This is a genomic window from Aureimonas sp. AU4 (genome assembly GCF_001463765.1).
Taxonomy (GTDB): domain Bacteria; phylum Pseudomonadota; class Alphaproteobacteria; order Rhizobiales; family Rhizobiaceae; genus Aureimonas.
Genome location: NZ_BBWK01000042.1, coordinates 1 through 56581, shown reverse-complemented (window position 1 = coordinate 56581; position 56581 = coordinate 1). Strand labels below are relative to the sequence as shown.

At 69.3% G+C, this 56581-nt stretch carries 50 protein-coding genes (1 of these 50 cut by a window edge); 31 read left to right on the top strand and 19 right to left on the bottom strand.

The features are described 5' to 3' along the window. Positions 1 to 25, bottom strand: the 5' portion of a protein-coding gene (locus tag AUL35_RS13205) for a DUF2161 domain-containing phosphodiesterase (RefSeq protein ID WP_062015503.1). 641 nt of this gene lie to the left of the window's left edge; 25 of the gene's 666 nt are visible here — the first part of the coding sequence; it begins with the start codon at positions 23 to 25; the stop codon falls past the left edge of the window. A 301-nt stretch (positions 26 to 326) separates the two neighbouring features. On the opposite strand from AUL35_RS13205, the gene AUL35_RS13200 reads away from it, so the two are divergent. Then, positions 327 to 623 (top strand): DUF3572 domain-containing protein, encoded by a 297-nt coding sequence (locus AUL35_RS13200; RefSeq protein WP_062015546.1) that lies wholly within the window; start codon positions 327 to 329, stop codon positions 621 to 623. Positions 624 to 760: 137 nt separating this feature from the next. Here AUL35_RS13200 and AUL35_RS13195 read toward each other — a convergent pair whose 3' ends face one another. Next, a complete protein-coding gene (locus AUL35_RS13195; protein WP_306304374.1) occupies positions 761 to 1657 on the bottom strand; it encodes a LysR family transcriptional regulator in 897 nt (298 codons plus the stop codon). 125 nt (positions 1658 to 1782) lie between these two features. Between AUL35_RS13195 and AUL35_RS13190 the strand changes: the two genes are divergently transcribed. Next, positions 1783 to 2505: an SDR family oxidoreductase gene (locus AUL35_RS13190; RefSeq protein ID WP_062015499.1), complete on the top strand. Its 723-nt coding sequence runs from the start codon at positions 1783 to 1785 to the stop codon at positions 2503 to 2505. A 95-nt stretch (positions 2506 to 2600) separates the two neighbouring features. On the opposite strand, the gene AUL35_RS13185 is transcribed toward AUL35_RS13190, so the two are convergent. Next, on the bottom strand, positions 2601 to 3290 hold the full coding sequence (locus AUL35_RS13185) for a type 1 glutamine amidotransferase domain-containing protein (RefSeq protein WP_062015497.1): 690 nt from the start codon (positions 3288 to 3290) through the stop codon (positions 2601 to 2603). 119 nt (positions 3291 to 3409) lie between these two features. Between AUL35_RS13185 and AUL35_RS13180 the strand changes: the two genes are divergently transcribed. Then, complete coding sequence (locus AUL35_RS13180) at positions 3410 to 4315, top strand: LysR family transcriptional regulator (protein WP_062015495.1); 906 nt, start codon at positions 3410 to 3412, stop codon at positions 4313 to 4315. 406 nt (positions 4316 to 4721) lie between these two features. Continuing rightward, positions 4722 to 6344, top strand: coding sequence for a ribosomal protection-like ABC-F family protein (abc-f, locus tag AUL35_RS13175; protein WP_062015493.1), 1623 nt, complete (start codon positions 4722 to 4724; stop codon positions 6342 to 6344). A 500-nt stretch (positions 6345 to 6844) separates the two neighbouring features. Here abc-f and AUL35_RS13170 read toward each other — a convergent pair whose 3' ends face one another. Beyond that, positions 6845 to 7651, bottom strand: coding sequence for a transporter substrate-binding domain-containing protein (locus AUL35_RS13170; RefSeq protein ID WP_062015491.1), 807 nt, complete (start codon positions 7649 to 7651; stop codon positions 6845 to 6847). A gap of 206 nt (positions 7652 to 7857) precedes the next feature. Between AUL35_RS13170 and AUL35_RS13165 the strand changes: the two genes are divergently transcribed. After that, positions 7858 to 10215, top strand: coding sequence for a bifunctional diguanylate cyclase/phosphodiesterase (locus tag AUL35_RS13165; RefSeq protein ID WP_062015489.1), 2358 nt, complete (start codon positions 7858 to 7860; stop codon positions 10213 to 10215). Positions 10216 to 10596: 381 nt separating this feature from the next. Here the strand turns inward: AUL35_RS13165 and AUL35_RS13160 are convergent, their stop codons facing one another. The 3 genes from AUL35_RS13160 to AUL35_RS13150 all read right to left on the bottom strand — a co-directional run bounded on the left by AUL35_RS13160 (position 10597) and on the right by AUL35_RS13150 (position 13236). Then, a complete protein-coding gene (locus AUL35_RS13160) occupies positions 10597 to 11259 on the bottom strand; it encodes a methionine ABC transporter permease (protein ID WP_062015487.1) in 663 nt (220 codons plus the stop codon). Then, positions 11252 to 12322, bottom strand: coding sequence for a methionine ABC transporter ATP-binding protein (locus tag AUL35_RS13155; RefSeq protein WP_062015485.1), 1071 nt, complete (start codon positions 12320 to 12322; stop codon positions 11252 to 11254). The genes AUL35_RS13160 and AUL35_RS13155 overlap by 8 nt, the downstream gene beginning before the upstream one ends. Before the next feature lie 86 nt (positions 12323 to 12408). Further along, positions 12409 to 13236, bottom strand: coding sequence for a MetQ/NlpA family ABC transporter substrate-binding protein (locus AUL35_RS13150; RefSeq protein WP_062015483.1), 828 nt, complete (start codon positions 13234 to 13236; stop codon positions 12409 to 12411). 228 nt (positions 13237 to 13464) lie between these two features. Here AUL35_RS13150 and AUL35_RS13145 point away from each other — a divergent pair, with 228 nt between their 5' ends. The 13 genes from AUL35_RS13145 to AUL35_RS13085 all read left to right on the top strand — a co-directional run bounded on the left by AUL35_RS13145 (position 13465) and on the right by AUL35_RS13085 (position 27286). Beyond that, a complete protein-coding gene (locus AUL35_RS13145; protein ID WP_062015481.1) occupies positions 13465 to 14946 on the top strand; it encodes an ABC transporter substrate-binding protein in 1482 nt (493 codons plus the stop codon). A gap of 70 nt (positions 14947 to 15016) precedes the next feature. Further along, positions 15017 to 15973 carry an ABC transporter permease gene (locus AUL35_RS13140; RefSeq protein ID WP_062015479.1) on the top strand — a complete coding sequence of 319 codons (957 nt, stop codon included), beginning with the start codon at positions 15017 to 15019 and terminating at the stop codon, positions 15971 to 15973. After that, on the top strand, positions 15970 to 16818 hold the full coding sequence (locus AUL35_RS13135) for an ABC transporter permease (protein ID WP_062015477.1): 849 nt from the start codon (positions 15970 to 15972) through the stop codon (positions 16816 to 16818). Before AUL35_RS13140 ends, AUL35_RS13135 begins: the two co-directional genes overlap by 4 nt. Next, positions 16815 to 17627: an ABC transporter ATP-binding protein gene (locus AUL35_RS13130; protein ID WP_062015475.1), complete on the top strand. Its 813-nt coding sequence runs from the start codon at positions 16815 to 16817 to the stop codon at positions 17625 to 17627. The genes AUL35_RS13135 and AUL35_RS13130 overlap by 4 nt, the downstream gene beginning before the upstream one ends. After that, positions 17624 to 18388 (top strand): ABC transporter ATP-binding protein, encoded by a 765-nt coding sequence (locus AUL35_RS13125; protein ID WP_062015473.1) that lies wholly within the window; start codon positions 17624 to 17626, stop codon positions 18386 to 18388. Before AUL35_RS13130 ends, AUL35_RS13125 begins: the two co-directional genes overlap by 4 nt. Next, on the top strand, positions 18385 to 19173 hold the full coding sequence (locus AUL35_RS13120) for a DUF1684 domain-containing protein (protein WP_062015471.1): 789 nt from the start codon (positions 18385 to 18387) through the stop codon (positions 19171 to 19173). The genes AUL35_RS13125 and AUL35_RS13120 overlap by 4 nt, the downstream gene beginning before the upstream one ends. Positions 19174 to 19187: 14 nt before the next feature. Then, complete coding sequence (gene solA, locus AUL35_RS13115; protein ID WP_062015468.1) at positions 19188 to 20351, top strand: N-methyl-L-tryptophan oxidase; 1164 nt, start codon at positions 19188 to 19190, stop codon at positions 20349 to 20351. A 484-nt stretch (positions 20352 to 20835) separates the two neighbouring features. After that, entirely contained in the window at positions 20836 to 21819 is a 984-nt protein-coding gene (locus AUL35_RS13110; RefSeq protein ID WP_062015466.1) for a sugar phosphate isomerase/epimerase, read from the top strand. A gap of 65 nt (positions 21820 to 21884) precedes the next feature. Further along, entirely contained in the window at positions 21885 to 22940 is a 1056-nt protein-coding gene (locus tag AUL35_RS13105) for a substrate-binding domain-containing protein (protein WP_062015464.1), read from the top strand. A 68-nt stretch (positions 22941 to 23008) separates the two neighbouring features. After that, positions 23009 to 24571, top strand: coding sequence for a sugar ABC transporter ATP-binding protein (locus AUL35_RS13100; RefSeq protein ID WP_062015462.1), 1563 nt, complete (start codon positions 23009 to 23011; stop codon positions 24569 to 24571). A 5-nt stretch (positions 24572 to 24576) separates the two neighbouring features. Beyond that, positions 24577 to 25548: an ABC transporter permease gene (locus AUL35_RS13095; RefSeq protein WP_062015460.1), complete on the top strand. Its 972-nt coding sequence runs from the start codon at positions 24577 to 24579 to the stop codon at positions 25546 to 25548. Next, positions 25545 to 26414 (top strand): MurR/RpiR family transcriptional regulator, encoded by an 870-nt coding sequence (locus AUL35_RS13090; protein ID WP_062015458.1) that lies wholly within the window; start codon positions 25545 to 25547, stop codon positions 26412 to 26414. Before AUL35_RS13095 ends, AUL35_RS13090 begins: the two co-directional genes overlap by 4 nt. Beyond that, positions 26411 to 27286 (top strand): PfkB family carbohydrate kinase, encoded by an 876-nt coding sequence (locus AUL35_RS13085; RefSeq protein ID WP_062015457.1) that lies wholly within the window; start codon positions 26411 to 26413, stop codon positions 27284 to 27286. The genes AUL35_RS13090 and AUL35_RS13085 overlap by 4 nt, the downstream gene beginning before the upstream one ends. A gap of 286 nt (positions 27287 to 27572) precedes the next feature. On the opposite strand, the gene AUL35_RS13080 is transcribed toward AUL35_RS13085, so the two are convergent. Then, the gene (locus tag AUL35_RS13080; protein WP_062015455.1) at positions 27573 to 27818 is read right to left on the bottom strand and encodes a hypothetical protein; all 246 of its coding nucleotides are present in this window, start codon (positions 27816 to 27818) and stop codon (positions 27573 to 27575) included. A gap of 493 nt (positions 27819 to 28311) precedes the next feature. On the opposite strand from AUL35_RS13080, the gene AUL35_RS22605 reads away from it, so the two are divergent. Continuing rightward, complete coding sequence (locus tag AUL35_RS22605) at positions 28312 to 28743, top strand: DUF930 domain-containing protein (protein WP_192847093.1); 432 nt, start codon at positions 28312 to 28314, stop codon at positions 28741 to 28743. Between the two features lie 12 nt (positions 28744 to 28755). Here AUL35_RS22605 and AUL35_RS13070 read toward each other — a convergent pair whose 3' ends face one another. The 3 genes from AUL35_RS13070 to AUL35_RS13060 all read right to left on the bottom strand — a co-directional run bounded on the left by AUL35_RS13070 (position 28756) and on the right by AUL35_RS13060 (position 33355). After that, positions 28756 to 30429: a Na/Pi cotransporter family protein gene (locus tag AUL35_RS13070; RefSeq protein ID WP_062015451.1), complete on the bottom strand. Its 1674-nt coding sequence runs from the start codon at positions 30427 to 30429 to the stop codon at positions 28756 to 28758. 209 nt (positions 30430 to 30638) lie between these two features. Beyond that, a complete protein-coding gene (locus tag AUL35_RS13065) occupies positions 30639 to 32279 on the bottom strand; it encodes an iron ABC transporter permease (protein WP_062015449.1) in 1641 nt (546 codons plus the stop codon). Continuing rightward, positions 32279 to 33355, bottom strand: coding sequence for an ABC transporter ATP-binding protein (locus AUL35_RS13060; protein WP_062015447.1), 1077 nt, complete (start codon positions 33353 to 33355; stop codon positions 32279 to 32281). Before AUL35_RS13060 ends, AUL35_RS13065 begins: the two co-directional genes overlap by 1 nt. Before the next feature lie 155 nt (positions 33356 to 33510). On the opposite strand from AUL35_RS13060, the gene AUL35_RS13055 reads away from it, so the two are divergent. The 8 genes from AUL35_RS13055 to ugpC all read left to right on the top strand — a co-directional run bounded on the left by AUL35_RS13055 (position 33511) and on the right by ugpC (position 41275). After that, positions 33511 to 34476, top strand: coding sequence for an extracellular solute-binding protein (locus AUL35_RS13055; protein ID WP_062015445.1), 966 nt, complete (start codon positions 33511 to 33513; stop codon positions 34474 to 34476). Between the two features lie 91 nt (positions 34477 to 34567). After that, entirely contained in the window at positions 34568 to 35587 is a 1020-nt protein-coding gene (locus AUL35_RS13050) for a hypothetical protein (RefSeq protein WP_062015443.1), read from the top strand. A gap of 11 nt (positions 35588 to 35598) precedes the next feature. After that, a complete protein-coding gene (locus AUL35_RS13045) occupies positions 35599 to 36450 on the top strand; it encodes a DeoR/GlpR family DNA-binding transcription regulator (protein WP_062015442.1) in 852 nt (283 codons plus the stop codon). Between the two features lie 4 nt (positions 36451 to 36454). Beyond that, positions 36455 to 36919, top strand: a complete 465-nt coding sequence (locus tag AUL35_RS13040) for an NUDIX hydrolase (protein ID WP_062015440.1) — start codon at positions 36455 to 36457, stop codon at positions 36917 to 36919. A 247-nt stretch (positions 36920 to 37166) separates the two neighbouring features. Beyond that, positions 37167 to 38468, top strand: a complete 1302-nt coding sequence (gene ugpB / locus AUL35_RS13035; RefSeq protein ID WP_062015438.1) for a sn-glycerol-3-phosphate ABC transporter substrate-binding protein UgpB — start codon at positions 37167 to 37169, stop codon at positions 38466 to 38468. A gap of 16 nt (positions 38469 to 38484) precedes the next feature. Beyond that, on the top strand, positions 38485 to 39372 hold the full coding sequence (ugpA, locus tag AUL35_RS13030) for a sn-glycerol-3-phosphate ABC transporter permease UgpA (RefSeq protein ID WP_062015436.1): 888 nt from the start codon (positions 38485 to 38487) through the stop codon (positions 39370 to 39372). Next, the gene (ugpE, locus tag AUL35_RS13025; RefSeq protein ID WP_062015434.1) at positions 39372 to 40220 is read left to right on the top strand and encodes a sn-glycerol-3-phosphate ABC transporter permease UgpE; all 849 of its coding nucleotides are present in this window, start codon (positions 39372 to 39374) and stop codon (positions 40218 to 40220) included. The genes ugpA and ugpE overlap by 1 nt, the downstream gene beginning before the upstream one ends. A 5-nt stretch (positions 40221 to 40225) precedes the next feature. Then, positions 40226 to 41275, top strand: coding sequence for a sn-glycerol-3-phosphate ABC transporter ATP-binding protein UgpC (ugpC, locus tag AUL35_RS13020; protein WP_062015433.1), 1050 nt, complete (start codon positions 40226 to 40228; stop codon positions 41273 to 41275). A 64-nt stretch (positions 41276 to 41339) separates the two neighbouring features. On the opposite strand, the gene AUL35_RS13015 is transcribed toward ugpC, so the two are convergent. The 3 genes from AUL35_RS13015 to AUL35_RS13005 are packed head-to-tail and all read right to left on the bottom strand — an operon-like array spanning position 41340 to position 45953. Next, entirely contained in the window at positions 41340 to 42917 is a 1578-nt protein-coding gene (locus AUL35_RS13015; protein ID WP_062015431.1) for a hydantoinase B/oxoprolinase family protein, read from the bottom strand. Continuing rightward, positions 42914 to 44944 (bottom strand): hydantoinase/oxoprolinase family protein, encoded by a 2031-nt coding sequence (locus AUL35_RS13010; protein ID WP_062015429.1) that lies wholly within the window; start codon positions 44942 to 44944, stop codon positions 42914 to 42916. Before AUL35_RS13010 ends, AUL35_RS13015 begins: the two co-directional genes overlap by 4 nt. A gap of 4 nt (positions 44945 to 44948) precedes the next feature. Further along, on the bottom strand, positions 44949 to 45953 hold the full coding sequence (locus AUL35_RS13005) for a 1-aminocyclopropane-1-carboxylate deaminase/D-cysteine desulfhydrase (protein ID WP_062015427.1): 1005 nt from the start codon (positions 45951 to 45953) through the stop codon (positions 44949 to 44951). A 202-nt stretch (positions 45954 to 46155) separates the two neighbouring features. On the opposite strand from AUL35_RS13005, the gene AUL35_RS13000 reads away from it, so the two are divergent. Genes AUL35_RS13000 through AUL35_RS12990 form a run of 3 tightly spaced genes read left to right on the top strand, consistent with a single transcriptional unit; the run spans position 46156 to position 50028 of the window. Continuing rightward, entirely contained in the window at positions 46156 to 47991 is a 1836-nt protein-coding gene (locus AUL35_RS13000) for an ABC transporter ATP-binding protein (protein ID WP_062015425.1), read from the top strand. Positions 47992 to 47994: 3 nt separating this feature from the next. Continuing rightward, positions 47995 to 48684, top strand: coding sequence for an SDR family NAD(P)-dependent oxidoreductase (locus tag AUL35_RS12995; protein ID WP_062015424.1), 690 nt, complete (start codon positions 47995 to 47997; stop codon positions 48682 to 48684). A 3-nt stretch (positions 48685 to 48687) separates the two neighbouring features. Continuing rightward, on the top strand, positions 48688 to 50028 hold the full coding sequence (locus tag AUL35_RS12990; protein ID WP_062015422.1) for an FAD-binding oxidoreductase: 1341 nt from the start codon (positions 48688 to 48690) through the stop codon (positions 50026 to 50028). Between the two features lie 4 nt (positions 50029 to 50032). Here the strand turns inward: AUL35_RS12990 and AUL35_RS12985 are convergent, their stop codons facing one another. Genes AUL35_RS12985 through AUL35_RS12965 form a run of 5 tightly spaced genes read right to left on the bottom strand, consistent with a single transcriptional unit; the run spans position 50033 to position 55635 of the window. Further along, positions 50033 to 51019 (bottom strand): ornithine cyclodeaminase family protein, encoded by a 987-nt coding sequence (locus tag AUL35_RS12985; RefSeq protein WP_062015420.1) that lies wholly within the window; start codon positions 51017 to 51019, stop codon positions 50033 to 50035. Beyond that, positions 51016 to 52374, bottom strand: a complete 1359-nt coding sequence (locus tag AUL35_RS12980) for a M20/M25/M40 family metallo-hydrolase (protein ID WP_156417982.1) — start codon at positions 52372 to 52374, stop codon at positions 51016 to 51018. Before AUL35_RS12980 ends, AUL35_RS12985 begins: the two co-directional genes overlap by 4 nt. Continuing rightward, on the bottom strand, positions 52371 to 53291 hold the full coding sequence (locus tag AUL35_RS12975; protein WP_062015418.1) for an ABC transporter permease: 921 nt from the start codon (positions 53289 to 53291) through the stop codon (positions 52371 to 52373). The genes AUL35_RS12980 and AUL35_RS12975 overlap by 4 nt, the downstream gene beginning before the upstream one ends. A gap of 4 nt (positions 53292 to 53295) precedes the next feature. Next, complete coding sequence (locus AUL35_RS12970; protein WP_062015417.1) at positions 53296 to 54135, bottom strand: ABC transporter permease; 840 nt, start codon at positions 54133 to 54135, stop codon at positions 53296 to 53298. Between the two features lie 3 nt (positions 54136 to 54138). Next, positions 54139 to 55635, bottom strand: coding sequence for an ABC transporter substrate-binding protein (locus tag AUL35_RS12965; RefSeq protein WP_062015415.1), 1497 nt, complete (start codon positions 55633 to 55635; stop codon positions 54139 to 54141). 152 nt (positions 55636 to 55787) lie between these two features. On the opposite strand from AUL35_RS12965, the gene AUL35_RS12960 reads away from it, so the two are divergent. Continuing rightward, a complete protein-coding gene (locus tag AUL35_RS12960) occupies positions 55788 to 56477 on the top strand; it encodes an FCD domain-containing protein (protein ID WP_062015413.1) in 690 nt (229 codons plus the stop codon). Positions 56478 to 56581: the final 104 nt, after the last annotated feature.

Genomic DNA, 56581 nt, shown 5'->3' with positions numbered 1-56581 from the left:
CCGGTCGGCGTGCGGATGCGGTCATGGGCTCATGGGCATGGCATGAAGGGTCGAGGCGCTGCGGCCTCGGGGCTTTCTATAACCCGCGGATCGTTCGCGTGCCGTTTCTCGTTTCGCCCTGCCGCAGGGGCCGGCTCTGCGACCGCGCCGGGACGCCGGCCGGACGACGTTTCCCGCAGCGTCCCGATGAAAAGGCGGGCAACCCGTCCGGGCCATCCACCCGCCGTTGGGGTCGGAAGCCTCCCGGACGCTTCGGAATCTTGCGGATCGGCGGTCGTTCTGTATTTGTTCCAGTCACGAGACTCAACGAAACAGGAGTGGACACCATGCTGGAACTGCGTGAACTGCGGAAGGCGCCGACCGTGGATGCCGAAGCCATCGCGATCGACGCGCTCGGCTTCGTCGCGAGCGACCAGGAGCTCCTGGAGCGGTTCCTGGACCTGACGGGCTTGCGGGCCGACGAGATTCGCGCGGCCGCCGCGCAGCCCGGCTTCCTGGTCGGTGTCCTCGACTTCGTGCTCGCCCACGAGCCGACGCTGATCGCCTTCTGCCAGAACAGTGCGACCGAGCCCGAGATCGTGCAGATCGCGCGCGACAAGCTGGACCGTCCTCCGGCCCCGTGATGGGACGTTCCAGCTGCGTGAGGCGCGGCAACCGGTATGTCGAAGCCCGTTCGGCGCCGAGTGATCGCGGCAGCCTCGCCGCTTACGCTCCATATCCGGCAGTCGCCTTGATCTTCGGAAAGTCGGCCAGACCGGCCTTATCGGTCGGGGATGGGTTTCCCGGACGCGACGAGGTCGACGAACGCCCGGAGCGGGGCGGGCATGAAGCGGCTGGAGAAGTAAAGGCGCGGTCCGGGGAACCGGATCCACCAGTCCGGCAGGACGGGCTGGAGCCTGCCCGCGTCCATCGCCGGGACGAGCCAGTTCTCGAAGGTCGCGATGATACCGTGCCCGTCGCAGGCCAGATCGATCGCCGATGCCGCGCCGTCGACGCCCACGATCAGGCGTCCCGGCGGGTCGACGACGATCGTCTCCCCCGCTTTCTCGAACTCCCATTCCACCATCGCGCCGCTCGAGAAGCGCAGGCGGATGCAGTCGTGCGCGGGCAGTTCGGCGGGATGTGAGGGTGCGCCCCGGGCAGCCAGATACGACGGGGCGGCCGCCAGCGCCAGCCGTTGGACGGGCGGCCCGATCGGGACCGCGATCATGTCCTGCGCCATGTGCTCGCCGTAGCGGATCCCGGCGTCGCAACCGGTCGCGACCACGTCGACGAGCCTGTCATCCACCACGAGCTCGACGCGGACCTGCGGATGCGCGGCGAGGAAGCGACCGACGAGGGGCGGCAGGATGTCGACCATCACCGCGCCCGTGACGTTCAGCTTCAGGAGTCCCCGCACGTCCGCCCGTGAACTCGCGGCATCCTGGAGCGCGACCCGCGTCTCGTTGAGGAGCGGGCGCACCCGCTCGGCCAGGGCGTGGCCGGCCTCTGTCGGCGAAACGCTGCGCGTCGTCCGGATCAGGAGGGGAACGCCCAGGCGCTTCTCGAGGAGGGCGATCCTCTCGCTGACCCCTGCCGGCGACAGGCCCAGCCGCCTGGCCGCGGCACGAAAGCCCCGATCGTCGCAGACCGCCACGAAGATCGAGAGGTCATCCAAGGGGAGTCGATCGGGATTGTTCGCCATGGCGATCGCCGTATTCGGGTTCCGGACGATTATCAAACCGCGGCGGACAGCGCATCTCCTTGCCATCGACGCAACAAGAGCGACAGGAGATGTCCCCCATGCTCGGCAGAACAGTCCTCATCACCGGAGCCAACAAGAGCATCGGCTTCGAGACGGCGCGGCAGCTCGGCCATGCGGGCTACCGGATCTGGCTCGGCAGCCGCGACGAGGATCGCGGCAGGCAGGCTGCGGAGAACCTGGCGTCGGAGGGCGTCGATGTTCGCGCGCTGAAGATCGACGTGACCAGCGACCGAAGCGTCCAGGCCGCCGCGGATCGCGTCCGACAAGCGGACGGTCGTCTCGACATCCTGATCAACAATGCGGGCATTCCCGGTGAGGCCTCCCCGCCGACCAAGCAATCCGTCGACGACGTCCGCGCCGTCTACGAAACCAACGTGTTCGGACCGATCCGGGTGACGCAGGCCTTCCTGCCCCTGTTGAAGGCCACCGAGGCCGCCAGCGTCGTCATGGTCAGCAGCGGGCTCGGTTCGCTCGGCTGGTTGTCGGACCCGGCCAACCAGTTCTACGGGGTGAACATCCTCGGCTACAATTCCTCGAAGACCGCCCTCAACGCCGTGACGCTCTCGCTCGCCAAGGCGCTGGGGAACGACGGCATCCCCGTCAACGCAGCCGATCCCGGCTACACGGCGACGGACTTCAACAACCATTCCGGCTATCGCACCGTGGAGCAGGCGGCGGCCGGCATCGCCTGGCTGGCGACGCTCGGGCCGTCGGGGCCCACGGGCAAGTTCTTCTTCGAAGAGACGGAGGTTCCCTGGTGAAAGACCCGATGGTTCCGCCGATCCGGGGTTGATCGGGCGAGCGTCTCGATAGGGCCTTCGTCGCCGGCCCGGACGGCGACGAAGGCCGGGTCCGGCTAGACGGCTCGTGCCGACAGGCGCGCGACGAGTTCGCGGGCGGCGAGCGCGGACGAGCCGGGGTTCTGGCCGGTGATCAGGAGGCCGTCGGTCAGAACGAACTCGCCCCAGTCGGGGCCCTTCTCGTAACGACCGCCCTTGGCGACCAGCTCGTCCTCGACAAGGAAGGGCACGATGTCGGTGAGCCCGACGGCCTCTTCCTCGCCGTTGGAAAATCCCGTGACCCGCTTGCCCTCGACGAGCGGACGTCCCGCCGGCGTCTTCACATGGCGCAGGACGCCCGGCGCATGGCACACGAGGGCGACCGGCTTGTTCGCCGCGACGAAGGCCTCGATCAGGCCGATGGAGCCCCGGTCTTCCGCGAGGTCCCAGAGCGGGCCGTGGCCGCCGGGATAGAACACGGCGTCGAAGCTATCCTGGCGCACGGTGTCCAGCTTCTGGGTCGCGGCGAGCTGGGCGGTCGCCTCGTGGTCCGCCTCGAAGCGGCGCGTGGCGTCGGTCTGGGTGTCGGGCTCGTTGCTCTTGGGGTCGAGCGGCGGCTGGCCGCCGGCCGGCGAGGCGAGGGTGATCTGCGCCCCCGCGTCCTTGAAGACGTAGTAGGGCGCGGCAAGCTCCTCGAGCCAGAACCCCGTCTTGCGACCGGTGTCGCCGAGCCGGTCGTGCGAGGTGAGAACCATCAGGATCTTCATGTCGTGTCTCCTCGAAGGGGCGTGCGGTCCGCGCCGCCGATGCCCCACACTCGCTTCCCGCCGCCCATTGCGCCAATTTATCTTTGAAATTTCAGATATTCCTGTAGCAGCATGACTGGGTGCGCTACGACCTCAACCTCCTTCCCGTCTTCGTCGCCCTCATGGAGGAGCGCAACGTCACGCGCGCGGCCGGGCGGCTCGGGATGACGCAGCCTGCGCTGTCGAACGCGTTGAACAGGCTCCGCGCCGCTATCGGCGATCCGCTGTTCGTGCGCGAACGGTACGGGATGAGGCCGACCCCGGCCGCACTGGATCTCCTGCCGGTGATCGCCTCCTCGCTCTCGGCCATCGAGGAGGCCATACGAAGCCAGCAAAACTTCGACCCGGCGACCGCGGAGCGGGTCATCACCATCGCGCCGAACAGCTACGTCGAGTTCGTCCTGATGCCGAAGCTGGTCGCAAGACTCCGCAGGGCCGCGCCGGGCATTCGGCTGCGCCTCGTCCCGTTCGGCAACGACCTCGGCGAGACCGGCGCGGTGTCGGGCGACACGGCGATGGTGCTCGGCCGGATCGTGCAGCCGCCCGACAGCCTCGTCGTCCAGCACCTGATGGACGACGGGCTGGGCTGCGTCGTGCGGGCCGACCACCCTCGCGTCGGCAGCGTGCTGACGCAGGAACTCTTCGAGAGCCTCCACCACGTCAACGTGCTGCCGCCCGGCCGGATGCGGGCGGGCCTGTTCCAGGCGCTGGAGCGCAAGGGCCTCAAGCGTGAGGTCGCGGTCTCGGTCACCCACTTCCTCGCCGTTCCCGAGATCGTCGCCGTGTCGGACTACTGCGCGACGCTGCCGCTCCTGGTCTGTCGGCATCTCCTGGCCGACCCGAGGCTGAAGGTCCTTCCCGCGCCCGTCGATCTCGGCACGTTTCCGGTCGAGCTGGGCTGGCATGTCCGCTACCGAAACGATCCGGCCCATCGATGGCTTCGCGCGACCGTCGCGGCGCTGGCCGGGGAACTGGCGGCCGCTTAGCCCGGGCTTGATGAAGCGTCCGGTTCCCGCGGACGACAGGCGGGACCTGATGCGGACGGTACGGCCGAGCGGCTGTGCGAAGGTCGCCGGCGCGCCTTCCTCGGCCCGCCAGACCGGCTCTTCGTGCCGGAAGGCAATGCCCTGGCGCCGGCGACAGCCGACTTGGCCACAGTCTCGTGTCCTGCGCGGAACCACGGCTCTTCGCGCGTTCCATTCGATACCAGTCCAGCTGTTTTCGGCCCATCGCCCTTCGGGTCCGTCGGTCGGTTTCGGACCGGGACGACGCGGAAAAGGGAGGTGGTTTGCAACGGCCGGCAAAGCGGACCGTGTGTTGCGGCGGACCTTGCGCGGGATCGAGCGGGATGGTTTGAGGCGTCTTCCTTCCCGACCGACCTGGAAATTCCGCATGATCCGCTTCGAGAACATCGGCAAGCAGAACGGCAAGCAGATCGTCTTCGTCGAGGCGTCGGCGGCCCTCCAGCGCGGCGAGAAGATCGGTCTCGTCGGACCCAACGGCGCGGGCAAGACGACGCTGTTTCGCATGATCACCGGCCAGGAACTGCCGGACGAGGGTCAGGTCTCGGTCGATCGCGGCGTGCGGATCGGCTACTTCAGCCAGGATGTCGGCGACATGGCAGGCCGCAGCGCCGTGGTCGAGGTGATGGACGGCGTCGGGCCGGTCAGTGCGTTGGCGGTCGAGATGGCGGAGCTGGAGGCGGCCATGGCCGACCCGGCCCGCGCCGACGAGATGGACGAGATCATCACCCGCTACGGCGAGGTGCAGGGCCGCTTCGACGAACTCGACGGCTATGCCCTGGACGGTCGCGCCCGCGAGGTGCTGGACGGTCTCGGCTTCAGCCAGGCGATGATGGACGGCGATGTCGGCAAGCTGTCGGGCGGCTGGAAGATGCGCGTGGCGCTCGCCAAGATCCTGCTCATGCGCCCCGACATCATGCTCCTCGACGAGCCCTCGAACCATCTCGACATCGAAAGCCTGATCTGGCTCGAAGGCTTCCTCAAGGGCTTCGACGGCGCCGTCCTCATGACATCCCACGATCGCGAGTTCATGAACCGCATCGTGACCAAGATCATCGAGATCGACGGCGGCGCGCTGACCTCCTATTCCGGCACTTACGAGTTCTATCGGCAGCAGCGCGCCGTCGCAGAGCTGCAGCAGCAGGCGCAGTTCGAACGCCAGCAGGCGATGCTGGCCAAGGAGATCGCCTTCATCGAGCGTTTCAAGGCACGCGCCAGCCATGCCGCGCAGGTACAGAGCCGCGTCAAGAAGCTCGACAAGATCGAGCGCGTCGAGCCGCCCAAGCGCCAGCAGACGGTGCGCTTCGACTTCCTGCCGGCACCGCGCTCGGGCGAGGACGTGGCCACCGTCAAGGGCGTCCACAAGCGCTACGGGACCCGCACCATCTACGATGCCCTCGACTTCCAGGTGCGCCGGCGCGAGCGCTGGTGCGTCATGGGCGTCAACGGCGCGGGCAAGTCGACGCTGCTCAAGCTGATCGCCGGCGCCTCGGAGCCCGACTCAGGCACGGTGACGCGGGGTCCGAGCGTCAAGATGGGCTATTTCGCCCAGCATTCGATGGAGGTGCTCGACGGCGAGCACACGGTGCTGCAGTCGCTGGAAAACAGCTTTCCGCTGGCGGGTCAGGCTCCCTTGCGCGCGCTCGCCGGGTGCTTCGGCTTTTCGGGGGACGAGGTCGAGAAGAAATGCCGCGTGCTTTCGGGCGGCGAGAAGGCCCGGCTGGTCATGGCGCAGATGCTGTTCGATCCGCCGAACTTCCTCGTCCTCGACGAGCCTACCAACCATCTCGACATCGCCACCAAGCAGATGCTGGTCGAGGCGCTGTCGCGCTTCGAGGGCGCCATGCTCTTCGTCAGCCATGACCGCCATTTCCTGGCGGCGCTATCCAACCGCGTTCTGGAGCTGACGCCGGAAGGCCCGCATCTCTACGGCGGCGGATACTCCGAATATGTCGAGCGTACGGGCCAGGAAGCGCCGGGACTGCGCAACTGATCCCCTCGCGGCTCCGATCGAGTCACTTTTCCCGGCGGCACACCTGTTGGTCGCAGCTGAACAGACGCCGTGGGTTCGTCGTCATGCGACCCGGTGGGTCCCCGCTCTTCAACAACGATCCGCAAGAAACTTGGACCGGTCGAGGATTGGAAGACGAAGGTTCGCCTTGGTTCAGCTCGTGACCTGAAACGTCACCATCGGCTGCCGGGCCATGGCCGGTATTCGCTCTCGCTCGCCACCCGAGGGCATTTCCCTGCAGGGCGCTCGCCATGGTTCGCTCCTACGGCACGGCTCCCCGCCCAAGGTTCCGGCACGGGCGGGGCTTCGGCTCAGCCCCATTGAGTCCATGCGTCATCACCGGGCGAACGCCGATATGCTTGACCGCGCCGGTCCGGAAGCTGCCGTCGTCTGGGTTTGCCTGGCGTGGGGACCGTCTCGCCGCGTCTTGGCCCGTTGCATCGATCGGGGCTGATGCGGCGACGGAGCGGACATGTGATCGCCTACCGAATACTGAAGGGGAAGTACTTGGCGTTGATCATGTCGTAGGTTCCGTCCGTCTTGATCTCGGCCAAGGCCTTGTTGAGGCGCAGCCGCAGGTCATCGTCCGCGGGACGCATCGCGATCCCGGCGCCTTCTCCGAAGAAGGTCGGATCCAATATGTCATCCCCCCTGAACTCGCAGCATTGCCCAGCCTTGGTGTTGGTCAGCCAATCGTAGATGGCAAGCTTGTCCTCCAGGATGACATCGACGCTGCCGTCCGCCAGTCCGGTGTAGAGGTCCGGGGATGTGGGAAACACCGTGATCGGGGTGGCAGGGCGATAATGCCTGTCGGCGAAGGCCTCCTGCGCGGTGGTGCTCGTTACCCCGAGGGTGACGCCTTTGAGCGTTTCGGAATCGATCTGAGTGAGCTTCGAGTCCTTGCGGACGACGAATACGGAGGGGCTGTTGTAGTATGTGTCGGTGAAGGCCACGGTCTGACGGCGCTCGGCGCTCATGGACATGGACGAGACGATGAGATCGTACCGTTTCCCCAGGAGGTCGGGGATCATGTCCTGCCACTTCTGAACCACGAATTCGCACGAAAGGCGCGCGGTATCGCACAGAGCGTTGGCAATATCGACGTCGAAACCTTGCAGCTTGCCTTGCGCGTCAAGGTAGTTGAACGGGGGAAACCCTCCTTCCACCGCGACCTTGACGGTCATGCCCTCATCAGCGGCCCTGACGGACTGTTGCGCCGAAAGGATCAGCGAAACGCCGGCAATCACGAGCGCCTGCGCGACGCGCGATATCTTCCTGCCAAGAAACATGTCGGCTCGCCTTTTTCGTTGAGCTTCGTCCGCTGGAAATCGATCTTCGATGGATTGCTGCAAGCTACTTTGCCCCCTCTTAATTCAGCGTGAAATTCATCCGGGTCGGCAGCGGGATCTCGCGCAAGAGACGGTTATGGATGACAACACTTCTGCAATCGTTTGGGGGGATGGTTCTCGCATCCTTGCGGAGCAAACAGTTGCGCATGATCCCGATCATCGGCCGCCTGGCCCGCAAGCGGATGCAAGCCCCCTCCGGCTGGCTTCTCTTTCTGATTGCCGCCAGTGGTGTGGGGACGTTGGGCTTGGTCGTCCTGGCAGGCCTCTGGGCAGGCACGGAAAGCGATGCTGCAGCACTTGAGCGCCAGCGGCAGCTGATGACCGAGCGCCTGCACGACCAGGTCGAGCAGGCTGCCCAGATCGTCGGACAGATCGGTGCGGGCTACATGGCCCTGACGCAGCCCGTCCGGGAGATCGAAGGTGCCTGGTCACAGGTCGGCGCGAGCCCAGCCGAGGCGGACCCGTCGCGCACCCTCACCGCAACCACCATGACGCGCGTTGCCACGGCCTTCTTCAGATACGACCAGGCCTTCATCGTCGATGGGTACGGTCAGCTTGCCATGGACGCTGACGCCGAGACGCGAAAAGGGTTCAACTGGAAGAGGTCGCTTCTGCGGCCTCTTCTGAACGATCCGCGCCTGCAACGCCCGCATCGAACGTCGGGTGGCGCAGCTTCGCCTCCCGCCGCGATCGCCGAGCTGCTACGCCTGGAAGGGCGCGCAACCATCGTCGGGGTGGCTGCGATCGGCGCGTTTGACGAGGGTGGGACAACCGGCGGAGAGCCCGTGCCGTCCCAAACGCGATACCTGATCACCATCCGCTTCCTCGACGGAACCGCGCTGGATGCCCTGAGCCGCGAACAGGGACTGAACGGAGCCCGCTACGCGCGCGCTGCCGACCCCGAGGAAAGCGAGGTCGCGTTCCAGATCGACAGCACCACCACGGGCGAGCCGATCGGCTTCATCGTGTGGACCCCCGACCTGCCGGGCTCCCGTGTCATCGGGCGCCTCGCGCCCGCTCTCTCACTCGCGGCCATCGTGATCGCCGTTCTGTTCGGCACGCTTTTGATGCGGTTGCGCGGTAGCCTGATCGAGTTGCGTTCGAGCGAGTATCAGGCCCGGCATCTGGCGCTTCACGATGTTCTGACCAAGCTTCCGAACCGTGCCCTCTTCGCCGAGCGTCTCGAGAGCTGTCTTGCGCAGGAAGCCCCGGGCGGCAAGCGCACTGCGGTCGCGCTGATCGACCTCGACCGGTTCAAGGCGGTCAACGACACGTTCGGCCACGCCGCCGGCGACGAACTGATCCGGTCGGCTGCGGACCGAATGCTCACTCTTCTGCGTCCGCAAGATACGTTGGCCCGCCTCGGTGGTGACGAGTTCGCTCTTCTTCTTCCCGACGTGGGCGACGACGACGAGGTGATCGGCACGATTTGTCGTGGTCTTATCGACGTGCTGGCTCGCCCGTTCGATCTCACGACGGCCGCAACGGTCGCTCACATCAGCGGCTCCATCGGCGTGGTGGCCGTTCCGGATGCCGGACGAAGCGCCGACGACGCCATGCGTCATGCGGATATCGCCCTGTATGAGGCGAAGGCGCGCGGTCGGGGGCGATGGATCGCGTTCGGACCATCGCTGGAAGGCGGCCGTCACGACCGGGACACCGTGAGGACCGAGCTGCGTGCGGTACTGGCCGGCTTGGACGATCCAGCCGGCCGCCTGCCCTCGATCGCCTCTTCAGGGCCTGTCGGAACGCTCGAACTTCACTTCCAGACGATACATCGGGCCAGAGACGAGTACGCAACCTCCGGTGCCGAGGCTTTGGTGCGCTGGCGCCACGGCGACCGCGGGCTTCTGTTCCCGGACAGCTTCATTCCGGTTGCCGAAGACGGTGGCCTCATCGATCAGCTCGGACTTTGGGTTCTGCGCGAGGCCTGTCGCGCGGCCGTTTGCTGGGACCCCGCAACGTTCGTGGCCGTGAACGTCTCGCCTCACCAGCTACGCCGGTCGGGTTTTGCAGACGATGTTCTGGCCATTCTTTGCGATACGGGCCTGACGCCCCCGCGTCTTGAACTGGAGTTGACGGAAGCGGCCTTCATCAATGTCGATCAGGCGGCTGAAGCCGGTTTGGCACGTCTGCGTGCCGAAGGGGTTCGGATCGCCCTCGACGACTTCGGTATGGGGTTTTCGTCGTTGAGCGACGTGATCCATCTCGGCGTGGACCGGATCAAGATCGACCGCTCCTTCGTGACGCTTCTGGGCACCAAGGCCCACGGCGCAGCGATCGTGGGAGCTCTCGTCGGTCTCGGCCGCAACCTCGGCATCGCCGTCACCGCCGAAGGCGTCGAGACGCAAGCTCAACGCGACTTTCTCGTGGCGCTTGGTTGTACCGATCTTCAGGGCTACCTGTTCTCGACCCCCGTGCCGATCGAGGAAATCCGGCTGTCGGAGGATGCGCCGGGTTGCGACAGGCTGATCGGACCTCAAATCCACATCCCGGCCGCCTAGCGCCTTCGGTCACGACAGGCAGCTTACGGCAGACCCAGCCGGGGCGGACCCCATCGGTCATGGCCGGAACAGGACGGTGGCTGCGAGGGCGATGGCGCAGAGGACGACGGTCGGGCAGCGGTCGCGGGTCATCCACCCGGAGCCGGCCGTGGCTTCTAGCCGCTTCCCCGGGCTCGTCCGTCAGCCGAACAGGTCGCTTCGCCGCCTTGCCTCACCGAGTCTGGAACCAGATCACGGGCCCGTGTCGGTGGCCTGCTCCTTGGCGGTCCGCTTTCGTGCAGATTGGGGATGGCCGACCGCATTGCGCGATCAGCCGATGGTCTGGTCGGGCCGGAATCCGCCCGGACCCGGCCCGCTCCTAGCTGGACCGGATCACGCGAACTACCGTGCGGTGCGATGATCGAGCCGCGCGGTGACGCGGTCGCCGATCCACTGCAGGGCGCAGACGAGGACGATCAGCACCGCCACCACCGCCACCATGACGCCGGTCTCGAAGCGCTGGTAGCCGTAGCGGATCGCGAGATCGCCCAGGCCCCCCGCGCCGATCGCACCCGCCATGGCGGACGCCCCGATCAGCGTGACCAGCGTCACCGTGAAGCCCGCGACGATGCCCGGCAGCGCCTCGGGTACCAGGACCTCGCGCACGACATGCCAGCGGCCTCCGCCCATCGCCCGCACGGCCTCGACGAGGCCGGGATCGACCTCGCGCAGCGAGACCTCGGCGATGCGTGCGTAATAGGGCGTCGCCGCGATAGCGAGCGGCACGATCGCCGCTCCCGTGCCGAGCGAGGTGCCGACGATCAGCCGCGTCACCGGGATCAGCGCCACCAGGAGGATGATGAAGGGCACCGACCGGAAGCCGTTGACCACGGCGCCCAGAACCGCGTTCACCGGCCGGTTTTCGGCAAAGCCTCCCTTGGCGGTCGCGACCAGGAGGAGGCCGAGCGGCAGGCCCGCGGCGAGCGAGATCGCCCCCGAGGCCGCCGTCATCAGGACGGTCTCCCAGATCGAGCGCAGAAGAAGACGGATCATCACCTCAGACATGGCCGAGAACCTCCACCTCGGCGCCCCGCGCCGCCAGAACCGACGTGATGCGCTCGACCTCGCCTTCGTTTCTCGCCCCGATCTCGAGGAACAGGCTGCCGACCGCCTGGCCCTGGATATGGTCGATGCCGCCGTGGAGAAGCTCGACCGGCCGGCCGAGCGCAGCCTCGGCGTCTGCGGCCAGGCGCCCCGCGCCCGGCCCCGCGACGTCGGCGCGCAGGACCACCGCGCGACCGGGCACCGGCGAGAGCCGTTCGGCGATGTGGCGGGGCAGCTGCGGGCGGACGGTCGCCAGAAGACTGCGCGTCAGAGCCTGCCGGGGGTTGGCGAAGACGCGCCAGACCGGTCCCTCCTCCACGATGCGGCCCGCCTCGATCACCGCCACGCGGTCCGCCACGGTGCGCACGACCTCCATCTCGTGGGTGATCAGGACGACGGTCAGCCCAAGCTCCCGGTTGATGCGGCGCAGAAGCTCTAGGATCTGCTGCGTGGTCTCGGGGTCGAGCGCCGAGGTCGCCTCGTCGGACAGGAGGATCTTGGGTCTGGCCGCGAGCGCGCGCGCGATGCCAACGCGCTGCTTCTGGCCGCCCGACAGCTGCGCGGGATAGCTGTCGGCCTTGGCCGAGAGGCCGACGAGTTCGAGAAGTTCGGCGGCCCGCGCGTCGCGCGCGCGGCGCCCCTCGCCCGCGATCTTCAGCGGCAGGGCGACGTTCTCGCGCACGGTCCGGTTGGCGAGGAGGTTGAAGTGCTGGAAGATCATGCCGACGCGCCGGCGCAGCGGCTGAAGCTCCCGCTCGGCGAGGGCCGCGATGTCGGCGCCCTCGATCAGGATGTGGCCTGCGTCCGGCCGCTCGAGCCCGTTGAGGCAGCGGATCAGCGTCGACTTGCCGGCGCCCGAGCGGCCGATGATGGCGAGGATCTCGCCCTCGGCGACGGCGAGCGACACGTCGTCGAGCGCGAGCGTCGGGCCGAAGCGCCGCGTCACGCTCGCAAGGCGAACGATCTCGCTCCCGCTCGTGCCGGGCGCCGGCTCCAGCGCCGCCGGAAAAACATGCTGGGTCATGGAAACGGTCCAATCCCTCAAGGGACGAGGGGCGGCCCGGTCTCCCGAACCGCCCCGAAGGCAAGGCGAAGAGGCGAGCGCCGCCCTCAGTAGGCGGGGAGGCCGGTTCCCTTGTAGACGCGGTCGAACTCGGCCTTCACAACCGGGTTCTGGTAGGAGGCGACGAGGTCCCGCACCCAGGGCTCGTCCTTCCGGTCGGCCTTGACCGCGATGAAGTTGCGGTAGGGATTGCCGTCGACCGGCTCCTGCGCGATGCGGTCCTGCGCCGAGAGTCCCGACTTCAGCGCCCAGTCGGTGTTGACGACGGCCGCACCGAGATCGTCGATCGAGCGGCCGACGACGCCCGCGTCGAGTTCCTTGATGTCGAGGTTGCGGGGGTTCTCGGCGACGTCGGCAAGCGTGGCCAGGATGCCCGTGCCGGGCTTCAGCTTGATGAGGCCCGCACTCTCCAGAAGCTTCAGGGCCCGGCCCTCGTTGGACGGGTCGTTCGGAACGCCGATCACCGCGCCCTCGCCGAGACCGGCCAAGTCCTTGGCCTTGCGCGAGTAGAGGCCGATCGGCCAGACCGCCGTGTAGCCCGCCGGGACGATCCCGTAGCCATGCGCCTCGACTTGGTTGTCGAGATAGGGCTTGTGCTGGAAGGCGTTGGCGTCGATCTCGCCGTTCTCCAGCGCCTCGTTGGGCTGCGTGTAGTCGTTGAAGACCACGGGCTCGATCTCGAGGTCGTGCTTGGCCGCCTCGGCCGCCACCACGCGCCAGACATCCTCGTCCTCGCCGCTCATGATCCCGACCTTGATGGACTTCGTCTCGGCCATCGCGCCACCCGGAAGCGCGGCGAGCGGCGCGGCCGCCAGAAGAAGCGTAAGGACGAGGCGGCGCGACAGGCCGGAGGCGGAGGGGATGCGGGGGGACATGGGATCGGCTTTCCGAACGAAGGGTGGGACACTCGCTTTCGGCGCTGTGCGTCGAAGCGTGAGCGATGTAATCCGTCCAGCGTGTCGGTAGACAGAAACCCTGATGCGTCTTTCCACCCGGTCGGGAAATTTCCGTTCCCCACGCCCGGTCGGGTCCGTCATCCTGTCCGTGGGCAAGCATCGTCCGGGTGGCTAGGATCGTCGCCGTTCCTCGAATCGGTTCCGTTCATGACCCTCCTGACATCCGTCTCCCTCGCCGCCCTTCTCGGCCTCGGCCTCGGCCCCGCCCTCGCGCAGGAGGCCGACCCCGACGCCACGATCCGCATCGGCTCGCTCTACGAGCCGCAGAACCTCGACAACACGGCCGGCGCCGGCCAAGGCATCAACGAGGCGTTCAACGGCAACGTCTACGAGGCCCTGTTCCGCCTGACGGATGCCGGCACGGTGGAGCCGGTGCTCGCCGAGAGCCACGAGACGAGCGCGGACGGGCTGACCCACACGTTCCGCCTGCGAGAGGGCGTGCGGTTCCACTCGGGCGATCCGCTGACCTCGGCCGACGTGAAGCGCTCGATCGAGCGCGTGCGCGCGGAAAGCTCCAAGAGCTCGCGCAAGAAGAGCCTCGCCACGATCAGCGCCGTCGAGACGCCGGACGAGAGCACCGTCGTGGTGAAGCTCTCGGCGCGCTCGATCTCGCTGCCCTACAACCTGTCCTACGTCTGGATCGTCAACGACGCGGCCGGCGACATCACCTCCAAGGAGGACGGGACCGGCCCCTACACGCTGGAGGACTGGCGCCGCGGTTCGGCGCTGGCGCTCGCCCGCTTCGACGGCTACTGGGGCCAGAAGCCCTTGAACGGCGAGGTCGTGTTCCAGTATTTCACGGACGCGAGCGCGCTCGGCAACGCGCTCCTGACCGACGCGGTGGACCTTGTCACCTCGGTGCAGAGCCCCGACGCGCTCGCCCAGTTCAAGGACAACCCGTCCTTCACCGTCTCGGAGGGCGCTTCCACCACCAAGGAGATTCTGGCCTACAATGATCGCGTCGCGCCGTTCAACGACGTGCGCGTGCGCAAGGCCCTGGCGCGCGCCGTCGACAAGAAGCGGCTGCTGAACGCGGTCTGGGGCGACTACGGAACGCTGATCGGCTCCTTCGTGCCCCCGACCGATCCCTGGTACGAGGACCTGACCGCCGTGGACGCCTACGATCCGGCGAGCGCCAAGGCGCTTCTGGCGGAGGCGGGCCTGCCCGACGGCTTCGACTTCACGCTGGACACGCCCGACTACGATCCGCACCCGACGGTCGCGCAGTTCCTGCAGAGCGAGTACGCCAAGGTCGGCGTGCGGGTGAAGATCAACGTCATCACCGCCAACGAGTGGTACACGAAGATCTACCAGAGCCACGACTTCCAGGCGACGCTGCAGGAGCACGTCAACCACCGCGACATCGTCTTCTACGGCAACCCGGACTTCTACTGGGGCTACAACAACCCCGACGTGGTGAAGCTGATCGCCGACGCCGAGCAGGCACCGAGCGAGGCCGAACAGACCGATGCGCTGCGCCGCGCCAACCGGACGATCGCCGAGGACGCGGCCAGCAACTGGCTCTACCTCTATCCCCAGATCGTGGTGGCGAACGCCAACGTCTCGGGCTATCCGGTGAACGGACTGAACTCGCAGTTCGTCGCCTCCGGCATCCGCAAGGCGGACTGAGCCGGCCGGACATGCCCTTGCGCCGCCGGCCCCTTCGGCCGGCGGCGCCCCCTGCCCAAGGACCGCTTCCATTCTCGCCTACGCGCTTCGCCGCACGCTGATCCTCGCCGTCTCGCTCGTTGCGGCGGCGGTGCTGCTGTTCGTTCTCCTGCGCCTCCTGCCGGGCGACCCGGCCAACGCGCTGGTGGGCGTCGGCGCGACGCCCGAGCAGATCGCCGCCGCGCGCGCCGAGGTCGGCTCGGACCAGCCCCTGACCCTGCAGTTCGCGCGGTTCCTCGCCGGTCTCGCGCGCCTCGACTTCGGCACGTCCTTCGTCAGCCGTACGTCCGTGTCGACGGAGATCGCGGCGCGCCTCACGGTGACGCTGCCGCTCACGGCGGCGGGCTTCCTCGTGGCGATGCTCCTCGCCGTGCCCTTCGGCATCCTCGCGGCGCTGCGCGCGGAGCGTCCGCTCGGCGGCGTGATCTCGGTGGTCTCGCAGCTCGGGGTCGCGGTGCCCGTGTTCTGGGTCGGCATCCTTCTCGCCACCCTCTTCGCGGTGAACCTGCGCTGGCTGCCCTCGGGCGGCTTTCCCCGCCAGGGCTGGGACGACCCGCTCGGCGCGGCCCGGGCCCTGATCCTGCCCGCCTTGACGATCGGCCTCGTGATGGGCGCCTCGCTCCTGCGCTACGTGCGGGCGGTGACGCTGGGCGTTCTCGGCGCCGACTATCTGCGCACCGCCCGCGCCATGGGCGAGACGCGCGGCGAGGCGCTCCGGCGCCATGGACTTCGCAACGGCGTCGTGCCGGTGGTCTCGGTGCTCGGCATCGAGCTCGCCTCGACCTTTCTCGGCGCGGTGGTGGTGGAGCGGGTGTTCAGCCTGCCGGGTCTCGGCTCCATGCTGCTTCTGGCCATCGGGCAGCGCGACTTCCCGAGCGTCCAGGGCGTTCTCTTCGTCTCCACCCTTCTCGTGCTGCTGGTGGGATTTCTCGCCGACATCCTCCAGCGCCTTCTCGATCCCCGGCTGCGCGAAGCCCAGCGCGCATGAGCACGCTTCTCCCCTCCCCGCCCATCGAGCGTCGCCGCCGGTCCTGGACGCTCAGCGCCGGCCTCGCGCTCGTCGGGCTGCACGCGGCGGTCGCGCTTCTCACGCTCGTGTGGACGCCCTTCGATCCGGCCGAGCTCGCCGGGGGCCGGCTGGAGGCGCCGAACTGGATCCACTGGGCGGGCACCGACCGGCTCGGGCGCGACCTCCTCTCGCAGATCCTCGTCGGCAGCCGCATCGCGCTTCTCGTCGGCACGGGCGCGGTTCTGGTCGGCGCGCTCGTCGGCGTCACGCTCGGCACTCTGGCCGCCTTCGCCTCGCGCACGCTCGACGACGCCCTGGCCGCCGCGCTCGACATCCTGATCGCCTTTCCGACCCTCCTGATCGCCATGCTGGTGGTGGCGGTGACGCAAAGCCCGAGCCTGAGCACCGCGATCCTGGCGCTCGGTCTCGGACTGTCGGCGATCTTCGCGCGGCTGACGCGCATCCTCGCCAAGCGCGTCCTCGTCCTCGACTTCATCACGGCGGCGCGCACCTGCGGCACGTCCTGGCCGCGCATCGTCCTGACCCACGTCCTGCCCAACATCTGGCCAGCGCTCTCGGTCGCGGTCGCGCTCCAGTTCGGGCTGGCGGTGATTGCAGAGGCCTCACTCTCCTATCTCGGCCTCGGCGCCCCGCCGCCCAACAGCTCCTGGGGCCGGCTCCTGCAGGAGGCGCAAGGCACCGTCTTCACCGCGCCGCTCGGCGCGGTCCTGCCGGGCCTCGCGCTCGTCTCGCTCGTGATCGGCATCAACCTTCTCGCCGACGGCTTGCGCGAACGGGGCGATCCCGCCGGGGCACAGCGATGAGCGCGCTTCTCGCGATCCGGGGCCTGAGCGTGCGCGCCGGCCCCGCGACGCTGATCGACGACCTGTCGGTCGACGTCGCCGCGCGCGAGCGGGTCGGGCTGATCGGCGAGTCGGGCTCCGGCAAGTCGCTCACCGCGCTCGCGGTCGCCGGCCTCCTGCCGCGCGGGCTCAGCGCGGAGGGCTCGGTGCGGCTCAGGGGCGAGGAGGTCGTCGGTGCGCCCGAGCGGCGGCTCGACGCGCTTCGCGGCCAAGCGGTCGCGATCGTGTTCCAGGAGCCGCTCAGCGCCCTCGACCCCCTGATGCGCGTGGAACGCCAGGTTGCCCTGCCGCTCGCGCGCCGCGCGCGCCGGGACGGCACGCCGCTGCGCGGATCGGCGCTGGGCGCGGCGGTCCGGGCCCTGCTGGCCGAGGTGGCGCTGCCCGATCTCGACCGCGTCGCCCGAGCCTATCCGCACGAGCTGTCCGGCGGCCAGCGCCAGCGCGTCGCGATCGCCATGGCGCTCGCCTGCCGGCCCGACCTCCTGATCGCCGACGAGCCCACCACCGCGCTCGACGTGACGACGCAGGAGGAGGTGATGCAGCTCCTGCGCCGCCTCGTCGCGGAGCGCGGCATGGCGCTTCTCCTGATCGGTCACGACCTGCCTGTGGTCGCTGGCAGCGTCGACCGGCTCGTGGTGATGCGTCGCGGCGTCGCCGTGGAAGCGGGCCCGACCGCCGACGTGCTCGGGCATCCCCGCCACGACTACACGCGCGGCCTGGTCGAGGCGGCGCGCCGCTTCGACGACGCCATCGGACGGCCCACGGCATGACCCTTCTCGCGCTCCGCGACGTCCGCTTCAGCTATGCGGCCGGCCGCCCGGTTCTCGGCGGCGTCGATCTCGAGGTCGGCGCGGGCGAGGCGGTCGGCCTCGTCGGCGAGTCGGGTTCCGGCAAGACGACGCTCCTGCGCCTCGCGCTCGGCCTGGCGAAGCCGACGGCCGGCACGGTCCGCTTCCGGGACGTGCCGCTCGACCCGCGAGACCGCCGGCAGATGCGCGCGTTCCGCCGCAGCGTGCAGGTCGTGTTCCAGGATCCCTACGGCTCGCTCGATCCGCGCCAGCGCGTGCGCGCGATCGTCGCCGAGCCGCTGCGCTCGCTCGGCGTCGAGGGCGACCACGGGGCGCTCGTCGCCGAGGCGCTTCGGGCGGTCGGCCTTGAGCCGGATGCCGCGGCGCGCTTTCCCCACCAGTTCTCGGGCGGGCAGCGCCAGCGCATCGCCATCGCGCGCGCCATCGTCGCGGGTCCCGAGCTGCTTCTCGCCGACGAGGCGCTGAGCGCGCTGGACCTCACGACCCGCATCCGCATCCTCGACCTTCTGCGCGAGCTCAGGGGACGCATGGCGATTCTGTTCGTGTCGCACGATATCGGGGCCGTGGCCGCCCTGTGCGACCGGGTCGTGATCCTGGAACAGGGTCGCATCGTGGAGGCCGGCCCGACCGGCGACGTGCTCGCTCGCCCCGCCCATCCCTATACGCGGCGGCTCCTCGCCAGCGTGCCGCGCCTCGTCGCAGAAAGGACACCCAACCCATGAGCGATCTAGAAACCGAATTTCGCGACTGGCGCGAGCGCCGCATGGACGCGCTTGCAGCGGCCGACGGCTGGCTCAACATCGTCGGCCGCTACCCGCTGGAGAACGGCGCGACGCGGGTCGGCAGCGCCGCCGACAACGACATCGTGCTGCCGTCCGGTCCGGACCATGTCGGCACGCTCACGCAGGACACGGACGGCGTGCGCTTCCAGCCGGCGGAGGGCGGGCCCGAGCAGCGCCTCGCCCTGTCGAAGTCCGCCCCGCCGCGCTTCACGAGCGGCCACCTGCTTCTGGAGGTGACGACGCTGAACGGCGAGAACGCCCTGCGCGTTCGCGATACGCGGCCGATCGCGAAGGAGGACCGGCCGAAGCTCGAGACCTTCCCGTTCGACCCGTCCTGGCGCATCGAAGCGCAGTGGGTCCGGCTGGACGCGCCGGAAGCCGTCGAGATCGACACGAGCCGCTCGATCCGCACCGCCGTCGAGGCGACGCACAAGGCGGTCTTCGAGCACGCCGGCCAGCGGTTCGAGCTCTTGGCCACGCATGGCACGCCCGAGCGGCCCCAGTTCGTCTTCCGCGACGCGACCGCCCGGACCGGCGAGACCTATCCGGCCGCCCGCTTCCTGTTCGGCGAGGACGTGACCGAGACGACGATCCTCCTCGACTTCAATCGCGCGGTCAGCCCCCCTTGCGCCTTCACCGACTTCGCGGTCTGCCCCCTGCCCCCGCCCGGAAACGTCTTGGCCGTCCGGGTCGAGGCGGGCGAGCTCGCGCCGCCGGCGCACTGAGGCAAGGGGCGCGAATGGCGAGCCGCGCGGACGTTCTCGTGGTCGGCCTCGGCGCGATGGGGAGCGCCGTGCTCGATCAATTGGCGGCACGCGGCGCCCGGGCGGTCGGCTTCGACCGGCACACCCCGCCTCACGCGGAAGGCTCCAGCCACGGCGAAACGCGCATCACCCGTCGCGCCGTCGCCGAGGGCGACGCCTACGTGCCCCTCGTCACCCGGTCCCATCAGATCTGGCGGGAGATCGAGCGGGAAACGGGCGCGGAGCTCTTCACCGCCTGCGGAACGCTGGTCATGGGTCCCGAGGCGACCGGGGGCGAAGGCAAGAGCGACTTCGTCCACCGGACCCTTCGCGTCGCAGAGCGTGCGGGCATCTCGCACGAGGCGCTCGCCGGCGACGAGATCGCAGCGCGCTTCCCGTTCATGGACGACACGCACGGGACGATCGGCTGCTTCGAGCCGGGCGGCGGATACGTTCGGCCCGAGCGCTGCATCGCCGAGCAGCTCGCGCGGGCTCGGCGGAACGGGGCGCTTGTCGAGGCGAACACGGACGTCCTCGGCCTCGAGGACGACGGCTCCGGCGTCGTCCTGCGCACCGCCCGCGGCGACTGGCGGGCGCCCGTCGCGGTGGTTGCGGCCGGCGCATGGACCGCCTCGCTGCTCGGCGCGCCGTTCGATCGGCTCCTGAGCGTGCGACGGCAGGTCCTGCATTGGTTTCCGCTTGCGGCCGAGGCGCCGATCTCGTCCCGCGATCCGGTCTATATCCGGATGCTTGGGGACCGCGAGGGCGATCACTTCTACGGCTTTCCGCCCTTGCCGGGCGAGCGGCGCGTCAAGGTCGCGACGGAGCAGACCGAGCGGGACACCGATCCCGGCGCCGGCTGGAAGCGGGTCGATCCCGCGGAATCCGACGAGATGTACGCTCGCCACCTCACCGGTCGCTTGCGGGGCGTTCGGCCCGGGGCCGACGACGCCCTCGCCTGCCTCTACACCGTGACGCCGGACGGCGGCTTCATCGTCGACCGGCATCCGTCGATGAGCCGCGTCACCGTCGTCTCGGCCTGTTCGGGCCACGGCTTCAAGCACTCGGCGGGTCTGGGCGCTGCGCTGGCCGCTGGCCTCGCCGGCGATTCCGATTCGATCGCGGACCTTGCCCCCTTCTCGCTCCGCCGCTTCGGCTAGGCGCCCCGGACCGCCGGCCAGGATGCCCGCGGCGACCGGTTGGCGATCCGACCGTATCGAGCACGGACGACAACCCTCGGGGCCGACGGGATCTGCTCGCGCTTTTCCCGACAACCTGGCGATCGGGTCGCGACACATCCGGATCGCGAACGGCTGACCCTCCCCGAACGCAGCGCGGCCCAAGCCCAAGGCAGCGCCGCTTTCTCGACCTTCTTTCGAGCGAACACTCGCTTTCCGCCCGAGGTGGTCTGTCGTGAAGTCGAACGGGCCGGCGAGGGAGCGATGCCGACATGCGGCGGCGCCGGCTCGCCTGACCGGAGTCTGTGTGACGTCCCCAAACCGGGGTGGCTGCGTCCGGGTAGCCGCGACAAGCCCGGATAGGCTCAAGCGGCAGCACCGGGCGGGATCGCCGTGAGACGCTTCGGCCTGCCACTTGACGACTTTACGTTATATTGTAAAGTAGCAGCAGTTCAGCGGAGCTTTCATGACCCTCTCCCGTTTCGCCACCCGCCTCAACTCCTTCGGCTCCGCGCCGCACCTCTACTGGCCGGACCTTTCGGGCAAGCCGACCTTCATGCAGATGGCCGAACGCGCCGCGACGGCGAAGGGTTTGACGGATGTCGACCTGAACTTCCCCGACCACGTCAAGGACGACCCGGCAACCGTCGGTAGGCGCATCGGCGACCTCGGCCTCGCGGTCAACGGCCTCGCGATGCGCTACTACACCAACCCGGCCTTCAAGCTCGGCGCCTTCACGAACCCGGATAAATCCGTGAGGCGCGAGGCGATCGACATGACCAAGCGCGGCGTCGACGCGGCGCGCGCCATGGGTGCTGACCTGATGACGCTCTGGCTCGGCCAGGACGGCTTCGACTACAACTTCCAGCTCGACTACGCCGAGGCCTGGGATCTCGAGATCGCGGGTATCCGCGAGGTCGCCGAGCACGATCCCGCCTGCCAGATCTCGATCGAGTACAAGCCCGACGAGCCGCGCGCCCACGCCCTTCTGCGCGACTGCGCGACGACGCTGCTGGCGATCGACGAGGTCGGCGCCGCGAACCTCGGCGTCACCCTCGATTTCGCCCACGCGCTCTATGCCGGCGAGCAGCCCGCCTATGCCGCCCATCTCATCCATCGCCGCTCGAAGCTCCTCGGCGTCCATCTCAACGACGGCTACGCCAAGCGCGACGACGGTCTGATGGTGGGCGCTGTGCACCTGCGCTCGACGCTGGAGCTCCTGCGCCAGATCCGCCGCGACGGCTACGCGGGCGCCCTCTACTTCGACACCTTCCCCGACGCCTCGGGTCTCGACCCGGTGGCGGAGTGCGAGACCAACATCGAGACCGTCCGGCGGCTCCTCACGGTTGCCGACCGTCTCGACGCCGACAACCGTCTGGGAGAGGCCCAGAGCCGCCAGGACGGTGTCGCGAGCCAGAGCATCGTCAACGCCGCGATGATCGCGGCCTGACCTTCAGACCGCGCGCCGGGCCGCGAGGCCTGCCCGGCAACTGTCCAACGGGAGGAACCAACCCCATGACCATCAAGCTGAAGGCCCTCGTGGTCGGCTGCGCCCTGTCGCTCGTCAGTGCCGCCGCCTTCGCCCAGACGCTCGCCCCCCTCAACTCCGACACCGAGACGAACCGCATCGAGTGGTCGCAGCTCGACGCCAAGTTCGGCGCGGTGCCCGCGGCTCCGGCCGGCACCCGCATCGGCGGCGTGTCGAAGACGCTGACCAACGAATACTGGCGCTCGCTCGGTGAGGGCTACGAGGCCTATGCCAAGAAGGCCGGCGTCGAGGTCGTCTATCAGGCCGCGCAGAGCGAGGGCGACCAGCTCGGCCAGCTCTCGATCGCCGAGAACCTGATCAGCCAGGGCTTCGCCGCGCTGCTTCTCTCGCCGCAGACCGACAACAACCTCCAGCCCGCGCTGGAAAGCGCCGAGGCCCAGGGCATCCCTGTCGTCAACGTCAACGACGCCGTGATCCCGAGCGTGAAGCACTATGTCGGCAACGTGCAGCGCGACAACGGCGTGCGCGTCGCCAAGTGGTTCCTCCAGAACCGTCCCGAGGGCGGCAAGGTCGCGGTGATCGAGGGCCAGGCGGGCGTCTTCGCCGCCGGCCAGCGCACCAAGGGCTTCTCCGAGACCATCGCGGAAGGCGGCAAGTTCACCGTGGTCGCCAGCGTTCCCGGTAACTGGGACCGCCAGGTCGCCTACGACGCGGCCGCGACCATCCTCCAGCAGAACCCCGACCTCGTCGGCTTCTACGCCAACAACGACGGCATGGCGCTGGGCGTCGTGGAGGCCGTGAAGGCCGCCGGCCTCAAGGACAAGGTCGTGGTGTTCGGCACCGACGGCATCTCGGACGCCTACGCCTCGATCAAGGCCGGCGACCTCACCGGCACGGTGGACTCCTTCCCGGTGCTGACCGGCGAGGTCGCGATGGAGGTCGCCCTGCGCCTCGTCGGCAAGCAGGATCTGCCGCGCGTCGTCTCCACCCCGCAGGCGCTGATCACCAAGGACAATGTCGAGGCCTTCGCGGCGAAGGGCGACGCCCTGCGCGAGACGCTCCTCAAGCAGTCCGCCAACTGACCTCAGTCCGGCCGGGGCGCGCGAGCCGCGCCCCGGCCGGTCCCGATACGTCTCCGGGAGGGAGCGCCATGAACACCCCGTCGACCGAGCGCCTTGCGTCGGAACGTCTGACCCTGAGCGATATCGGCAAGAGCTTCGGTTCCCTGCGCGCCCTCGACGGCGTGTCGATGAGCGTCGCACCCGGCTCGGTCCACGGGTTGCTCGGCGAGAACGGCGCCGGCAAGTCCACGCTCCTTCGCATTCTGTCGGGGGTCATGGAGCCCTCCGGCGGCACGATCGCGGTGGACGGCGTGCGCGTGACCGGCCATGGGCCGCTCGTTGCGCGGCGCGCCGGCATCGCGATGATCCACCAGGAACTCCAGCACGTTCCCGAGCTGACCGTCGCGCAGAACATGTTCCTCGGCCGCCCCCTGCGCATGGCCGGCGGCCTTCTCGTCGATCGGCGGGCGCAGGAGCGCCGGGCGCGCGAGGCCCTTGCCCCCCTCGACGCCTCGATCGACCCGTCCGCTCCCATTCGTACCCTGAAGGTCGCCCAGCGCCAGATCGTCGAGATCGCCCGCGCCCTGATGGAGGACGCCAAGATCATCGCGATGGACGAGCCGACCTCGAGCCTGACCCCGGCCGAGTTCGATCGCCTCGCCCTTCTGATCCGCGACCTTTCGGCGAGCGGCGTGTCGATCATCTACGTCAGCCACAAGATGGACGAGGTGTTCCGCGTCTGCGACACGGCGACGATCCTGCGCGACGGGCGCAAGGTCGCCGATGTCAGGATGGCGGAGACCACGGAGGCCGAGGTGGTCTCGCGCATGGTCGGGCGCGAGCTGGCCCATGCCGAGCACAAGGGCTTCGCCACGAGCGAGATCGTGCTCGACGTCGAGAACCTCTCGCGCGGGTCGGCCGTTCGCGACGCGAGCTTTCAATTGCGGCGCGGCGAGGTGCTCGGCATCTCTGGCCTCGTCGGCGCGGGACGCACGGAGCTTCTTCGCCTCGTCGCCGGCGTCGACCGGCCCGACCGCGGTTCGATCCGGGTCGAGGGCCGGCCGTTGTCGCTCGGCAATCCGCGAACGGCCATCCGCGCGGGGCTCGGCCTTCTGCCCGAGGAGCGCAAGCGCGACGGCATCGTCGCGCGCCGCTCGATCCGCTCCAACATCGCCCTCTCCTCCATGCGCCGCTTCTCGCGCGCCGGCTTCGTGCGCCGCCGCGCCCTCCAGGCCGAGAGCCTGAAGCTGATGCGCGACATGAACCTGCGCCCGCTCGACGTCGAGCGCCCGATCGGGCAGTTCTCGGGCGGCAACCAGCAGAAGGCCATCATCGGCCGATGGATCGCGGCCGGCGCCCGCATCCTCCTGTTCGACGAGCCGACGCGCGGCATCGACGTCGGCGCCAAGGCCGAGATCTACGCGCTGATCGAGCGGCTGGCCGCCGAAGGGCGCTCGGTGATCGTGGTCTCGTCCGAGCTGCCCGAGATCCTGCGCGTTTCCGACCGCGTGCTCGTCATGCGCGAGGGCCGTATCGCCGGCATCCTGGAGCGGGACGCGATCAGCGAGCGGGCAATCGTCTCGCTCGCCGTGCCCCAATCCGAACCGAAGTCCGCCGGCTCCGCCTCCCATTCCTCTCGTCCGGGGCAGTGACGCTCATGACATCCACCGACAGCCTTCCCGCCCCGAGCCGCGGCCTCAAGCTCGGCTTCGGCCTGCGCGACGCCGGCACGCTCATCGGCCTGCTCGTGATCGTCGGCGTCTTCGCCGCGCTCAGCCCCAACTTCCTGACCGAGCGCAATCTCCTCAACATCCTGCAGCAGTCCTCGATCAACGCCTGCGTGGCGCTCGGCATGACGCTCGTGATCATCTCGGGCGGCATCGACCTGTCGGTCGGCCCGACGGCGGCGATCGCCGCGGTCGCGGCCGCGGCCATGATGGTCGGCGGCGCGCCGATCATCATCGCCATTCCGGCTGCCATCCTGTTCGGCATGGCAGCCGGGGCGGTGAACGGGGCGCTTGTCGCCTATGGCGGGCTCCAGCCCTTCATCGTGACGCTCGGCACGCTCTCGCTCTACCGCGCCTCGGCGCTGATCTACACGGGCGGCAACCCGGTCTTCGGCATTCCCCCCGAGTTCCGAGCCCTGTTCAACGGCAGCATCCTCGGCGTCCCGACGCCCGTCGTCCTCGTCGCGATCCTCGCCTTCGCGGTCTGGGTCGTCCTCAACAAGACCCCGCTCGGCGAGTATTTCCTGGCGGTCGGCGGCAACGAGGAGGCCTCGCACATCGCGGGCGTCCCGGTCGCGATGACCAAGATCGCGGCCTACGTGATCTCGGGCGGCCTCGCCTCCATCGCGGGCCTCATCCTCGTCGGGCGCCTCGGCGCCGCCGACCCGACGCTCGGCAACCTGTGGGAGCTCGACGCGATCGCGGCGGCCGCGATCGGCGGCGCCTCGCTGATGGGCGGCAAGGGGTCGGTGGTCGGCACGATCCTGGGCGCCATCATCCTCGGATCCCTGCGCAACGGCCTGACGCTCCTCAACGTCCAGGCCTTCTATCAGCTTCTCGCCACCGGCCTTATCATCCTTGTCGCGATGCTGATCGATCGCGCGACCAGGGGACGGGGATGAACATGTCTTTCAGCGATCCGAGGACCGTCGGTCCCCGGATCCGCATGATGATGCCGCAGCTGACGCCGCTGGAGGCACGGGTGGTCGAGATGATCCTCGGCCGCCGCGACTTCGACGAGACCACGGCCCTGAAAAGCGTGGCGGACGACGCGGGCGTCTCGGAGGCGATGCTCGTCAAGATCGCCAAGAAGCTCGGCTTTTCCGGCTTCAAGGACTTTCGCGCCGGCATCGCCGACTACAACCGACTGCCGACCACCGACCTCCACCAGGAACTCTCGCCCGACGACACCGGGCCGCAGATCGCGCAGAAGGTCTTCCGCACCTCGATCCACGCGCTCGAGGAAACGCTCTCGATCCTCGACCCGGAGGCCTTCGAGCGCGCGGCCGACCTCATCTTCGCGGCCCGCCAGCGCGATCTCTACGGCATCGGCGGCTCGGCCCAGATCGCGCGCGACGTCGCCCACAAGTTCCTGCGCATCGGCGTGCGCACCAGCGTCTTCGACGACGCGCACATGATGCTGATGTCGGCCGCGCTCCTTTCGGAAGGGGACGTCGCCATCGCCTTCTCGCATTCGGGCCAGACGACGGCCGTCCTCGAGCCGCTGGAGCTCGCCCGCAGGCGCGGGGCGCGCACCATCGCGCTCACCAACTATGCCACGTCTCCGATCGCCGAGATCGCCGACGTCGTCCTCTGCTCGACGGCGCAAGGGTCGCCGCTGCTCGGCGAGAACGCGGCGGCGCGCGTCGCCCAGCTCATCATCCTCGACGCCGTCTTCGCCGCCGTCGCCCAGCGCGACCTCAAGGCGGCCGAACGCAACCTCGCGGCCACGATGGGGGCCGTCAAAACCAAGCGACGGAACACATGAGCCCTTCCGCCCAGCCCGTGATCGTGGTCGTCGGCAGCCTGCACTACGACATCATGGTCGACGCGCCCGACAGGCCGCGCAAGGGCGAGACGGTGACCGGCCACGCCTGGGCCCCGAAGTTCGGCGGCAAGGGCGGCAACCAGGCCGTGAGCGCCGCCACGGCAGGCGCCAAGGTTCGCATGGCGGGCGCCGTCGGAGACGACGAGTTCGGTCGCTTCCTGATGGCGCGGCTCGAGGCTTCGGGCGTCGAGGCCTCGTGCGTGCGCCGCCTGGCGGGCACGGGATCGGGCATGAGCGTCGCGATTTCCGACGCGCAAGGCGACTATGGCGCGGTGATCGTGTCGGGCGCCAACCTCAGGATCGACCCGGCCACCCTCTCGGATCCAGGGCTCTGGCAGGATACCGGCGCCCTGATCCTTCAGAACGAGGTGCCGGATGCCGTGAACACGGCCGCGGCGCGGGCCGCGCGCCGGGCCGGCGCGATGGTCTGCCTGAACGCGGCGCCGTTTCGCGCCCTTCCCGACGAACTCGCGGCACTGGTGGACGTTCTCATCGTGAATGCGATCGAGGCCGAGGAACTCTGCGGCCGCGAGGTGACCGATCTGGCGTCGGCGACCGCGGCCGCGCAGGACCTGGCGGCACGCTTTCCCGCCGTGGTCGTCACCGCCGGCGGATCGGGCGTGGCGGGCGTCCGCTCCGGCGAAACGCCGGTCGCGCTCGAGGCTCTGCCGGTGCGTCTGGTCAGCACCCATGGTGCGGGCGATGCCTTCGTGGGCGCGCTCGTCGCCGCGCTCGCGTCCGGCCGTGCCTTTGCGGAAAGCCTCGCGACGGCAAACGAAGCGGCCGCCCGGCACGTCTCCGCGTCGAAGTGATGCCGAGCGCAGGAGGCCCTGGCCGCGTCCGCGCCTGCCATGACGCCCCTCGCACCCGATCGCCGGACGCCCGCATTCGCTGAAAACCGGCGCGCTGTTTCGCGTTCCGTCAACGGGAATGTCCGCGGCGTCCCAGCCGTCCCGCGGCCGGGGGAGCGCCCGGCCTCCCGTCCCGTCATGCGGCCACCGCCCCGGCGGGGGCTGGTGAAGCCCGGGGCGACCCGCCTGTCGCGAACGCCGCGCTGACGGGGTCATCCCAAGCGCGAGCGCAGGACCCGCGACGCTGTCATTCCTCGCGGAACTCGGCCGGCACCTCGCCGAACCGGCTCAGCACGATCGGCTCCTCCAGAACCTCGCCCGTGTCGGTATCGATCGAGTGCTGGAGGGCCACCACGCCGACCGCCGTCGAGGCGGCCCGCTCGGCCCGCGCCACCGCCTCGTCGGCCGTGCGGAAGTCGAGAGCCCGGCCGCCGATCAGCCGCTTTCCGCTGCGCTCGAACAGTTGCACGATGAAGAGGGTCTTGGCGGGCATGGGGACGCTTCCGGTTCCAGCTGTCGGCAACGCCTTCGACGCCTTGCGCGACGGCGTTCGGCCCAGACTAGCACGGGCGGGACGGCATTGCGCCGCTGTCCGCGCCGCCCGGCGACCGGGCGATTGCATGGTGGAAACGGCGCGGCGCTTCGCTGCCCGCCCCACGTCGTCCTGCGCGCTCTCCATGCCGCCGTCTCGTCGCGCTAGGGCACGAAGCCGCCGCCGTGCGGAAACGGCGCGAGATGCCGCCTCTCCTCGACCGCACGCTGCGGCGAAGCGGAAGGACGCCCCGATCAGGCGGCAACCGACTGGACCCGACTGTCGGAACCGGGATCCCGAAGCTGCCTTTCCCCGCCGATCCGGCCGCCGCCGTCCTGGCGACGCAGGCCGCTCGCCCCCGCGGCGTCCGGCAGAAGTTGCAAGGATCGGGCCGAGGCCTTCGCCAGGCGATACAAGGGTAGCGAAATCGTTTCGCAGCCCTTATCAGTTCCCGATGACGAAAGCCCTTATCCCCCGAGCCGGCGCGATGCGCCGGAGCGCGGCTGCGATCGGCCTGCTCGCGCCGCTCCTTGTGACACCCGCCCATGCGCTGTCGGCGCGCGAGACGGCGGAGATGAAGCAGCTTGCGCCCATCGACCGCATGATTCAGGTCTGCTTCCTGAAGCTCGAGGCGCGCATCGCCAGCGAGACGACCTTTCGGCGGGTCGACCGGGTCGTGCTGGACGCCTTTTCGCGCGGCAGGATCGCCGACCGGACGGTCAAGGCCAGCGGCGCGGCCTTTCGCAACAAGGGCGAGTGGTTCAAGCTGCGCTTCCGCTGCTCGGTGACGCCGGACCGCCTCCATGTCGAGACGCTGCGCTATGAGCTGGTCTCGACGACCCCTGTCGCGCATGGCGAATGGGAAGCGCACCGGCTCTTCCCGTAGCGGCCTCGGTCCTCAGACCGACACCGGGTCCTGTGGCAGGCCGTCCGCCTCCTTGCGGACGCGGCTTTCCACAAGCAGTCCCTCGGCGTCCATGATGGGGTGGGCGACCGAGGCGATATGGGCGTTGATGCGCTTGAGGTCGCGCAGGATGTCGAGGTGGAGCGAACTGGTCTCGATGCTGGCGCGCCGGTTCTCGCGCAGCCGCTGGAAGTGGCGCACGGCCGAGCGCTTCTCGATCTGCCGGACCGTCAGCTTGGCGTCCATCAGCCGGCGGGACAGGTCGAGGTCGCGGGTGACGAAGATGGTCTGCGCCATGCGCAGGTTCTCGATCGTCGTTTCCATGAAGCTGTCGAGTTCGCGGAAGCCCTCCTCGGAGAAGCGAAGATCGAAGGCCACCATCTTGCCGATCTCGTGGACCAGCCCCTTCTCGATGATGTCGCCGATATGCTCGAGGTTGATCGCGTAATCGACGATCTCCGCCGAGCGCTCGTGCGCCCTGTCGGAGGCCTCGTCGTGGGCGATCCGGGCGATGTAGATCTTCACCGCCTGCTGCAGCCGGTCGACGTCCTTCTCCAGCGGCTCGATGCCGCGCAGGAATGTGGGGTCCCGGCGCCGGAAGGCGTCGCGCACGTCGCACAGCATCTTCTCCACGAGGTCGCCGACGCCGAGCACCTCGCGCGTCGCGCTCGCCAGGGCGACGACCGGTGTGGACAGCTCGTCCGGATCCAGGAACCTCGGTGCGTTCCGCTCCTCGGGCGCATCGGGCAGGAGACGCCGCATCAGGCGGGCGAGAGGTCCCGCCAGGGGCCACGCCGCGAGCGCGAGGACCAGGTTGAACAGGAGGTGGACGTCGACCGGCAGGTTCGGCCCGGCGAGACCGAGGCTCGCGAGAGCGGCGCCGACCTGGTCCGCCAGCGGCAGCACCGCCAGGACGCCGCAGGCCCGCGCCACGAGGTTGCCGAGAACGACGCGGCGGGCCGCGACCGCGCCGCCCGATGTGGCCATGACCGGCGGAAGCGCGCCGCCGAGGTTGGCGCCCAGCACCAGAACCACGACGAGGCCGTCCGACAGGATCCCGGCGGCACCGAGCGCAGTGACAAGAATCACCACCGCCAGGCTGCTGGCCGCCGCCAGGGCAAGCGCGGCCGACAGAAGGAGCGCGACCGGCCACGCACCGTCCAGCAGCTCGATGAAGGCGGCGAGCGCCGGCGAGGCGCGCATCGGCTCGGTCGCCAGGCTGAGCAGATGCAGCGACAGGAGCAGCAGCCCGACGCCCATCAAGGCGATGCCCGCCCCCTGGCGCGGACCGACGCCGTTGCGGCGCAGCGCGAAGCCGAGGAGAAGCAGGACCGGCGAGAGCCACTCGATGCCGGCGGCCACGATCCAGGCCGTCAGCGCCGTGCCGATGTTGGCGCCGAGCAGCACGACCTGCGCCATGCGGGGATCGACGAGGCCTCGTTCCACGAAGGAGGCCGTCATGAGGCCGGTCGCGGTCGAGCTCTGCAGCGCCAGGGTTGCCCCCAGACCCGACAGGAGCGCGCGCCAGGAGCGCCGCGTTCCCGCCGCAAGGATGGTCCGCAGCCGCCCGCCGAAGGCCTGGAGCACGCCTTGCTTCACCTCCGCCAGGCCGAACAGGAGCAGGGCCACGGCGCCTGCGAGGTTGATCATGACGAGAACGGACTGCATGGCGGCTTCACGAACGGACAGGGGACGCGACGAATGATCGGACTGGGGAACCGCCGCTCCGTCACGCGCGAGAACCCGGGGCGGGAAGCGCTCGGGAAAGGCGATGTCGCCCGGCCCGAGAACCGGCACCCGGGGAAAGGGTGCGAGAGTTGCAGACGAATGCGGGAATGGAAAGGCGAAGCCGGGGGTTCGCCCTTCCCGCCCCCCGCTCACAGCAGCGCGCGCTCGTCTCGCCCGAGGAAGACGAAGGCCGCGTAGACAGCCGTGCCGCTGACAACCAGGAGGATCGTGGACAGGGCGGCGGCGGTGCCGAAGTCGCCGTCGAGGATCAGAAGATAGATGCGTACCGGCATGGTCATGGTGCGCCCGACATAGAGCACCAGCGAGGAGGAGAGCTCGTTGATCGCGGTCACGAAGCTCAGCATCGCGCCCGCCACGATGCCCGGAGCGATAAGAGGAACGGTGATGCGCCGGAAGGCCTGGAACGGACTGTAGCCGAGCGAGACGGCCGCCTCCTCCAGACTCGGGCCGATCTGGCGCAGCGCGGTGGCGGTGGTGCGCACGGTGTAGGGCAGGCGCCGCACGAAGATCGACAGGATGATGATCGCCGCCGTGCCGGTCAGAACGAGCGGCCCGGTGTTGAAGGCCGCGATATAGGCGATGCCGATCACGATGCCCGGCATGACGTAGGGGATCATCATGGCCCCGTCGAGCGCGGAGGTGCCGAGCGTCGTGCGGCGCGCCACGAGGCAGCCGATCAACGTGCCGGCAAGGACGATCAGCACGACCGCGACCGCCGAGAACGAGAGCGAGTTCCAGACGACGTCGCCCAGGCCGTAGACGATGCGCTCGTAGCTCTGGAGGGCGAAGCCCGGCTGGAACACGGGGCCGCTCGTGCGGCGGAAGGAGTAGATCACGGCGATGATGGCCGGCAGCGCGCCCAGGAGTGCGATGACGTAGACCAGGACATGCGCGGCGACGTTCCGCCAGCCGCTGAGCTGCCGCCGGTCCGGCTTGTTGATCATGTTGCCGTGGTAGACGTTGCGCCGCGACATGTAGCGCTGGGCGAGGACGAAGATCATCGACAGGGCGACGAGCACGACACTGATCGTCGTCGCCATCGAGAGGTTCGAGCCGATCTCGGCCGAGTAGAGCGTGAAGGCCTCGGTCGCGAGCACGTTGAAGCCGCGCCCGAGAAGGCGCGGCGTGCCGAAGTCGGCGATGGCGTGGATGAGGGCGAGAAGGCTTCCGGCCGAGAGCGCGGGCAGGACCAGCGGAAAGGAGACCTTGAGCGTGCGCTGCCAGGGGGTGAGGCCGAGGCCCTCGGCCGCCTCCTCGAGCGAACGGTTGACGTTGGACAGCGCGCCCGAGGTGAGAAGATAGACGTAAGGGTAGAACTTCAGCGAGAAGACCGCGAGGATGCCCGAGACGCCGTAGAGTGTCGGGATCGCGATGCCGACCTCGCGAAGGCCCGTTCGCACCAAGCCGCCCGCGCCGAACAGGATGATCCAGGAATAGGCGCCGATGAAGGGCGGCGAGACCAGCGCGAGGATCGCGAGCAGCGAGACGAAGCGCCCGCCCCGGATGTGGAAGCGCGACAGGCAGAAGGCCATGGCCGCGCCGAGCACGAGCGCGCCGGCCATGCCGCCGAAGCCGACGATCAGCGTGTTCAGGAAGGCCTGTTGGAAGCGCGGCTCGGTGAGGACGGCGGCGTAGTTGGCGAGCGTCGGGTTGCCGGCGGCGTCGAAGAAGCTCGACAGGAGGACCGAGCCGACGGGAACCAGAAGGAGAACGAAGAGCAGCGCCCAGGCGAAGGCGAGGACGCCGTTCCAGAAGGTAAGGCGCGCCATCACGCCGCCCCCGAAGCCGCGACGCGACGCCCTTCCGCGTCGAAGCCCATCAGCGCCCCGCGCAGCAGCGCCACCGCGACATTCGTGCCGGCTGCCGGAATCGCGACGCGCGACGGGTTCACGACGTGGACGATCAGGTCGCCCGCGTCGGTCCGCAGATGCAGATGCGCCTCGCGGCCGAGATAGGTGCATTTCGAGACCGTGCCCTCAAGGGTGGCCGCGCCTGCCTCGCGCGCCCCGCCGGGCGGAACCAGGCGCATGTCCTCGGGGCGGATCGCCCAGTTGATGCCGGGGCCGTCCGCGCGATCCAGCTCGAGCCGCCGCAGGAGATCGGTCAGCGCCTGCCCTCGCTCGAGCTCGTTCAGGGTGCCGACGAAGCGCGCGACGAAAAGGGTCTGCGGATCGCCGTAGATCGCTTCGGGGCTTCCGACCTGCTCGACATGGCCGTTGCTCATGACGCAGATCCGGTCGGAGATGGCGAGCGCCTCCTCCTGGTCGTGCGTGACGTAGATCGTCGCGATGCCGACCTTCTGCTGGATGTCCCGGATCTCCTCGCGCAACTCGATGCGCAGCTTGGCGTCGAGGTTCGACAGGGGCTCGTCCATCAGGAGAAGACGGGGATTGATCACCATGGCGCGCGCCAGGCCGATGCGCTGCTGCTGGCCGCCCGACATGGCGGCGGGCAGGCGGTCGGCCAACGCGGCGAGCCGCACGGCCTCCAGCGCCTCGGGAACGCGGCGCGCCACCTCGGCGGCGGGAACCTTGCGCGGCTTCAGGCCGAAGGCGACGTTGTCGAAGACCGACAGGTGCGGGAAGACGGCGTAGTCCTGGAAGACCATGCCGATGTCGCGCTTGTGCGGAGGCACGCTGGTGAGGTCGGTGCCGTCCACCGCGATGGTGCCCGACGTCAGCGGGTTGAATCCCGCGATGGCGCGCAGGAGCGTTGTCTTTCCGCAGCCGCTCGGGCCCAGAAGGGTGAAGAACTCGCCGCGCCGGACGTCGAGCGAGACGCCGCGCAGCGCCGTCATGCCGCCCGCAAACGTCTTGGTCGCGTTTCGAACCTGCAAGTACGCCATCGGCCGATCCCCTCCCCGGACAGCGCCGCACATGTTCGTAAACGCCGCTTATATTTTCATGTTGCAACATGAATGGCGTTGAGACAACAATCGAACCCAAGGATATTTGACTTCGAACATTCACGGGAGGAACCATGTTTCGAAGACGCACAATCTTGGGCGCAATCCTGGGCGCGGCTCTGTCCGGCGTCTTTGCCGTGCCGACGCTCGCGCAGGACAAGTCGGTCGTCGTCTACACCGCGCACAAGGCCTCGATCGTCGACACGCTCCTGCCGATGTTCGAAAAGGAAACCGGCATCCGCGCCGAGGTGGTCAAGCTCGGCTCGAGCGACATCGCCCGCCGGGTGCGCGCGGAAAGCGGCAAGCCCGCCGCCGACGTGATCTGGAGCGTCACCGGCAGCCAGCTCACCGAATATGCCGACCTTCTCGAGCCCTATCGGCCCAAGGAGATGGACAAGGTCGACCCGCAGTTCATCGAAAGCCCGGCCTGGACCCCCTACACGGCGGTCGTCTACGTCCTGGCCGTCAACACCGAGATGCAGCCGATGGACGGCGCGCCCCGGACCTGGGCCGCGCTCGCCGACCCGAAGTGGAAGGGCCAGATCGCCTCGGCCCGCGCCGACGGCTCCGGCTCGGCCATGCAGCAGCTCCAGACCGTGCTCACCGTCTTCGGCGACAAGGGTTGGGACGAATACGGGCAGATCGCCAAGAACTTCGTGTTCACCGACTCGTCGGGCGCCGTGCCGCGCTTCGTGGCCGATGGCGAGACGAGCCTCGGCCTGATGCTGGAGGACAACGCGCTGGAATACGTGCGCGGCGGCGCGCCGATGGAGATCGTCCATCTCGAGGACGGCACGGCGACGACCCCCGACGGCATCGCCCTCGTCAAGGGCGGCCCCAACACCGACAACGGCCGCGTCTTCATCGACTGGGCGATGTCGAAGGCGACGCAGGAACGCCTCGTCCAGGATATCGGCCGCCGCTCGGTGCGCACCGACGTTTCGGGACCGCAGGGCACGCCGGCCCTGACCGAGCTCAAGCTCGTCAAGGTCAAGCCGCTCCAGGACTTCGGCGGCGCCGACGCGGTGCTCGCCAAGTGGCGCCAGGCGATCGGCGAGTAGCGCTCCGGCCGCCGCCTCTCAACTCAAGGCCCCGGCGGCACCTGCCCGCTGCCGGGGCGCGACCTCGACGCCCCTCCCGCATGGCCTTGTGATGACGCACCTCGAAGCTTTCTCGCGCGGCAAGCGCCTCGACCATCCCGAGACCAACGAGGACAGCTTCGTCGCCGTGGAGGGTGCCGGCTACGCGGTGATCGACGGCGTGACCGACCGCAACGGCACGCGCTACGACGGCATGCTGTCGGGCCGCTTCGCCTCGCGCCGGGTGAAGGCCGCCACCGAGCGCTTCCTGATCGCGCAGACGGATCGGGCCGCGCCCGCCGAGCTGCGCTACAGCGGACCGGAAAGCTTCATCCGGTTCCTGACCGCCAGCCTGCGGGCAGGCTACGTGGAGACCGGTTCCCTGGACAAGGCGAGCGACGACGCGAGCCTGCGCGCCAGTTGCACCGTCATGGCCGTCCTGCAGTTCGAGGACCGGTTCGAGATGATCGCGGTCGGCGACAGCGGATTGCGCGTCAACGGCGGCGAGATCATCCAGTCGCTCAAGCCTCTCGACGACGTGACCGGCATCCTGCGGCGCGAGGCCTGGACCCTTCTGGCCGAGCGCGGCATTGCGCGCGAGCGCTGCGCCGAGCTGTCGGCCTTCCTGACATGGCATGGCACGCGCCCGCCCTCCCCCGGCCCGCTCGGCGCTGAGGCCGACCTCCTCGGCGAGATCGAGGCGCGCGCGCTCGAGGCCTGCCGCGCCCATCTGCCGGATGCGCCGCAATGGGAGCTGGAGGAGCTCGTGCGGCGCGGCATCACCCACGGTCAGGGCGACTTCGTGAACACGACCGAGCGGATGCTGGGCTACGGCTGCCTCGACGGCTTCGAGGTCCCGGCCGCCTTCATCGACCATCGCGTCTGGCCGGCCCGCGATGTCGAGACGCTGGAGCTCTTCTCGGACGGATACTTCAAACCGGGTGACGGCTTCGGCATCGCGGCCTGGGAGGCGGCGTTCCGGGACGTGGAGGCGGCCGACCCCGACAAACTCGGCAGCTATCTCAGCACCAAGGGCACCACGGCCGGCGTCATGACCGACGACCGGACCTATCTGGGCGTGCGCTTCCGGTGACAGGCGGCACCATGCCCTTTCCCGAGCCCGAGCCGCCGGCCGGCGAAGAGCGCCTGGCCCCGCGTGCTCTGGCGCGGCAACGGGAGATCGTGGAGGCCGTGCGCAGCCGCGGCGCGGTTCCCGTCGCCGATCTTGCCGAGCGCTTCGGCGTCACGCACCAGACCATCCGCCGCGATCTCAGGGCCCTCGAGGAGCGCGGCGCGCTGCAGAAAGGCTTCGGCGCGGCCTTCGCGGCGCCCGGCGTCGCGCGCCATGTCCACGACGAACGCCAGGCGACGCTGACGTCGGTGAAGCGCCGGCTGATGGAAGGACTGGAGGAGTTCCTTCAACCCGGCTCCACGGTGTTCGTCGGCCTCGGCACGACCTTCGACGACCTGCACGAGGTTCTGGCCGGGCGGCCGCGCCTCTTGATCGCGACGCCCAACCTCACGGTCGCCCATCGCTGCGCGCTGCACACCGAGGCGACGGTCTACGTCTATGGCGGCTACGTGCGCCGGAGCGACTCCTGCGTCCTGACGCTCGGCGAGGACCCGAGCCGGCACCGCTTCAAGTTCGACGTCGCGATCCTCGGCGCGAGCGCCATCGACGACGAGGGCTCGATCCTGGAATACGACCCGCTGGAGGTCGGCCTCGTCCACGACGTCCTGCGCCACAGCCGCAGGAGCGTCCTCGTCGCCCATCACGAGAAGTTCGGCAACAGGGCCCCTCACATCGTGGCGAGCCTGTCCGACATGGACGTCGTGCTGACGGACCGCGATCCGACGGACCGTCTGCGCAGCGGCGTCGGAATCCGGGACCTCAGGATCGCTTCGGAGAACGAAGGCGACGACACGCTGCGCGCGCGTCCGACCAAGGACGTGTGATCCGGTGGGAGCGCAACGCTACTCCTACCAGATCGCGGCGGTTCCCATCCGCCTCAACGACGACCGGCGGGCCGAGGTCTGCCTCGTGACCTCTCGCGGCACGGGTCGTTGGATCATCCCGAAGGGCTGGCCCATGAGGGGCCGGCGCGACGACGAGGCGGCGGGCCGCGAGGCCGAGGAGGAAGCCGGCCTGGTGGGCTCGACGCTTCGCGCCGCGCTCGGCTCCTACACCTACTGGCGGCGCACGCGCATCGACTTCAGGCTGACGCGCGTCGACACGTTCGCCCTTCGGGTGAAGCGCCAGAAGAAGCGCTGGAAGGAGCAGCACCAGCGCCAGACCGTCTGGCTTCCGCTGCTGGAGGCGGCGGATTCCGTTCTGGAGCCGGAGCTGAGCACGCTCCTGATCGGCATTCCCGGCAACCCCAAGGCCTGCGACTTCCTGGGGCGGGGCGGTCGCATTGTCTTCTGATCGCTCGTCCGGGACCGGGAACGGAGAGCCGCATCTGGATCGGCGGAGCCTCGCGCCGCGGCTGCCCGTCCGGTTCATCAACAAGGGATACGAAGGGCGGCCTTACGGCTCGGTTGACGTTCCCGGCCTCGCATGGCTTGTCTCGAACATTCACGGGCGGCGCGAGACCGCCGCTGAAAACGCATGGGCGATCGGGGGCCGCGTGCCCGAAAGGGGTTCGTCCCCACGACGCCGGGGGAGGAATGACATGACCCTACGTTCACTTGCACTGGCCCTCACCGTGGGCGCCGCCTTCGCGACTTCGGCCGAGGCCGCGACCGAACTTCAATGGTGGCACGCCATGAACGGCGCCAACAACGAGGTGGTCGAGGAACTCGCCAAGGAGTTCAACGCGAGCCAGGGCGACTACGTCATCAAGCCCGTGTTCAAGGGCACCTATCCCGAGACGCTGAACGCCGGCATCGCCGCCTTCCGCGCCAAGCAGACGCCCGCCATCATCCAGGTCTTCGACGTCGGCACGGGCGTGATGATGGGCGCGGGCGGCGCGATCAAGCCGGTGGCCGAGGTTCTGGAACAGGGCGGCTACAAGTTCGAAAAATCGCAGTATCTGCCGGGCATCGTCAATTACTACTCGAAGCCGGACGGCACGATGCTGTCCTTCCCCTACAACTCCTCCTCGCCGATCCTCTACTACAACAAGGACACGTTCCAGAAGGCGGGCCTCGATGCCGACAACCCGCCCAAGACCTGGGACGAGGTCTTCGCCGCCGCCCGCAAGATCAAGGAAAGCGGGGCGGCGCCCTGCGGCTACACCTCGACCTGGCTGACCTGGATCCACCTCGAGAACTTCGCGGCCTGGAACAACGTCTCCTATGCCAGCGGCGAGAACGGCCTGGCCGGCGGCAAGGTCGAGCTCGCGATCGACGCCCCGATCTACGTCGATCACTTCCAGGCGATCGCGGACCTCGCGAAGGAGGGCGTCTTCCGCTACGGCGGCCGGACCTCCGAGGCCAAGCAGCTCTTCCTGTCGGGCGAATGCGGGATCCTGACCGAGTCCTCGGGAGGCCTCGGCGACGTCGTGAAATCGGACATGAACTACGGCATCGGCCAGCTGCCCTACGACACCAAGGGGAACAACGCGCCCCAGAACACGACGCCCGGCGGCGCCAGCCTCTGGGTCTTCGCGGGCAAGTCGGACACCGAGTACAAGGGCATCGCGCAGTTCTTCCACTTCCTGTCGCAGACCGACATCCAGTCGCGCCTCCACCAGAAGTCGGGCTACCTGCCGGTGACGCTGGAGGCCTACGAGGCCACCAAGAAGAGCGGCTTCTACGAGAAGAACCCGGGCCGTGAAACGCCGATCACCCAGATGATGGGCAAGCCCCCGACCGAGAACTCCAAGGGCGTGCGCCTCGTGAACCTGCCGCAGGTGCGCGACATCCAGAACGAGGAGTTCGAGGCGATGCTGAACGGCAGCCAAGACGCCAAGACGGCGCTCGCCAAGGCCAAGCAGCGCGGCGACGCCGCGATCGCGGCCGCGACGCGCTAAGGGTCGATCCAGCCCGATGGCCTCTCCTCGCGTCGTCTTTCCCAACAAGGCCCTGCCCTATCTGCTGCTGGCGCCGCAGATCGCGCTCACGCTCGTCTTCTTCTACTGGCCGAGCGCGCAGGCCCTGTACCAGTCGACGCTGCGCGAGGACGCCTTCGGGCTGGCCACCGAGGTCGTCGGGCTCGCCAACTTCCAGGCGGTGCTCGCCGACCCGAACTACCTCCACTCGCTCCGGGTGACGGCGGTCTTCAGCCTGGCCACCGCCGCGCTCGCCATGGGCCTGTCGCTGTTCCTCGCCTCGGCCGCCGAGACGGTGGTGCGCGGCAAGGGAATCTACCGAACGCTCCTGATCTGGCCCTACGCCGTGGCCCCGGCGGTGGCGGGCCTCCTGTGGCTCTTCATGTTCTCGCCGACCATGGGGACGTTCGCCTACATGCTGCGCTCCACCGGCTACAACTGGGATCCACTTCTCAACGGCGACCAGGCCATGGTGATGGTGGTGGTGGCGGCCGCCTGGAAGCAGATCAGCTACAACTTCCTGTTCTTCGTGGCCGCCCTCCAGTCGGTCCCGCGCTCGCTGATCGAGGCCGCCGCGATCGACGGTGCGCGCGGCCCCAAGCGGTTCTGGACGATCGTCTTCCCCCTGATCGCGCCGACCAGCTTCTTCCTGCTCGTGGTGAACTGCGTCTACGCCTTCTTCGACACGTTCGGCATCATCCATGCCGTCACCGGCGGCGGACCGGCCAAGGCGACCGAGACCCTCGTCTACAAGGTCTACAACGACGGCTTCGTGAACCTCGACCTCGGCTCCTCGGCCGCCCAGTCCGTGATCCTGATGGCGATCGTGATCTGCCTCACCGCCGTCCAGTTCCGCTTCGTCGAGCGCAAGGTGCATTACGCCTGATGGTCGAACAGCGTCCCCTGGCCCGGGCCTTCGCCCACCTCGTCCTCGTCCTCGGCGTCCTGATCGTCGCCTTTCCGATCTACTACACGTTCATCGCCTCGACGCAGACGATCCAGACCATCCTGTCGCCGCCCCTGCCGCTGACGCCCGGCGGACATTTCGCGGAAAACTACGGCACGGCGCTCTTTTCCGGCGTCGGGCAGATCGGGGGCGTCAGCATCGCCCGGCTCCTGTGGAACACGGCCGTGGTCGCGACCGCGATCGCGGTCGGCAAGATCGCGATCTCGATCCTGTCGGCCTTCGCGATCGTCTACTTCCGCTTTCCCGGCCGGATGGTCGCCTTCTGGCTGATCTTCATCACCCTGATGCTGCCGGTCGAGGTGCGCATCCTTCCGACCTACAAGGTGATCGTCGATCTCGGCCTGATCGACACCTATACCGGCCTGACCCTGCCGCTCATGGCTTCGGCCACCGCGACCTTCCTGTTCCGCCAGTTCTTCATGACGATCCCGGCAGAGCTCGTGGAGGCGGCGCGCATCGACAATGCGGGACCGATGCGCTTCCTGCGCGACATCCTGATCCCTTTGTCCAAGACCAACATCGCCGCGCTCTTCGTGATCCTCTTCATCTACGGCTGGACGCAGTATCTCTGGCCGCTTCTGATCACCAACGACAGCTCGATGAACACGATCGTCATCGCCCTGAAGAAGATGGTCTCCTTCACCGACGCGGACACCCCGTGGAACCTCGTCATGGTGACCGCGATCTTCGCCATCCTTCCCCCGGTCCTCGTCGTGGTGCTGATGCAGCGCTGGTTCGTCAAGGGACTGGTCGAGTCCGAGAAGTAGACCTCATGGCCTCCATCACCCTGGAAGACGTCCGCAAGCGCTACGGCGAGACGGATGCCGTGCGCGGCGTGTCCCTCGACATCCGCGATGGCGAGCTGCTCGTGCTGGTCGGACCAAGCGGCTGCGGCAAGTCCACGCTCCTGCGCATGATCGCGGGCCTCGAGACGATCACGTCCGGCACGATCCGGATCGGGACCCGCGTCGTCAACGACGTCGAGCCGGCCGACCGGAACATCGCCATGGTGTTCCAGAACTACGCGCTTTACCCGCACATGACGGTGCGCCAGAACCTGTCCTACGGGCTCCGGAACCGCGGCATGAAGGCGGCCGAGATCGAGCGGCGCGTGGGAGAAGCCGCCGCCTCGCTGGAGATCGCGGCCTTTCTCGACCGCAAGCCGGGGCAACTGTCCGGCGGCCAGCGCCAGCGCGTCGCCATGGGCCGCGCCATCGTGCGCGAGCCCGCCGCCTTCCTGTTCGACGAGCCGCTCTCGAACCTCGACGCCAAGCTGCGCGTCCAGATGCGCGTCGAGATCCGCCGCCTCCAGCGCGCGCTCGGCACGACCAGCGTCTACGTCACGCACGACCAGATGGAGGCGATGACGCTGGCCGACCGGCTCGTCGTCCTCAACGGCGGCCTCGTCGAGCAGGTGGGCGCGCCGATCGAGCTCTACGAGCGCCCCGCCAGCCTGTTCGTGGCCGGATTCGTGGGCTCGCCCGGCATGAACCTCCTGCCCGCGGGCGCGCAGAGCGCGAACGCGATCCACGTCCCGAGCTTCGCGCCCGCCGATGGCGGTCCCTTCACGCTCGGCGTTCGCCCGGAGGCGTTCGTTCTGGGCGAGGGAACGGACGGGCTGTCGGCCAGGGTCCTGATCAGCGCCGTCGAGCTCGTCGGGGCGGAAAGCTACGTCCACGGCACGATCGGGGACAGCGCGACGCCCCTGACCTTCCGTGTGCCCGGCCGCACGAGACTCGACATGGGCGAGCGCGTCTCGGTCTTCGCCCCCGCCGTCACGCTCCACGCCTTCGGTCCGGACGGCAAGCGCCTCGGCGCCTGACGGGACAAGGCGCCGCGCCCGCGGAAAGATCCGGCCCGCCGAAAGCCCGGTTGCTAGGGCTTGATCAGTCCCGGGCCTCGCCCCAGCCGCCGCCGCCGGCCGTCTCGATGGTGATGATCGAACCGGCGCGCAGCGCGGTCGTGCTCTTGCCGGGCAGAACCCGCCTGCCGCCGTCATCGGTGACGGCAAGGCTCGAGTGGCCGCCGGGCTGTCCGCCCGCCGCGCCCCAGGGGCGGTGCCGGGTGCGGTCGAGATGCACCGTGACCACCGCGTCCGCCTCGAGACGGATCGAGCGCCGCAGGCCGCGTCCGCCCCGGAACTCGCCCTCGCCGCCCGCGCGCTCCGCCAGCGCGTATTCGAGCACCGTCATGGGATATTCGCGCTCGATGAACTCGACCGGCGAGTTGGCGGTGTTGGTCATGTGGCAATGCACGCCGTCCGCCCCGTCGCGTCCCGGCAGGGCGCCCTGTCCGCCGCCATAGGTCTCGACATAGGAATAGCTCCGGCCGCTGCGCGGATCGCGGCCGCCCATGATCAGCGCGTTCATGCTGCCGGTGGAGGCGGCGATCGCACGCTCCGGCACCAGGGCGTTGAAGGCGCCCAGAAGAGCGTCGGTGATGCGCTGGCTCGTGATCGAGGTGCACAGGGCGACGGGAGCGGGCGGCTGCGCGTCGACGATGCTGCGCTCCGGCGTCACGACGTCGATCTGCGAGAACAGCCCGGCGTTCGAGGCGACCAAGGGGTCGAGCAGCGCCTTGACGACGTAGAGCACGCAGCTCGTGGTCAGGAAGCGCGGCGCGTTGACGGGTCCCGCCACCTGTGCCGCGGTGCCGGTGAAATCGACCAGGAGGCGCCCGTCGCGGACGCGAACGGCGACGCGGACCGGCAGATCCACCGGCTCGGTGCCGTCCGACCACTCGAGGACGTCGGCAAACCGGCTCTCGGCCTCGCCGATCTCGCGAAGGCGCGTCTCGACGCGCCGCGCGGTGGCGTCGAGAAGCGTCTCCACGGCGCCGTGGAAGCGCTCCGCCCCGGTGCGCTGCACGAGTTCGGCCAGCCGCACCGCGCCCGTGGCGTTGGCGGCGGCCTGGGCCAGAAGATCGCCGGCCACCATGTCAGGCGTCCGGCTGGCGAGCTGGAACAGGGCGAGCGTGGAGCGCTCCACGTTTCCGTCGCGCAGGAGGACGGTCGGGGGAACGCGCAACCCCTCCTGCATGATCTCGCTCGTGCCGAGCGCGAGCGAGCCGGGCGCCATGCCGCCGAGGTCCACCTGATGGGCCATGTTGGCGACATAGCCGCAGCGCACGCCGTCGGCGTCCACCGGCGCGAGGACCACGACGTCGGGAAGATGCGAGCCGGTGAGCCAGGGATCGTTGGTGACGATCATGGTCCGCTCGGCGATGTCGGAGCCCAGCGCCGCCACCACCCGCTCCACCACGCCTGCGATCAGGCCGAGATGGACGGGAATGTGTTCGGCCTGCGCGATGAGCCGCCCGCGCGCGTCGAACACGCCGCAGGAGAAGTCGCGACGGTCGCGGATGTTGACGGAATAGGCGGTGCGGATCAGCGCCGCGCCCATCTCCTCGGCCACCGCCTGCAGGCCGTGGCGCACGACCTCGGCCAGGATCGCGTTGTCGCTCATGGTGTCATCCTGACGGTGATGCTTCCGAATTCGTCCACCCGCAGGGTTTGCGCGCCGACGACCAGCGTCGTGTCCTGCTGCTCGACGATGAGCGGCCCCCGCAATTGCGATCCCGGCGCGAGACGCGCGCGGTCGAGGACGGGAACCTCGCGAAAGGCGCCGTCGATCCAAAGCTTTGAACGGGCGACCACCGGGTCCTCGCCGATCCGCGTCTGGGGCAGAGGCAAGCGGTCCGCCGGCGAAGGCACCGTGCCCCGCAGGCGCAGGAGACGGATCTCCACGGTTTCCTCGCGCCGGTCGTAGCCGAAGGCGCGCTTGTGGGCCGTGTGAAATGCGTCGATGGCCCGCTCGATGTCGCTCCCGGCCAGGGATACCGGAATCTGGTGGCCCTGCCCGCGATAGCGCAGGTCGAGCGTCGTCTGGAGGTCGAGTTCGGCGTCCGCCACGCCGTCGCGCCGGGCCTGTTCGCGAACCCGCGCTTCCAGGGCCGCGATGCGCTTGCGCAGGAGCCCGTCCGGCAGTTCGTCGAGCGGGAGGCCGACCATCGCCGTCTCGTCGTGCTTCCAGGGCGCCAGAAGAAGACCGATCCCGCACAGAAGACCGGGGGACGGCGGCACGTGAAGCGTTTCGACGCCGAGTTCCGCGCACAGGTCCACGGCATGGAGCGGACCGGCGCCGCCGAAGGCGGTGACCACGAAGCGGCGCGGATCGAGGCCGCGCTCGACGGTGATGCGCCGCATGCCGCGCACCATGGCCGCGTTGACGACCTGGAGCATGCCGACCGCCGCCGCCTCGACCGTCAGGCCGAGCGGGCGCGCCACATGCGTCTCGATCGCGTGCGCGGCGCGCTCCCGGTCGATCACGATGCCGCCGCCGAGCTCGCGGCCGGCCCGCAGGCGGCCGAGAACCACGTTGGCGTCGGTGACGGTCGGATGCTCGCCGCCCTTGCCGTAGGCGGCGGGTCCGGGCCGCGCGCCGGCGCTCTCGGGCCCCACCTTCAGGAGCCCCCCCGCATCGACGCTCGCGATGCTGCCGCCGCCCGCGCCCAGCGTGATGACGTCGAACATCGGCACGCGCAGAGGGAAGCCCTCGATCTCGCTCTCGAAGCGGGTGAGAATCTCGCCGTTCTGGATCAGCCCGACGTCGAAGCTCGTGCCGCCCATGTCGATCGTCACGACGTCGTCATGGCCGGCGGCCGCGGCGAAGCGCTGCGCGCCGATCATGCCGGCGGCCGGGCCGGACAGGCAGGTATGGACCGCCTTGGTGCCGCTTGCCGTCTCGATCGGCATGACGCCGCCGCCCGACTGCATGATCGCCGGCTCCACCGCAACGCCGTCGGCGCGCAGCGTGCGCTGGATACGGCCGAGATAGGCCTCCAGCGGCGGCATGAGATAGGCGTTCATGACCGTGGTGGAGAGGCGCTCGTACTCGCCGGGCTCGGGCAGGATCTCGCTGGAGATCGAGACCTTGAGATCGGGCGCGGCCATGCGCAGGATCTCGGCGACCCGCCGCTCGTGCGCGGGCGCGGCATAGGAATGCAGAAAGGTGACGGCGACCGTCCGCGCGCCCGCCTCGCGCAGGGCCGCGATGGCCGCATGCACGCTCGCCTCGTCGAGCGGCGTGACGACGGTCCCGTCCGGTCCGCAGCGCTCGGTGATCTCGAATACGAGATCGTCGGGCACGAGCGGTTCGGGATTGCGCGCATACTGGTCGTAGAGATGAGCCCGCGTCTGACGCCCGATCCGAAGGACATCGCGAAATCCCCGCGTCACGAGCAGCGCGGCCCGCGCGCCCTTGCGCTCCAGGATCGCGTTGGTCGCGACCGTCGTGCCGTGGGCGAAGCCATCGAGCGCGCCGGGCGCGAGGCCCGCCTCCTCCAGGGCGATGCGCGCGGCCGCGATCACGGCCTCGTCCTGGCGCCCGGTGGTGGTCGGGATCTTGACAAGGACGCTCCGCCCGGTCGCGTCGTCGAACAGGCAGAGATCGGTGAAGGTGCCGCCGACGTCGCAGCCGATCCGGGTGGCCATGGCGTCAGTTCACCCGGTCGCGGGTCAGGAGCTCGGCATGCGGGAAGAGCGCGGGCGATCCGCCGCAGTGAATGAACACCACCCGGCTCCCTTGCGCGATGCTGCCGCGCTTCACGCAGTCGATGAGCCCCGCCATCGCCTTGCCGGTATAGACGGGATCGAGGAAGACGCCTTCGGATCGCGCGACGCGCACGATCGCTTCGTTGCCGTCCGGGCTGGGAACCGCGTAGGCCTCGCCGACATAGCCCGTCTCGATGCGCAGGTCCGAAGGCGCGAAGCGGCGGTCGAAGCCGATCAGTTCGGCGCCCGCGTTCGCCATGACGGCGATGCGCTCGGAAAACGGCACGGCGCTGCCGCTCACCGCGATCCCGGCGACCTTGGTATCGGGCCAGAACATCGCGCAGCCGATCAGAAGCCCGGCCAGCGTCCCGCCTGAGCCGACGGGCGTCACGATGAGGTCGGGGGCCGCCTGCCCTGCCGCCGCGTACTGCTCCGACAGCTCGCGCACGGCCGACACATAGCCCATGGCGCCCAGCGCGCTCGCCCCGCCGAGCGGGATGATATAGGGCGTCTCGCCCCGTGCCAGGGCCTCGTCGGCATGCTTCTGCATCCGCGGTCCGACCTCGCCGAAGTAGGCGTCGGGATCGAGGAAGTCGATCTCGGCACCCAGGAGGTGGTCGAGCAGCAGGTTGCCCTGCATCACGGCGGGACTGTTGCCGCGCAGGACCAGGATCGGCTTCATGCCGAACTTGCGCGCGGCCGCCGCCGTCATGCGGGCGTGGTTGGACTGATGCCCGCCGGTCGTGATGACGACCTTGACCCCGCGCGAGACGGCGTCCGCCATCAGGTATTCGAGCTTGCGGACCTTGTTGCCGCCGCCGCCGAAGCCGGTGAAGTCGTCGCGCTTCACGCGCAGTTCGATCCCGAGTTCCCCGCCCAGCCGATCCATGGCTTCGAGCGGAGTGGGCAGAAAGCCGAGCGAAAGACGGGGAATGGCGTCGAGATGCATCCGGGGCTCCGATCAGCGGCCCGAGGGCGGACTGGCGCATCCAATCCCTGCGGCCGACTTTACGATATATGATATATTCTCTAATCTGGCGGCAAGTGGTTTTTGCCCTTGCCGAAGTTCCGGCGCATCGGCGACCCACTCGAAGCGGATGCTGCGGGGTCGGGACGCTGCCGCCCTTGCAGAGTGACCAGGAGGTTTTCGCGTGACCGATCCGATCCTGCGCGTGGACGACCTGCGCATTGCCTTTGCCCGCCAGGACGGCTGGCGCGAGGTCGTGCGCGGCGTGTCCTTCGACATCCGCCCGCGCGAGACCGTGGCGCTGGTCGGCGAGTCGGGTTCGGGCAAGAGCGTGACCGCCCTGTCGATCCTGCGACTTCTCCCGACCGACACGACGCGCCTGTCCGGGCGCGTCCACTTCGAGGGGCGCGATCTGCTGCAGGCGGGCGAGCGCGCCATGCGCGACATTCGCGGCAACCGGATCGCGATGATCTTCCAGGAACCGATGACCTCGCTGAACCCCTCGCTGACCGTCGGGGACCAGCTGGCCGAGGTCTTGATGCAGCATCGGCGCCTCGGCTTCCGCGCGGCCAAGGCGGAGACGCTGCGCCTTCTCGACAAGGTACGCATCGCCGCCGCCGCGCGGCGCTTCGACGAGTATCCCCATCAGATGTCGGGCGGGATGCGCCAGCGCGTCATGATCGCGATCGCTCTCGCCTGCCAGCCCAAGCTCCTGATCGCCGACGAGCCGACCACCGCCCTCGACGTCACCATCCAGGCCCAGATCCTCCAGCTCATCGCCAACCTGCAGGAGGACGAGGACCTCGCCGTCCTCTTCATCACCCACGACATGGGCGTGGTGGCCGAGATTGCCGACCGGACCGCCGTGATGTTCCGGGGCGAGGTCGTGGAAGCGGGCGACACCGCCGCGATCTTCCGCGAGCCGCGCGAGGCCTATACGAAAGCGCTCCTGTCAGCCGTGCCCCAGCTCGGATCGATGCGCGGCACCCTTCGGCCCGCGCGCTTCCCCCTGATCGACACCACGACCGGCGCCGCGGTCGCGGGCGACGAGGTGGTGGAGGCGCCGGACGAGGCGGGACCACCTCTCCTTTCGGTTCGCAACCTCGTCGCCCGCTTCGATCTGTCATCGGGCTTCCTCGGCCGTGTCGCGGGCCGCGTCCATGCGGTGGAGGACGTGTCCTTCGACCTTCGGGCCGGCGAGACGCTCGCGCTGGTCGGCGAGTCGGGCTGCGGCAAGTCCACCACGGGGCGTGCCATCCTGCGCCTGACCCCGGCCCGGGGCGGGTCGATCGCGCTCGACGGGCAGGACATCCTCAAGCTGAACGCCGGCGAGCTCGCCACCGTTCGCCGCAGCATCCAGATGATCTTTCAGGATCCGTTCGCCAGCCTCGATCCGCGCATGCGCGTGGGCGCGGCGATCGCCGAGCCGCTTCTCGTCCATGGCCTCGCGGACCGCGAGGCCGCGCGTGCGCGCGTGGCCGACCTCCTGCCGCGCGTCGGCCTGGATCCCGACGTCGCCTCGCGCTACCCGCACGAGTTCTCCGGCGGCCAGCGCCAGCGCATCTGCATCGCGCGGGCCCTGGCGCTCGAGCCGCGCGTCATCGTCGCGGACGAAGCGGTCTCGGCGCTCGACGTGTCGGTGAAGGCGCAGGTCATCAACCTGATGCTGGATCTCCAGCGTGACCTGAGGCTCTCCTATCTCTTCATCAGTCACGACATGGCCGTGGTGGAACGCATGAGCCACCGGGTCGCGGTGATGTACCTCGGCGAGATCGTCGAGATCGGTCCTCGCGCCGCGATCTTCGAGAATCCGCAGCATCCCTATACGCGGCGTCTTCTCGACGCCGTTCCGGTGCCCGATCCGGCGCGCCGGGGCCTGCGCCGCGCGGCCGACGACGGCGAGGTCAAGAACCCGATCCGCCCGCTCGGCTACACGCCTCCGCGCCGGGAATGGCGCGAGGTCTCGCCGGGCCACCATGTCCAGGTCCTGGACGCTGCCGCCGTGATGCGGGCGGCCTGAGCGATGCGCCGGGTCGCCATGATCAGCGGTGCCTCCCGAGGCATCGGCGCCGCCATCGCCGGCCGGCTCGCGGCCAACGACTGGGCCGTCAGCCTCGGTATGCGCGACCCGGCGGCCACCCCGCTGCCGGACTGCGAGCGGGTGCTCGCCTGCCGCTTCGACGCGCTCGACCCCGAAAGCGAGCGCGTGTGGGTCGAGGCGACGCTCGCCCGGTTCGGGCGCCTCGACGGGCTCGTCCACAATGCCGGCATCGCTCCTCGCCGCTCGGTCCTGGAGGCGAGCGACGCCGAGTTCGACGAGGTGTTCGGGATCAACGTCAAGTCGCCGATGCGCCTGACCCGCCACGCCTGGCCCCATCTTGTCGCGACCAGGGGACGGGTCGTCACCATGGCGTCGCTCTCGGGCAAGCGCGTGAAGTCGGCGGGCGGCGGCCTCTACGCGCTGTCGAAGTTCGCCGCCATGGGCCTGGCCCACGCGCTGCGCCAGTGCGGAGCCGAGAGCGGCGTGCGTTCCACCGCGATCTGCCCGAGCTTCGTCGCCACCGACATGGCGGCTGCGATCACCGCGACGCCGGCCGCCGAGCTGACGCAACCCGACGACATCGCGCGCATCGTCCACCTCGTCCTGGAGCTGCCCTCCAGCGCGAGCATCGCCGAAATTCCGGTCCACTGGACCGTCGAGGACTGTTTCTAGACCATGCTGACGCTGTCCGGCCCCGAGATCCATCCCGTCCAGGGCGCAGGCGAGATACCCCGCTCGGTCGACGTCGCCATCGTCGGCGGTGGCGTGATCGGCGTGTCCGCGGCGCTGCATCTGGCGCGCCAGGGCGTGCGTACCGCCCTGTTCGAGAAGGGCGTGGTCGCGGGCGAGCAGTCCAGCCGCAACTGGGGCTGGGTGCGGATGGCCGGACGCGACCTGCGCGAGTTGCCCCTGATGCTGCGCGCCCACAAGCTTTGGGCGGACTTCCAGAACGGCAATCACGGCGACACGGGCTACCGGCGCTGCGGCATCGTCTACGCCTCGAAGACGCCCGACGCCCGGCGCCGGCACGAGCGCTGGATCGAGGCCGCCGCGCCCTTCGGCGTCGAGGCACGCATGATGGAGCCGGGCGAGCTGGCACAGGCGGTGCCGGGCCTTGCCCGCACCTTCGAGGGTGCGCTCTTCGTGCCGGGGGACGCGCGCGCCGAGCCGCAGCGCGCGGTGCCGTTGATGGCATCGGCAGCCATCGCCCAAGGCGCGATGATCCACCAGAACTGCGCGGTGCGGGCGGTGGAGACGGCGGGCGGGCGGATCAGCGGCGTGGCGACCGAGCACGGCCGGGTTTCGGCGGGAACGGTGATCGTGGCGGGCGGGGCGTGGTCGCGACTGCTTCTCAAGGGTCTCGGGCTCTCGCTGCCGCAACTGAAGATCCTGTCCTCGGCCTTCCGGACCGCGCCGATCGAGGCGGGCATCGAATCCTGCGCGAGCTTTTCCAGCTTCGCCCTGCGCAGGCGCCTCGACGGCGGCTACACGGTGGCCTCGTCCGCCGAGAGCCTGGCGCAGATCACCCCCGACGCGCTGCGCTTCTTTCGCACCTTCCTGCCCGCCTATCTCGCCGAGCGGCGCGGGATGTCGCTGCGCCTTGGCCGCGACTTCATCGACGAGGCGCTGCGCTGGCAGCCGCGCGACGGCGACCGCCCTTCGATCTTCGAGGCCGTGCGCGCGCTCGACCCGCAGCCGCATCAGGCCAACCTCGCCCGCGTCCGCTCGGCGCTGACCGAGGCGCTTCCCGCATTCCGGGGCGGCGTCGCCGTTCAAAGCTGGGCGGGCATGATCGACACCATGCCCGACGCCATTCCGGTTATCTCGACGCTCGATTCCCATCCCGGCCTCGTGGTGGGAACCGGCTTCACGGGCCACGGCTTCGGCATCGGTCCGGCGGCGGGCGAGATGCTGGCAGACCTTGCGACCGGTCGAACGCCCGCCTCCGACCCGCGCCCGTTCCGCTTCTCGCGCTTCACGGACGGCGAGAAGCTATCGCTCCAATACTGGCTCTGAACCCCTAGAACAGGGGCAGGAGCGTGCCGATCTCGTCCCGCTCCGCATCCCTCAGGAGCCGCGAGGCCAGCGCGATGTCGAAGATGTTGAGCCCGAAGCTGGAGAAGACGACCGAGGCGCCGGGCGCGGGACGCCAGCCGTCCACGACGAGCGCGGGCAGATCGGCCGAGACATCCTGCGGCGCGAACCGGCCCGCCCGGTACATCTGGAACAGGCTCTTGGCGCTGCGCTCGGCGAAGTCGCCCCACAGGTCCACCACGACATGGTCCGCGGCCTCGATCAGGGCAAAGTCGATCTCGTGGTAGCCAACCTGCACGACGAGGCGCCCCGGCCGGAGCGCACCTGCGCCGACGATCGGCTCTGGCGCGATGGTGCAGCACAGGACCACTTCGGCATCGCGCACCGCGTCCTCGGGTGTCGCGGCCGGGCGTAGCGGCGGCCCCGCCTTTCCGGCGAAGTCGGCGGTCAACGCATCCCGCCGCGCCTCGGTCCGGTTCCAGACGGGGATCGTCTCGACGCCGGGAAACAACTCCCGCACCATCTCGATATGGGCCCGTGCCTGCGCGCCCGCGCCGAGCACCGCGACCTGCCGGATCGGCGAGGTGGCGAGTGAACGCATCGCCAGCGCCGACACGGCGGCCGTGCGCATGCGCGTGAGATGGGCGCTTTCGACGAAGCCGAGCGGGCGCCCGTCGCTCAATCGGTTCACGAGCGTCACGTTCGTGATGCTCGGCACCTCGCCGTCGGGTTCAGCCCGATGCACCGCCCATTTCAGTCCGGCGGCATCGAAGCGCCCGCCGAGGCGCGCGGGCAGGCCGTAGGCGTTGGCTCGCGGATCGCCGCCGAGCGGCAGGACGCTTTCGGGCACCATTACGGCCTCGCCCGATCGCAGAAGGCGTGTCGCCTCGCGCACGTCGTCGAGCGCCGGAGCCCAGTCGCCGCCGCCGGCGCGCAGCGCATCCGCGCGCGACAGGTAGCGAAGCGAGATCACGGTGCGTCGCTTTCCACCGCCATGGCGCTCAGCCAGAGCTCGACCGAGGCGAGGAAGCGCGGGAATCCTTCCAGGGTCAGGAACTCGTTCACGCCATGCGCATGACCGCCACGTCCCGCCCCGCCGATCAGAAAGGACGGCGTATGGGGTGCGAAGGCGTAGCCGGGCGCCGCGCCGATGGCCCAGGGCCATACCTGCGGCGCGGGCGCCGTTTCCCGGTAGGCTTGCAGAAGCGCCGAAACGCCGGCCGCCCCGCTCGGGAAACGATGGCCGGGATAGCTGTCGGCGACCGCGATCTCGACACCCGGCAGACCGTCGCGCTCCAGCGTCTCGCGAAACTCCGAGAGAAAGTGCGCCGGGTCGAGCGAGGGGGGACAGCGCAGGTCGAAGCCGGCGCGCGCCAGCGAGGGGATCACCGCGTCGCCGGCAGTGGGCTCGGTGGAAAGGCTCGAGATCGTGGCGGAAGCGGTGGACAGGACGAGGCGCAGGAGGGCCTCCGCGTTGCCGTCGGCTGCAAAGCGCTGCGTGCGCCGGAAGCGCAGTTCGGCTTCGGGATCGAAGGCGCGCGCAAGGTCCGCCACGACCGCCAGCGCTTCCGCGTCGAGCTCGATCGAGCCAAGACGGCCGGTGGGCGCCCGGCCGAAGCGCGACAGGGCGTCCACGAGGCGGCTCGCCGGGTTGGCGATCCAGGGGGCGTTGCTGGAATGGATGGCCTCGGACGGCCCGCCCCAATCCCCGCCCCGCACCCGGACCTCACCCTTGGCGATGCCGGAAAAGCCGAGGTAGACGCGCGGCGGACCGCCGCCATACTCGCAGAACGAGGGAAACAGCCCGCCCACGCTCGGGCGCACCGGGCAGTCGGCGGCCAGCAGGTAGTCGCGGAGCGCACCGCTGCCGCTCTCCTCCTCGCCTTCCACCAGAATCTCGACGTTGACGCCGAGCCGCCCGGTATCGGCGAGGTCCTTGAGAACGCAGAGCATGCCGGCGAGCGGGCCCTTGTTGTTCTCCGCCCCGCGCGCCACGAAGGCGGGACCGATCCCCTCGAGGTCCACGAGGCCGCCCTCGAACGGGGCGGCGTGCCAGCCCTCGCTCGTCGCCGGCATGACGTCGTACATGTTGTAGAGAATGACGGTCCGCCGGGCGCCCGCGTCGAGCCTGGCGTGGATCACGGGCGGCCGGCCCCGGTCGGCGCGCGCCGACACGATCTCGGCGCCCAGATCGCGCGAGAGCCAGTCCGCGACCGCGCCGGCCTGCCGGCCCAGGGCCCGGTCGTCGCCACGTACCGAGGGGATGCGGCACCAGGCCTGCGTGAGGGCGAGCGCGGCGGCGGTCAGCCCCGGCGCGGCGGTCTTCACAGCCGGATCCTCGGGTTCAGCCAGAGATAGGCCAGGTCGACCAGGAAGTTGACCGCCACGAAGACCAGCGCGGCGAAGAGGACGACCGCCTGGACCACGGGGAAGTCCTTGGTCTGGATCGCGTCCACCGCGAGGCGCCCGATGCCGGGCCAGGCGAAGATGATCTCGGTCACGAGAGCCCCGCCCAGCAGCGAGGCGAAGTACATGCCCTGCACCGTGATCACAGGGATCAGCGCGTTGCGCAGCGCGTGGTGCACGACGATGCGCCAGCTCGTCAGGCCCTTGGCGCGGGCGGTGCGGATGTAGTTCTCGCCGAGCACCTCGATCAGGCTGGCGCGCACGAGCCGGGTGATCGCGCTGAGATAGTAGGCGCCGAGCGCGATCGAGGGGAGGATGAGCTGGCGCCAGCTGCCGATCCCGCTCGACGGCAGCCAGCGCAGGCGCAGCGAGAAGACGATGATCAGAAGGAGCGCCAGCCAGAAGACCGGGATGGCCTGGCCCAGAAGCGACACGACGCGGATCGCGAAGTCGAGCGCGCTGTTGCGCCGGATCGCGGCGATCGTACCCAGCAGGAAGCCCAGCAGCGAGCTCCATAGAAGCGCCACGCACGCCAGAAGCGCGGTGGCCGGCAGCCGCTCGATCAGGAGATCGACGGCGGGTCGCTGGAAGCGCAGCGAGTTGCCGAACTCGCCCGACATGACGCCGCCGAGGAAGCGGGCGTACTGCACGAGGATCGGATCGTTGAAGCCCATGGCCTCGCGGAAGGCGGCGATCTCGGCCGCGTTCGCATCGGGCGGCAGCATCACGGCGGCGGGATCGCCGGTGAGGAACAGCGCGAAGAACACGACCAGCGAGACGCCGAGGAGGACCACCAGCCCCTGGAGGGCGCGACCGGCGACGAAGGACAGCGTCTTCATCGGCTCAACCGTTCCGCCGGTCGGCGCGGCGCACGAGCCAGTCGCCGAGCAGATTGCAACCCACCACCAGCGCGCCGATCACGAGGCCGGGATACAGCACCAGCCAGTTGGCGAGGAGAATGAAGGAGCGGCCCTCGCCGATGAGGTTGCCGAGCGTCGGGGTCGGCGGCTGCACGCCGAGACCGAGAAAGCCGACCGAGGCCTCCAGGATCACGAGGCGCGGCAGGTCGAGGGTCAGGAGCACGGTCTGGGGCCCGACGATGTTGGGCAGGACGTGGCGGAAGATGATGCCCCGATCCGACAGGCCGATGGAGCGCGAGGCGTCGATATATTCGAGTTCGCGCACCTCCAGCGTGCGGGCGCGCGCGACGCGGGCGAAGATCGCCCAGCCGGTGACGCCCAGGACCGCGATCAGGTTGCCGATCGAGGGACCCACGACGGCGACGATCAGCAGGATCAGGAGGATGAAGGGAATGGCGAGCTGGATGTCGACGGCCCGCATGACGACGATGTCGACCCAGCCGCCGAAATAGCCGGCGATCATGCCGAGCACCGTGCCGAGCACCACCGAGATCGCGGAGGCGAGGAGCACGATGCCGAGCGAGATCGCGGTGCCGAGCCCGAGCCGGGCCAGGAGGTCGCGTCCGAGCTGATCGGTGCCGAGCGGGTGGATCTGGCCGTTGATCGTCGTCATCGGCGGCTTGAAGGTGGCGGTCAGGAGACCGCGCACCGGATCGGGCGACCAGAACAGGGGGATGCAGACGCAGATCGCCAGGACGGCCGCGAGCAGCAGGACCGCCAGAAGCGCGTCGGCGTTGCGCCGGACGTTCCAGAAGCTTGTCATGAGCTACTGCGCCGGCGCGAGCTTGATCTCGAACACGGGTATGCGCGCGTCGGGGCGCCCCTCGAAGAGGACGCGCTTGGACTTACCGTAGAGGGCGTCCTCCTGGTAGAGCGGCAGGAGCGGCACCTGCTCGGCGGCGGTCTTCTGGATGTCCTCGAGGATCGTCTTGCGGGCGGCTGGGTCGACGACCCGGCGGCTCTCGTCGAGGAGCCTGTCGAGCTTGGGAATCGAGGCCGTGGAATAGGGCTCGCCCGTCCTCATGATGGCGTAGAGGGCGGCATCGGCGTCGAGCGTCTGGGTCGATCCCCAGCCGAGCATGAAGATGGGGCCCTGGCGCGGCACCTGCTGGGTGTAGACCGACCAATCGAGCACCTCCTGGTCGATCCGGACGCCGACGTCGCCGAACTGCTGGGCGATGGCCTGCGCCACCTCCCCATCCTTCATGTAGCGCGTGGTCGACTGCATCTTGATGCGGAAGCCGTCGGGGTAGCCGGCTTCCGCCAGGAGCGCCTTGGCCTTGGCCGGGTCGTAGGGGGTGGGCGGAACGTCGAGATAGCCGAAGTCGGCCGGGCCGACCTGCGTGCCCTTGGGCGTCGCCATGCCCTGCAGGATGTTGTCGACGATGCCCTTGCGGTCGATCGCGGCGTCCAGCGCCTGCCGGACCTTCGTGTCGTCGAGCGGCTTGTCCTTCATCACGAGGCCCAGATAGATCGTCAGGCCGCCGTTCTTGACCTGCACCAGATCGGCGTCGGGGGACGACTGGATCAGGGGTGCCAGATCCACCGGCACGTTCTCGACAAGGTCCGCCTCGCCGGTGATGAGGGCCGTCATGCGGGCGGTGCCGTCCGGAATGGCGCGCCATGTGACGCGCTGGATGGACGGCGCGCCGCGCCAGTAGTTCGGGTTCGCCTCGAGGATCACGTGCTGGTCGGGCACGAACTCCACGAACTTGTAGGCGCCGGTGCCGACCGGCTTCGAGGCGAAGACGTCGTTGCCGACCTTCCGCACGTAGGCCGGCGGGACGATATAGGTGGGGTAGCGGCTCATGCGGGTCGGCAGGAGCGGGTCGGGGCCGTTTGTCCGGATCCGAACGGTGGTGGGGTCGATGATGTCGACGCCCTCGATCGTGCGGATGTAGGAGAGCGTCGGCGACTTGGCCAAGGGGTCGAGAATGCGGTCGATCGAGAACTTCACCGCCTCGGCATCGAAGGTCTCGCCGTCGTGGAAGGTGACGCCCTTGCGAAGCTTGAACTCCCACGTCCGGTCGTCGATCGCTTTCCACGACTCGGCCAGTCCCGGAACGAGCTTCATATCCTGGTCGCGCATGACCAGCGTGTCGAAGATGTTGTCCACGATCGTCGCCGCTTCCTTCAGGAAGCCGGGATCCATGGCGGTCGTGGAGACCTGACGCGCGATCGTGATCGCGCCGTCCTGCGCCGCAGCGGGGATCGCCGGCAGAAGCAGAGCCGCCGCCAGGGCGAGCGCTTTGACCTTTCGCATGGGACTGCATCTCCGGTTGGGCGCCGGCCGCGGGCGACAACGCCGTGGTTCAGATCACCGCAATAATATATGATATATCTTCTTGCGCAAGACGTGGGCGCGGGCGATGTTATCCCAATAATTAGGCAGATTTTCTCCGGACTGGACCATATATGGGCATCGCATCCCTGACACCCGCTCCCCGCAAGAGCCTGGTCGCCTTCGTCGAGGACGAGCTGAGTCGCGCCCTGATCGAAGGTCGGCTGGAGCCGGGCACGCGGCTCGTCACAAAGGAACTCGCCGACACGCTCGGAATGAGCATCACCCCCGTCCGTGAGGCGCTGGTGCGCTTCGCCGCCTCCGGCATCCTGACCGCCGAGCCCGCGCAATCGTTTCGCGTGCCGACGCTGGGTCGGGAGCAGACCCTCGAGATCTCGGAGATCCGCAAGGCCGTGGAGGGACTGGCCGCCGCCAAGGCCGCCCTGCGCATCTCGCCCGCCGAGATCGGGGAGATGGAGGCGCTCCTCCAGCGCTACCTCGCCGCCAAGTCGAACAGCGACCCCCATCTCGCGCTGACCTTGAACAAGGAGTTCCGATTCACGCTCTACAAGGCGGCGGCCATGCCGAACCTTCTCGCGGTGATCGAGACCCTGTGGCTCAAGGCGGGGCCGGGCTTCAACTACCTGTACCAGCGCGAACAGGGAGCCGTGACCGAGCACGAGAACTACGGCGACCTTCTGAACGCCCTGCGGCGCCGACAGCCCGACGCCGCCAGAACCGCCATCGAGCACGCGATCGATGACGGGGCGCGCAGCGTGCTGGCGGCGATCTGCGCGCAGGACGGCGCCAGCAGCGCGGCCTGAGGGCGTCCCCGCTCAACCAAGGCGCAACGCCGCCCCGTGCAGAAGGGCGGCGGAAAGAGCGCGCGGCTTCCCCTCGCCCGTCAGCACGGCCTCGACGAGCCGGC

Excerpts from the sequence above, each read along its gene's own strand:
- AUL35_RS13135 (WP_062015477.1), top strand. The coding sequence starts at position 15,970 with ATGAGCACGCTTCTCCCCTCCCCGCCCATCGAGCGTCGCCGCCGGTCC.
- AUL35_RS13105 (WP_062015464.1), top strand. The coding sequence starts at position 21,885 with ATGACCATCAAGCTGAAGGCCCTCGTGGTCGGCTGCGCCCTGTCGCTC.
- AUL35_RS13110 (WP_062015466.1), top strand. The coding sequence starts at position 20,836 with ATGACCCTCTCCCGTTTCGCCACCCGCCTCAACTCCTTCGGCTCCGCG.
- AUL35_RS13090 (WP_062015458.1), top strand. The coding sequence starts at position 25,545 with ATGAACATGTCTTTCAGCGATCCGAGGACCGTCGGTCCCCGGATCCGC.
- AUL35_RS22605 (WP_192847093.1), top strand. The coding sequence starts at position 28,312 with ATGACGAAAGCCCTTATCCCCCGAGCCGGCGCGATGCGCCGGAGCGCG.
- AUL35_RS13150 (WP_062015483.1), bottom strand. The coding sequence starts at position 13,236 with ATGTCCCCCCGCATCCCCTCCGCCTCCGGCCTGTCGCGCCGCCTCGTC.
- AUL35_RS13170 (WP_062015491.1), bottom strand. The coding sequence starts at position 7,651 with ATGTTTCTTGGCAGGAAGATATCGCGCGTCGCGCAGGCGCTCGTGATT.
- AUL35_RS13070 (WP_062015451.1), bottom strand. The coding sequence starts at position 30,429 with ATGCAGTCCGTTCTCGTCATGATCAACCTCGCAGGCGCCGTGGCCCTG.
- AUL35_RS12960 (WP_062015413.1), top strand. The coding sequence starts at position 55,788 with ATGGGCATCGCATCCCTGACACCCGCTCCCCGCAAGAGCCTGGTCGCC.
- AUL35_RS13165 (WP_062015489.1), top strand. The coding sequence starts at position 7,858 with ATGATCCCGATCATCGGCCGCCTGGCCCGCAAGCGGATGCAAGCCCCC.
- AUL35_RS13185 (WP_062015497.1), bottom strand. The coding sequence starts at position 3,290 with ATGAAGATCCTGATGGTTCTCACCTCGCACGACCGGCTCGGCGACACC.
- ugpB (WP_062015438.1), top strand. The coding sequence starts at position 37,167 with ATGACCCTACGTTCACTTGCACTGGCCCTCACCGTGGGCGCCGCCTTC.
- AUL35_RS13085 (WP_062015457.1), top strand. The coding sequence starts at position 26,411 with ATGAGCCCTTCCGCCCAGCCCGTGATCGTGGTCGTCGGCAGCCTGCAC.
- ugpA (WP_062015436.1), top strand. The coding sequence starts at position 38,485 with ATGGCCTCTCCTCGCGTCGTCTTTCCCAACAAGGCCCTGCCCTATCTG.
- AUL35_RS13200 (WP_062015546.1), top strand. The coding sequence starts at position 327 with ATGCTGGAACTGCGTGAACTGCGGAAGGCGCCGACCGTGGATGCCGAA.
- AUL35_RS12975 (WP_062015418.1), bottom strand. The coding sequence starts at position 53,291 with ATGAAGACGCTGTCCTTCGTCGCCGGTCGCGCCCTCCAGGGGCTGGTG.
- AUL35_RS12990 (WP_062015422.1), top strand. The coding sequence starts at position 48,688 with ATGCTGACGCTGTCCGGCCCCGAGATCCATCCCGTCCAGGGCGCAGGC.
- AUL35_RS13050 (WP_062015443.1), top strand. The coding sequence starts at position 34,568 with ATGACGCACCTCGAAGCTTTCTCGCGCGGCAAGCGCCTCGACCATCCC.
- AUL35_RS13125 (WP_062015473.1), top strand. The coding sequence starts at position 17,624 with ATGACCCTTCTCGCGCTCCGCGACGTCCGCTTCAGCTATGCGGCCGGC.
- AUL35_RS12970 (WP_062015417.1), bottom strand. The coding sequence starts at position 54,135 with ATGACAAGCTTCTGGAACGTCCGGCGCAACGCCGACGCGCTTCTGGCG.
- AUL35_RS13005 (WP_062015427.1), bottom strand. The coding sequence starts at position 45,953 with ATGCATCTCGACGCCATTCCCCGTCTTTCGCTCGGCTTTCTGCCCACT.
- AUL35_RS13160 (WP_062015487.1), bottom strand. The coding sequence starts at position 11,259 with ATGTCTGAGGTGATGATCCGTCTTCTTCTGCGCTCGATCTGGGAGACC.
- AUL35_RS13080 (WP_062015455.1), bottom strand. The coding sequence starts at position 27,818 with ATGCCCGCCAAGACCCTCTTCATCGTGCAACTGTTCGAGCGCAGCGGA.
- ugpC (WP_062015433.1), top strand. The coding sequence starts at position 40,226 with ATGGCCTCCATCACCCTGGAAGACGTCCGCAAGCGCTACGGCGAGACG.
- AUL35_RS12995 (WP_062015424.1), top strand. The coding sequence starts at position 47,995 with ATGCGCCGGGTCGCCATGATCAGCGGTGCCTCCCGAGGCATCGGCGCC.
- AUL35_RS12965 (WP_062015415.1), bottom strand. The coding sequence starts at position 55,635 with ATGCGAAAGGTCAAAGCGCTCGCCCTGGCGGCGGCTCTGCTTCTGCCG.
- AUL35_RS13155 (WP_062015485.1), bottom strand. The coding sequence starts at position 12,322 with ATGACCCAGCATGTTTTTCCGGCGGCGCTGGAGCCGGCGCCCGGCACG.
- AUL35_RS13190 (WP_062015499.1), top strand. The coding sequence starts at position 1,783 with ATGCTCGGCAGAACAGTCCTCATCACCGGAGCCAACAAGAGCATCGGC.
- AUL35_RS13010 (WP_062015429.1), bottom strand. The coding sequence starts at position 44,944 with ATGGCCACCCGGATCGGCTGCGACGTCGGCGGCACCTTCACCGATCTC.
- solA (WP_062015468.1), top strand. The coding sequence starts at position 19,188 with ATGGCGAGCCGCGCGGACGTTCTCGTGGTCGGCCTCGGCGCGATGGGG.
- AUL35_RS13045 (WP_062015442.1), top strand. The coding sequence starts at position 35,599 with ATGCCCTTTCCCGAGCCCGAGCCGCCGGCCGGCGAAGAGCGCCTGGCC.
- AUL35_RS13095 (WP_062015460.1), top strand. The coding sequence starts at position 24,577 with ATGACATCCACCGACAGCCTTCCCGCCCCGAGCCGCGGCCTCAAGCTC.
- abc-f (WP_062015493.1), top strand. The coding sequence starts at position 4,722 with ATGATCCGCTTCGAGAACATCGGCAAGCAGAACGGCAAGCAGATCGTC.
- AUL35_RS13130 (WP_062015475.1), top strand. The coding sequence starts at position 16,815 with ATGAGCGCGCTTCTCGCGATCCGGGGCCTGAGCGTGCGCGCCGGCCCC.
- AUL35_RS13060 (WP_062015447.1), bottom strand. The coding sequence starts at position 33,355 with ATGGCGTACTTGCAGGTTCGAAACGCGACCAAGACGTTTGCGGGCGGC.
- AUL35_RS13120 (WP_062015471.1), top strand. The coding sequence starts at position 18,385 with ATGAGCGATCTAGAAACCGAATTTCGCGACTGGCGCGAGCGCCGCATG.
- AUL35_RS13015 (WP_062015431.1), bottom strand. The coding sequence starts at position 42,917 with ATGAGCGACAACGCGATCCTGGCCGAGGTCGTGCGCCACGGCCTGCAG.
- AUL35_RS13100 (WP_062015462.1), top strand. The coding sequence starts at position 23,009 with ATGAACACCCCGTCGACCGAGCGCCTTGCGTCGGAACGTCTGACCCTG.
- AUL35_RS13065 (WP_062015449.1), bottom strand. The coding sequence starts at position 32,279 with ATGGCGCGCCTTACCTTCTGGAACGGCGTCCTCGCCTTCGCCTGGGCG.
- ugpE (WP_062015434.1), top strand. The coding sequence starts at position 39,372 with ATGGTCGAACAGCGTCCCCTGGCCCGGGCCTTCGCCCACCTCGTCCTC.
- AUL35_RS13145 (WP_062015481.1), top strand. The coding sequence starts at position 13,465 with ATGACCCTCCTGACATCCGTCTCCCTCGCCGCCCTTCTCGGCCTCGGC.